General features: G+C 35.2%; 39 protein-coding genes. 4 read left to right on the top strand and 35 right to left on the bottom strand.

Going from position 1 to position 45,875, the window contains the following annotated elements; all coding sequences use genetic code 11:
* Window positions 1-55 precede the first annotated feature (55 nt).
* The 3 genes from NEH74_RS08800 to NEH74_RS08790 form a co-directional block, all read right to left on the bottom strand.
* Window positions 56-619, bottom strand: coding sequence for a hypothetical protein (locus NEH74_RS08800; protein WP_055241384.1), 564 nt, complete (start codon window positions 617-619; stop codon window positions 56-58).
* Between the two features lie 112 nt (window positions 620-731).
* Window positions 732-2,093 carry a C4-dicarboxylate transporter DcuC gene (gene dcuC / locus NEH74_RS08795; protein ID WP_070099767.1) on the bottom strand — a complete coding sequence of 454 codons (1,362 nt, stop codon included), beginning with the start codon at window positions 2,091-2,093 and terminating at the stop codon, window positions 732-734.
* A gap of 130 nt (window positions 2,094-2,223) precedes the next feature.
* Window positions 2,224-2,604, bottom strand: coding sequence for a zinc ribbon domain-containing protein (locus tag NEH74_RS08790; RefSeq protein ID WP_055241386.1), 381 nt, complete (start codon window positions 2,602-2,604; stop codon window positions 2,224-2,226).
* Window positions 2,605-2,758: 154 nt separating this feature from the next.
* Here NEH74_RS08790 and NEH74_RS08785 point away from each other — a divergent pair, with 154 nt between their 5' ends.
* Entirely contained in the window at window positions 2,759-4,948 is a 2,190-nt protein-coding gene (locus NEH74_RS08785) for an ATP-dependent helicase (protein ID WP_055304629.1), read from the top strand.
* A gap of 36 nt (window positions 4,949-4,984) precedes the next feature.
* Here NEH74_RS08785 and NEH74_RS08780 read toward each other — a convergent pair whose 3' ends face one another.
* The 6 genes from NEH74_RS08780 to NEH74_RS08755 form a co-directional block, all read right to left on the bottom strand.
* Window positions 4,985-5,137 (bottom strand): hypothetical protein, encoded by a 153-nt coding sequence (locus tag NEH74_RS08780; RefSeq protein WP_172676248.1) that lies wholly within the window; start codon window positions 5,135-5,137, stop codon window positions 4,985-4,987.
* Between the two features lie 664 nt (window positions 5,138-5,801).
* Complete coding sequence (hcp, locus tag NEH74_RS08775) at window positions 5,802-7,454, bottom strand: hydroxylamine reductase (protein WP_055304627.1); 1,653 nt, start codon at window positions 7,452-7,454, stop codon at window positions 5,802-5,804.
* A gap of 115 nt (window positions 7,455-7,569) precedes the next feature.
* Window positions 7,570-8,232, bottom strand: a complete 663-nt coding sequence (locus NEH74_RS08770) for a Crp/Fnr family transcriptional regulator (protein ID WP_147614341.1) — start codon at window positions 8,230-8,232, stop codon at window positions 7,570-7,572.
* Window positions 8,233-8,238: 6 nt separating this feature from the next.
* On the bottom strand, window positions 8,239-9,243 hold the full coding sequence (locus tag NEH74_RS08765; RefSeq protein WP_055304626.1) for a Gfo/Idh/MocA family protein: 1,005 nt from the start codon (window positions 9,241-9,243) through the stop codon (window positions 8,239-8,241).
* 203 nt (window positions 9,244-9,446) lie between these two features.
* Entirely contained in the window at window positions 9,447-10,727 is a 1,281-nt protein-coding gene (brnQ, locus tag NEH74_RS08760) for a branched-chain amino acid transport system II carrier protein (RefSeq protein WP_055304624.1), read from the bottom strand.
* Between the two features lie 46 nt (window positions 10,728-10,773).
* On the bottom strand, window positions 10,774-11,718 hold the full coding sequence (locus NEH74_RS08755; protein ID WP_070099766.1) for a TRM11 family SAM-dependent methyltransferase: 945 nt from the start codon (window positions 11,716-11,718) through the stop codon (window positions 10,774-10,776).
* A 198-nt stretch (window positions 11,719-11,916) separates the two neighbouring features.
* Between NEH74_RS08755 and NEH74_RS08750 the strand changes: the two genes are divergently transcribed.
* Complete coding sequence (locus NEH74_RS08750) at window positions 11,917-13,908, top strand: aryl-sulfate sulfotransferase (protein ID WP_068758818.1); 1,992 nt, start codon at window positions 11,917-11,919, stop codon at window positions 13,906-13,908.
* A 29-nt stretch (window positions 13,909-13,937) separates the two neighbouring features.
* Here the strand turns inward: NEH74_RS08750 and NEH74_RS08745 are convergent, their stop codons facing one another.
* The 5 genes from NEH74_RS08745 to NEH74_RS08725 all read right to left on the bottom strand — a co-directional run bounded on the left by NEH74_RS08745 (window position 13,938) and on the right by NEH74_RS08725 (window position 18,757).
* On the bottom strand, window positions 13,938-15,158 hold the full coding sequence (locus NEH74_RS08745) for a cation:proton antiporter (protein WP_055274972.1): 1,221 nt from the start codon (window positions 15,156-15,158) through the stop codon (window positions 13,938-13,940).
* Window positions 15,159-15,395: 237 nt separating this feature from the next.
* Window positions 15,396-16,367, bottom strand: coding sequence for a hypothetical protein (locus tag NEH74_RS08740; RefSeq protein ID WP_055304621.1), 972 nt, complete (start codon window positions 16,365-16,367; stop codon window positions 15,396-15,398).
* Between the two features lie 224 nt (window positions 16,368-16,591).
* Window positions 16,592-17,155 (bottom strand): chromate transporter, encoded by a 564-nt coding sequence (locus tag NEH74_RS08735; protein ID WP_055304619.1) that lies wholly within the window; start codon window positions 17,153-17,155, stop codon window positions 16,592-16,594.
* Complete coding sequence (locus NEH74_RS08730) at window positions 17,155-17,697, bottom strand: chromate transporter (RefSeq protein ID WP_055274967.1); 543 nt, start codon at window positions 17,695-17,697, stop codon at window positions 17,155-17,157. Before NEH74_RS08730 ends, NEH74_RS08735 begins: the two co-directional genes overlap by 1 nt.
* Before the next feature lie 142 nt (window positions 17,698-17,839).
* Window positions 17,840-18,757, bottom strand: a complete 918-nt coding sequence (locus NEH74_RS08725; RefSeq protein WP_055241402.1) for a manganese-dependent inorganic pyrophosphatase — start codon at window positions 18,755-18,757, stop codon at window positions 17,840-17,842.
* 153 nt (window positions 18,758-18,910) lie between these two features.
* On the opposite strand from NEH74_RS08725, the gene NEH74_RS08720 reads away from it, so the two are divergent.
* Window positions 18,911-20,692: a M3 family oligoendopeptidase gene (locus NEH74_RS08720; protein WP_055241404.1), complete on the top strand. Its 1,782-nt coding sequence runs from the start codon at window positions 18,911-18,913 to the stop codon at window positions 20,690-20,692.
* A 197-nt stretch (window positions 20,693-20,889) separates the two neighbouring features.
* The gene (locus tag NEH74_RS08715) at window positions 20,890-22,185 is read left to right on the top strand and encodes an MFS transporter (protein ID WP_262941281.1); all 1,296 of its coding nucleotides are present in this window, start codon (window positions 20,890-20,892) and stop codon (window positions 22,183-22,185) included.
* Window positions 22,186-22,223: 38 nt separating this feature from the next.
* Here NEH74_RS08715 and NEH74_RS08710 read toward each other — a convergent pair whose 3' ends face one another.
* From NEH74_RS08710 to NEH74_RS13705, 21 genes are all read right to left on the bottom strand, one after another.
* Complete coding sequence (locus NEH74_RS08710) at window positions 22,224-23,138, bottom strand: alpha/beta fold hydrolase (RefSeq protein ID WP_055241408.1); 915 nt, start codon at window positions 23,136-23,138, stop codon at window positions 22,224-22,226.
* Window positions 23,139-23,254: 116 nt separating this feature from the next.
* Window positions 23,255-24,007: a hypothetical protein gene (locus NEH74_RS08705; protein WP_055274962.1), complete on the bottom strand. Its 753-nt coding sequence runs from the start codon at window positions 24,005-24,007 to the stop codon at window positions 23,255-23,257.
* A 137-nt stretch (window positions 24,008-24,144) separates the two neighbouring features.
* Window positions 24,145-28,734 (bottom strand): PolC-type DNA polymerase III, encoded by a 4,590-nt coding sequence (locus NEH74_RS08700; RefSeq protein WP_055304614.1) that lies wholly within the window; start codon window positions 28,732-28,734, stop codon window positions 24,145-24,147.
* 171 nt (window positions 28,735-28,905) lie between these two features.
* Window positions 28,906-30,168: a proline--tRNA ligase gene (gene proS, locus NEH74_RS08695; protein ID WP_055304612.1), complete on the bottom strand. Its 1,263-nt coding sequence runs from the start codon at window positions 30,166-30,168 to the stop codon at window positions 28,906-28,908.
* Between the two features lie 105 nt (window positions 30,169-30,273).
* Window positions 30,274-31,527, bottom strand: a complete 1,254-nt coding sequence (rseP, locus tag NEH74_RS08690) for an RIP metalloprotease RseP (protein ID WP_055274958.1) — start codon at window positions 31,525-31,527, stop codon at window positions 30,274-30,276.
* Between the two features lie 14 nt (window positions 31,528-31,541).
* Window positions 31,542-32,699 (bottom strand): 1-deoxy-D-xylulose-5-phosphate reductoisomerase, encoded by a 1,158-nt coding sequence (dxr, locus tag NEH74_RS08685; RefSeq protein WP_055304610.1) that lies wholly within the window; start codon window positions 32,697-32,699, stop codon window positions 31,542-31,544.
* Window positions 32,700-33,512 (bottom strand): phosphatidate cytidylyltransferase, encoded by an 813-nt coding sequence (locus NEH74_RS08680; protein WP_055241419.1) that lies wholly within the window; start codon window positions 33,510-33,512, stop codon window positions 32,700-32,702.
* A gap of 15 nt (window positions 33,513-33,527) precedes the next feature.
* Window positions 33,528-34,292 (bottom strand): isoprenyl transferase, encoded by a 765-nt coding sequence (locus NEH74_RS08675; protein ID WP_055274954.1) that lies wholly within the window; start codon window positions 34,290-34,292, stop codon window positions 33,528-33,530.
* A gap of 218 nt (window positions 34,293-34,510) precedes the next feature.
* A complete protein-coding gene (locus NEH74_RS08670) occupies window positions 34,511-34,663 on the bottom strand; it encodes a hypothetical protein (RefSeq protein WP_156344102.1) in 153 nt (50 codons plus the stop codon).
* A 23-nt stretch (window positions 34,664-34,686) separates the two neighbouring features.
* A complete protein-coding gene (locus NEH74_RS08665; RefSeq protein ID WP_172676247.1) occupies window positions 34,687-34,863 on the bottom strand; it encodes a hypothetical protein in 177 nt (58 codons plus the stop codon).
* A 336-nt stretch (window positions 34,864-35,199) separates the two neighbouring features.
* The gene (locus tag NEH74_RS08660; protein WP_055304606.1) at window positions 35,200-36,309 is read right to left on the bottom strand and encodes a LuxR C-terminal-related transcriptional regulator; all 1,110 of its coding nucleotides are present in this window, start codon (window positions 36,307-36,309) and stop codon (window positions 35,200-35,202) included.
* A 329-nt stretch (window positions 36,310-36,638) separates the two neighbouring features.
* Entirely contained in the window at window positions 36,639-37,982 is a 1,344-nt protein-coding gene (locus NEH74_RS08655) for a hypothetical protein (RefSeq protein WP_055304604.1), read from the bottom strand.
* 374 nt (window positions 37,983-38,356) lie between these two features.
* Window positions 38,357-38,929: a GIY-YIG nuclease family protein gene (locus NEH74_RS08650; protein WP_055304603.1), complete on the bottom strand. Its 573-nt coding sequence runs from the start codon at window positions 38,927-38,929 to the stop codon at window positions 38,357-38,359.
* Between the two features lie 158 nt (window positions 38,930-39,087).
* Window positions 39,088-39,708, bottom strand: a complete 621-nt coding sequence (locus tag NEH74_RS08645; RefSeq protein WP_055304601.1) for a hypothetical protein — start codon at window positions 39,706-39,708, stop codon at window positions 39,088-39,090.
* 53 nt (window positions 39,709-39,761) lie between these two features.
* Window positions 39,762-39,962: a DUF5659 domain-containing protein gene (locus NEH74_RS08640; RefSeq protein ID WP_055304599.1), complete on the bottom strand. Its 201-nt coding sequence runs from the start codon at window positions 39,960-39,962 to the stop codon at window positions 39,762-39,764.
* A gap of 255 nt (window positions 39,963-40,217) precedes the next feature.
* The gene (locus NEH74_RS08635; RefSeq protein WP_055304597.1) at window positions 40,218-40,409 is read right to left on the bottom strand and encodes a hypothetical protein; all 192 of its coding nucleotides are present in this window, start codon (window positions 40,407-40,409) and stop codon (window positions 40,218-40,220) included.
* Between the two features lie 981 nt (window positions 40,410-41,390).
* The gene (locus tag NEH74_RS08630; RefSeq protein ID WP_055304595.1) at window positions 41,391-41,987 is read right to left on the bottom strand and encodes a hypothetical protein; all 597 of its coding nucleotides are present in this window, start codon (window positions 41,985-41,987) and stop codon (window positions 41,391-41,393) included.
* A gap of 90 nt (window positions 41,988-42,077) precedes the next feature.
* A complete protein-coding gene (locus NEH74_RS08625) occupies window positions 42,078-42,752 on the bottom strand; it encodes a recombinase family protein (protein ID WP_055304593.1) in 675 nt (224 codons plus the stop codon).
* Window positions 42,753-42,932: 180 nt separating this feature from the next.
* Entirely contained in the window at window positions 42,933-43,874 is a 942-nt protein-coding gene (locus NEH74_RS08620; protein ID WP_055304592.1) for an FxLYD domain-containing protein, read from the bottom strand.
* A 109-nt stretch (window positions 43,875-43,983) separates the two neighbouring features.
* Window positions 43,984-45,210: an RNA-guided endonuclease TnpB family protein gene (locus NEH74_RS08615; protein ID WP_055304590.1), complete on the bottom strand. Its 1,227-nt coding sequence runs from the start codon at window positions 45,208-45,210 to the stop codon at window positions 43,984-43,986.
* A 346-nt stretch (window positions 45,211-45,556) separates the two neighbouring features.
* Window positions 45,557-45,784 (bottom strand): DUF5348 domain-containing protein, encoded by a 228-nt coding sequence (locus NEH74_RS13705; RefSeq protein ID WP_055304588.1) that lies wholly within the window; start codon window positions 45,782-45,784, stop codon window positions 45,557-45,559.
* Window positions 45,785-45,875 lie beyond the last annotated feature (91 nt).

The following is a 45,875-nucleotide window of genomic DNA, read 5'->3' as shown; positions in this document are numbered from 1 at the left end:
CGGGCGCACATAAAAAAAGAGTTAGTAGAACCACTTTTCTACTAACTCTTTCACGTTATTGACCTTTGACCATTCGTTCAAATGTTGTTTGATCACTATAGTCAATGTCATCAATTTCCCACTCATATAAAAAGGCCAACAGCGAATAATCTGTTTCTTTAATCATATTAAAACGAATATATTGTTGATCCATCGTTTTAATAATAATGGATGCTTTATTAAAGGTTTGTTCACCAATAGCTAATTTAATTTTCATACGATGATATTGATTCGTTTTAGCACAACAGTCTTCATAATAGAAAAATTTATAATTAGAGCTTTCTATAAAACGTTCAGATAAATATAACTTATTACGCGCATCATACTCCTCATCTTCACCTTGATCAATAGGATGACGCATAATAAGATTGACATGATAAGCGACAATCTCAAGTGGTGTCGGATGACAAAATGTTACATAATTTAGCAACGATAATACTAACGCCATCGCAACTAGAACCATCCAATAACACCAAACTTGATTAAATAGGATAGGCCCAACCATCACATAACGCAATAAGAACGCTAAAGCAACTAATAAATTATAAACAAATAAAAAGGTTCGATTGACTCTAAGCATCGGATTCCCCCCTCTATCTTGTACAGCCTTCATTCGTTTCTTTACTGCATTATATGAAAACGGGTGAAATATGTAACTGATTGTCCTTAATTACTAAGCATTTCACGGTGTACTAAAATAAGAGATACGGTAGGATAATTGATAATAGCATTCCAATAAGTACAGGTACAATAGTACGTTTAATTAATCCAACAGGCGAGACATTCATCATGGATGAAATAATAATAACAGTTGGCGATACAGGTGAAATACTTTTTACTAAATGAGAGACAAACTGCATCGGAATAGCAAGTAACATCGCATTCATCCCAGCAGACGCTGCAAAGCTCGGCATTAATTCTACGCATGCATAAAAGAGGGCCAATCCACTTCCGCTTAATAATCCGACACAAAGAGCCAATCCACAGAAGAATAACGTTAAAATTAATCCTGCTCCACTCAGCTGATTAATACTATTAGTTAACAAATCAATAACACCAATAATTTTTAATCCTTCCACAAACGTTAATGCTGCTACGACTTGAATCACAACTGTCGTTAACCCTACTCCCATTCCATCAAAGAAAACTTGAATCGATTGAACTCCTTTTTGCACTGATTTCAACCGAACCATCTCACAGAAGATACTAAAGAGGAACGAACAGAGCGTAACTTCAACCATCCCGACATTATCTTTCTTTAAAAAGACATTAAAAATAACCATTAATAATAGAGGTAACATGGGTAAGATTGAATATAGACGTGGAGTATTGAACGTGCTTCTTTCCTCTTGATTCACTAACATCTCCTGATTAATTGCTAACGCTATCTCTTTTTTATCCATATAACGTTGCCAGACATAATGAACAATCGCTAAAACTAAAATAATTGGAATAGAGGCTTTCGCATGATAATTAAAAACATAATCTGTCACTGTCATGTCTAAAGCCTGAGAGGCTAATAAATTATCGGCTCCTAATGGGGTGGGAGCAATCGTTGCTGACATCGCAATCACAGCTGCTACCCCAAGTGGCGAAATCCCAGCTGAGACTAAAATTGGATAAGCCGTGGCCATTAATAAAACAGATAAACTTGAGGCACTTGGAATAATTAATCCGAGTACATTTCCGATCAGATAAAATAACGGTAATAATAACGCCTTATATTTTAAATGTAATAAGGGGCGACTCAACATCTGAACCGTCATTTGATTCGCTCCAATTTGTTTCATAAACGCTGTATATCCAAACAGAAGCATCAAAATAAAACTGGCTCCTGTTAACTGTTTCGTAAATAATGTCCCAATGACTTTAAAGATATCAAAAAAAGCAATGCCACTACTACTTTCCTCAGGTAAAAGAGGTACTTTAAGTAAAATAGCACTTCCCATCAAGGCAATCCCGCTTCCAAACATCACCCATTTAATATCGAAATTCTTTTTAATGAAGTACCCTGCGACGATTAATATAATCAACGTGATACTAATAATCACCATCTAATCTCCTCCTCTGATTATTTTTTCTCCATAAGCAACCCTCATTATACTTGATTTCGACAAATTGTTCCACCTCTATCCATCTAAAAAACCCTTCTTAAGATTTATTTCTCTTTAGAAGGGCTTTTATTTATAAATGCCAATCAATTTGATCTGATTGAGGCGCACGACACTGAGGGCAATATTTTGCATTTTCATCCAATTCCGCCCCACAATTTTCACACGCTCGAATTTGTTTGACTTGATTGATTTGCATTTGTATTTTTCTAATTTTTGACTTTTGAAGAGAGACTTGATGAAAGAGTTCTTGAACAGTATCTGAATGTGTGATATCACTCACCTTATTTACATATATATACTCTCCAAGTTGCTCAAACAACTCATTTAACTCTAACTTTGCCGCATTCAACGACATCGTTAGCTTCCCAATTTCCAACCACTTATTTGTATGCTTAATTCCTGTTTCTGCTGTTTTACTAACTGTTTTCTGAAAATCATTCCAAAAAGCCATATCCTCACCTTCTTTCCTACTTTATCATATTATAAGAACAATTCACTGGGACCTCTTTTTGAGTGATTAAATTTCTTTACGCCGTGATTAGTCAAATCTTGAAACTTCTTGTATAATGAAAGAAGTTTAACACTTTTAAAAGGAGGCGCGTCTTATGGCCGATGAACTTACATCTTATTTATACGATCATTTTAAAATGACCTTAACCCCCTCTCAAAAAGACGCCGTGGAAGCTTTACATGGTCCAATCTGTGTGATTAGTTGTCCAGGTAGCGGAAAAACGACTGTCACAGTGATTCGCTTAGCAAATCTAATGGTTAAAGGAGGCGTTTCCCCTCAACAAATTTTGGCTCTAACCTTTTCAAAAGCCTCTGCGAAAGACATGAATGACCGATTTAAATCTCTATTTCCATCATTAGCAAATCACGTCAAATTCGCAACCATTCATAGTTTTGCTTTTCATATCATCCGACATTTTGAACAGATTAGTGGGACACGATATGAATTTATTGATACCCCTAATCAAATGACACATAGTAAACGACAACTGCTTGCTTCTATTTATCTTGAGAAATCCGAGCGCTATTTAAGTGATGACGAGTATGAGACGATAACAGGGCAAATTAGTTTATTAAAAAACTTAATGATTGAGCCCCATCAGACAAAGGAGATTAAAAAGTACGTCGAAAATGAAGTGGAGTTATTTATTCAGGTTTATAAAGCTTATGAACAAAAAAAAGAAGCTAACTTTTTCCTTGATTATGACGATTTATTAACAACAGCCTACCAGATTTTAATTCATCAGGCTGAGCTTCGTACCTTTTATCAACAACGCTATACGCACATTCAAATTGATGAAGCACAAGATACATCTAAAATTCAATACGAACTCATTAAATTAGTGGCGACTCCTAGAAACAACCTCTTTTTAGTCGGCGATGATGATCAAAGTATTTATGCCTTCCGTGGGGCTTACCCTAAGCAATTACTTGACTTTAAACAAACCTTCAAAGACGCAAAAATTATTTATTTAACGGAAAATTTTCGTTCAAGCCAAAATATTGTTAAGATGTCATCAACCTTTATTAGTCACAATCACGATCGTTATCCAAAAGAAATTAAAACTCCCAATCCCCCTTCTTCTGTGCCGGTTCTTCATCATTTTCAAACTGAAAAAGAACAATTTACCTATTTAATGGAACAATTAAAAGCAACCGATGATTTAAATGAGGTCGCGATTTTATATCGTCAAAATGTTTCAGCGATTTCGTTGATTGAAACGCTTGAGCGTCACCAACTTCCATTTAGACTCCAAGAGGGGAAACTTATCTTCTTTACTCATCCGATTGTCAAAGATGTGGTCGCTTTCTTCCATCTCGCGCTAAATCCAACAGATGCTGAAGCCTTTAAGCGTATCGCCAAAATTCTGTATTTATCTGCCTCTGTCGTTCAACAAACTCTTGCTCAAAGTGAGAGTGCTTATTTAGATTATTTGACACGTCAAGTTGCTTTCAAAACCGCCTTTCAGCGTGATAAAATCAGACAATTTAAATTAAATCTTCCAAAGCTTAAAGAGCTTCCTCCTAAACGAGCCATTCACTTTATCTTAGATACGCTCGATTATGAAAACTATTTAACGAAACGCGGATTTATTAAAGACGAGAAAGAACGTGTTTACACCCAAGGTCTAGCCGTCATTGAAACATTGAAAAGTATTGCGTCAGAAACTGGTGACCTTCATGAGTTTTTAAATCGCTTGTCCCATCTGTATCAGCTGAGTCATCAAAGTGCTCAGCAAATGACGCCTGCTATTAACTTATTAACCTTCCATGCATCTAAAGGTTTAGAATTTAATACCGTCTTCTTAATCGATTGTATGGATGGAATTACTCCCTCATCAAGCGCTTTGAATCAGCATCTCTTACACGAAGAAGAAGAATTTGAAGAAGAACGCCGTCTCTTTTATGTCGCCATGACACGTGCCCGCCATCAGCTTCAAATTCTGAGCGTTGCCAATAAGCACAACATGCTTTTTAACCGTTCCGTTTTTGTAAAAGATGTTCATCAAATTCTTCATCCAAAGTCAGCGACTGAATCATCACCACAGCCTAAACGAACAGCTAGTGGACGCTCGATTTCAGAACTAAAATCCATGAACTTAACGACTGCTGTTGATTTAAAGGCTTATCAAGTTGGAGTACTCATTCATCATCAACGATTTGGTGATGGAACCATTATTGATTTAGAAGGAGAAATCGCAACCATTCAATTTGAGCATGAACAAAAGCGAATCAGTTTAAGAATTACGGTTGAAAACGGGAATGTCTCGTTAAAATCATCATAAAAAAATGTCTATCCGATTATCGGATAGACATTTTTTTTAAACACGTCCAGCTTTAACATGCCCATGTTTTGCTTTTCCTTGAATCTCAGGAACAGGAGGCATATCATTTTTAGGATGTTTATTTTTTTTGTTGCTCTCTGTTCCATGTGGTTCACTTGGATCAGGACGTCGCATTCCTTTTTTAGCCATAATTATCACCTTTCTTTCGACAATATTATGAGCATTTCGCTATCTATCATACGTTATTTTAAACAGTGAAGTTTTACCTTTTATTTTTGTTTGCAATCGTGTTATATGTTATATATTTATATAAGGCTAAAAGGTTTTAACATAATTTCAACGGGAATCTTAACATAGAAAATAGTTTAATATAAGTTATTTTTAGATTTTTTGTTATAGATTACATATAGAAAAAATATGAATTATATTTCGCCATATATATTTACACTTTTTTCTAGTTTTTAAATTCTATTTAAATTATGATAAATATAGCAACAAGAATGGGGAAATCTAAACGATTCATTCAATACTTTTGGAAGTTCAAATCATAAAAAGAGTCATTTTTTCACCAACGAAGTATATTCAAGGACCAAATAAATTAGTCTATTTAGTAACGATCTATCTGTCCACTACATCGAAGATGCTCAATTTCATTATTATTTATTTTTAAATAGTAATCTCCGCGGTAGTTACCGAGACAAGTTGCTACTAAAAATGATACTATTCATCACATGCATTTGATATGACACTATACGATGTTTATTATTATGTGATTCTTCTGCCGATTAATTAAGACAAGAAACTTAATATAAAAAAACTGAAGGGAGACTTATAACTCCCTTCAGTTTTTTTATTATTCATTGATTAATAAAAACTTTTTTAAATCTTCATCAACACTTGAGATACCACCAATTTCGAATGTTTCAACTAAGAAGTTGACGATATTTGGTGATAAGAATGCAGGTAATGTTGGCCCTAAGTGAATTTTTTTCACACCAAGTGATAATAACGCTAATAAGACAATAACTGCCTTTTGTTCATACCAAGCGATATTATAAACAATCGGTAAATCATTAATATCTTCAAGTCCAAACGCTTCTTTTAATTTTAAGGCGATGACAGCTAATGAGTATGAATCATTACATTGCCCTGCATCTAACACACGTGGAATTCCATTGATATCTCCTAATTCTAATTTATTATAACGATATTTGGCACATCCAGCCGTTAAAATCACAGAATCATTCGGTAATGCTTGGGCAAAATCTGTATAATATTGACGTTCTTTATGACGTCCATCACATCCGGCCATTACGACAAAGTGTTTAATCGCCCCACCTTTTACTGCTTCAATAATTGAATCTGCTAAACTTAAGACTTGATGATGAGCAAATCCACCCACTAATTGTCCGGCTTCAATCGCTGTTGGAGCCACACATTGTTTAGCTTGCTCAATCACAGCTGAGAAATCTTTTGTTCCATCTTCTAACACAGGAATTACTTTAAATCCTGGATATCCTGTATTTCCTGTTGTATACACACGATCCATATAAGTTGAATTAGAACGTGGTGGCACTAAACAGTTCGTTGTAAACACAATTGGTCCATTAAATGTTTCAAATTCTTTTGTTTGTAAATGCCAAGCATTCCCATAGTTTCCTTTTAAATGCTCATACTTTTTAAGTTCAGGATAATAATGAGCTGGTAACATTTCACTATGTGTATAAATATCGATCCCCTGATCTTTTGTTTGCTCAAGTAATTGTTTTAAATCGTGTAAATCATGTCCTGTGATTAAAATTCCTGGACGTGTCCCTACTCCAATCTCGACAGTTGAAATTTCTGGATTTCCAAATGTCGTTGTATTAGCTTCGTCTAATAACGCCATCGCCTGAACTCCAACTTCACCAAGTGCTAATGTCATTGGAACATATTGCTCAAGTGTTAATTCATCATTTACTAATGAAGCCATAAATTCATGCGCTGCACTAAATAAAGCTTCATTTTTATAGTTTAATTTTTCAGCATGTGATAAGTAAGCAGCTAATCCCTTTAATCCGAATAACATTAACTCACGAATCGAACGAATATCTTCATCTGCTGTTTGATGAATTGCTAAATGAAGTGCTTTGTGAATCATTTCTTCTTTTGTTTTGACGTCTAGTTCATAAATAGCTGCTGATGGTAAGACGATTCCTTTTTCTTGAAGTAATGCTTTATATTGTTCACGATAATTGATACTTGCTTGAATACGTGAGACAAATTCTTCTTCATCAAAGTTTGCATTTGTAATCGTTGCAAATAATCCTTCAATCACAAATAAATCAATTTCTTCAGTATTAATTTCTAATTTTTTGGCTTCCACCGCAAGTGATGATAATCCAATTAACGAGTAAATAAATGTATCCATTAAGGCACTTAATTCTGGTGATTTTCCACAAACACCAAAGACCGTACATCCGATCCCTTTTGCCGCTTCTTGACATTGATTACAATTCATTTCCATAACTCTCACCTCTTAATCTAAATGACTGCTTCATTATAACGTCAGCTTTTTTAAAAAGATGTGAGGTACATCACATTCAGGGAAAAAATAAAAAAAAGTAGCTCGACTTTTCGAACTACTCTTCACCACTTAACCATTGACGATTGATTTTAAAGGTTTTCCCCTTGACTTCACACAATCCCTCTTCTTTTAGTTCCCCTAACAGGCGACTAAATGTTTCTCTGCGAATACTGAGTAAATCAGCAATCTCTTGTTTAGTTACAGGAATTTTTACAAAGACATCGTCTGAAGAAGACATATGGGCAGTAGTAAAGCGTTGTAACCATTTTCTAAATCGCTCTTTCGCATCAATGAATACTTGGTCCGTTAATAATTGTTGAACACCTTCTAATCGACGATTGAGTTGTTTAAACCATTCTCGCGTTGCTACTTCAGTCGATAAAATTCCCGCTTCTAACGCCTCACGTGGAACTTTAACCACAATCGTTTCTTCAACAGCCATGGCTGTAGCAGGATAACGGTGAGGAGGATTAAATAACGTACTTAAGGCAACAAACTGCCCACCTTGATATAAAGAAAAGATTTTTTCTTGTCCCATCGATGACGTCTTTAATATTTTTAATGTTCCTTCACGAACAAAATAAATCGAATGCGCGATATCTTCTTGTCGAAATAAAGTTTCACCCTTTTTTAAAGTTATCTCTTGGGATACTCGCTCTAACTGTTCTAAATTCGTTGGATGAATATAGGCGAGTAAAGAATGTTGCTTCAGTTTCATCACCTCTTAATCAATTTCCTTTAAATCAGCTGGATAGACGAGCCCAATTTGAGAGCGAACTTCATCTAATACTCGCATGACTTCATACGAAAATTTAAATGAATTCACTGCTGATTCATGTTTTTGATTTAAAATGAGCTGAATAAATTCTTCGGCTTCATAAACCATATTCTGCTCCACTTGCGGTAATGTTATTTCCTCCACCTCACCATTTCGATAATGAATCGTGACCTGATCCATTTGATTAATTCGATCAATGATGATACTTCCCTCTTCACCTTGGATTTCGGCTGGAAGAGATGAGTTTGAAATTTTGGAGTACATAACGGTTCCTTGCATTTGTGGATATTCAAAAATCACTGACCCTTCTCCATCAACACCAGATTCTAACAGATGAGCACTTGCTTTAATCGCTAAAGGAGCGCCAAATAACGCAATCATAGGAGCAATGGTATACACACCGATATCGACTAATGCACCATTCGATAACTCAGGATTGAAGGCATTTAAAACTGTTCCAGCGCGATAGGCATCATAGCGTGATGAATACTGACAAAAGCTTGCAAAGTAACGGCGCACGGTTCCAATCTTAGACAACTGTTCTTGAATCACTTTAAAGTTTGGCAGTAACGTTGTCTTCATCGCTTCCATCAACAAAACATGATTTGCTTTTGCAGCTGCAATCATAGCTTCAACCTCTTTTAAGTTTGATGCTAATGGCTTTTCACACAATACATGCTTTTGATAATTTAAACACATAATCGCTTGCTTCGCATGTAAGGCATTAGGAGACGCAATATACATGGCATCGACTACATCACTCGTTAAAAGCTCTTCAAGATCTGTGAATATATGTTTCACCCCATATTTGGCAGCGAACGCTTGACCACGTGCTTCTGTACGTGAATAAACGGCACTTAATTCAAAGGCTTCACAATGAGATGCTGCTTGAATAAATTGATCGGTAATAATGTTAGTGCCAATAATTCCAAATCTAACTTTTTGTTTCATACTTATTTCCTCCACCTCTTCTTCATCTCTATCTATAACCTATATTAATTACATCAGACTTAAAATCATAAAACACCCTAATAACGACTGACTATAGAGGCAGTAAAATCTTTTTATGATGTACAAAAATCACGGCTTCTTACTTATTTAGCATAAAAAATAAAGGTCCCTCTGTCAAGTTGTTTGACAGGAGGGACTTTAAACTATTTCGTTGATTTCGTTAAAACAGTTGCCAGAATAAACGTGAAAATAGCTGGAATCATCCATCCAAGTCCTGCGGCATGAAGTGGTAAATATGTCATTAAGGCTGTTAGGCTTGAGATATTCATCATTGGTACTAGCGTTGTTAAAAGACTAACCACTAATGTGACATAAACCGTCCACGCGACCACTCGATCCGATTTCACCAAGCGTCCCATTAAAGTTAAGACGATTAAGACGATTACCAGTGGATAAATCACATCTAATGCCGGCCCAGCTAATGCTACAATAGAATCGACATCATTGGTTGCCATTAACACACTGATAACCGTTAAAATAATAGCATTGGCTACATAAGGAACACTCCCCTTAAAGAGCTTAGTAAAGAACTCTGCACTAGCACTTAATAAGGCAACTGCTGTCGTCAAACAAGCGAGTATGGCTGAAATACTTAAGAAGATAGTTCCGAATGATCCAAATACTTCCTTCACAATATACATGACTAATTGAGTGCGCGTAAATGATACATGCTCAAGACCTGAAGTTTGGGCACCTAAATACATTAAACCACCATAGATGATGGCTAATCCTAAAACGGCAATCATTCCCGCCATCATAATCACTTTCGAGATATCCTTATGATCCTTATATCCTTTTGATCGTACTGAGGCTAAGACAATCGATCCAAAAATCATAGCTGCAATCGCATCCATCGTTTGATAGCCTTCTTTAAACGATGAAACAAACGTCCCTTCTACCCCAAGCGGAGCAATGTCACCAATTGGCATAAAGATTCCTTTTACGACAATCGAAATTAACACGATTAATAAAACAGGGGTTAAAAATTTTCCAATTGCATCAACAATTGAGGTTGGTTTTAAAACAAAGAATAAGCAAACAGCAAAAAACACAACTGTTGTGATCAATGAATTAGCCGATGGGAATAACGTTACAATTCCTAATTCATACGTTGTTGAAGCCGTACGTGGAATAGCAATCACTGGACCAAGCGCTAAAATTAAGATGGCCGTTGACACCATCGCAAATCGTGGTCCAACACGAGAAGCTATTTTTTCAAACGATCCTTCCGCACGTGAACAGGCTAAAATCCCCAAAAGAGGAAGGCCCACTCCTGTTAATAAAAATCCAAATAAGGCTGGGACGAATTGATCCCCTACCGAATTTCCTAAAAACGGTGGGAAAATTAAATTTCCTGCACCAAAAAACATGGCGAATAATGCAAACCCAATGACTATTGAGTCTTTAAATAACTTACTTGTCATACTTTCCTCCTAGTTACTAATCTACGTTGTTCTGATCCATTTTTATTTAACAACACATCGTGATATAACGAACAAATTTCCCCTTCACAGCTTCGCATTGCTCCACAATTTCAAACCCTGCTTCTTTTAATTGTTCATCCATCTTTACTTGAGTCACAATAATTAATTGATCGGCAATGCGACGCGCCTCATTCATAATCATTTGTTGGATTTCCGGTGCAATGGGATTAAAATGTCCATATGGCAAATCAACGATTGCTAAATCATAATGTTCTTGAATCTCTTGAATATCTCCGATTTGAATCACATTTTCATAACCATAATGTTTTAAGTTCTCTTCCGCTTTCCATGCGACTTTAGGATTTAATTCATTCCCTACAATGTTTCCACCAACGGTTAACACTTCAAGTACGACAGTTCCTGCACCACAGCATGGATCAATAATTCGTTTCGTCAAATCACACCCTACTGCTAGATTGGCCACAGCACGTGAAACACGGACACTTAATGAAAATGAATAAGAATGCGGTTTATTTTCATGAGTAACCCATTCATTGGAATTAGGCTCTAACGTTCCAAAGAACCATTCCCCATTTAATTCCGTCAATCCAAGAAGTTGTTTAGGTTGATACATGTCCGCTTCTCCACCAATTAAAAAGCCAACACGTTTTAAACGTTCTAAACGTTCTTTATACTCTACCGTTTGCCCTTTAAATCGTAAGAATAGACACTTAAACGTTTCATAACTTAATGGATTCGCCTTTACTTGCTCATAAAGACCCTCATACGTTTCATGACGATATAAAATCGTTAAACGTTCTTTAATAAAGACACTACGAGAAGGATCAATATCAATTGGAGAAAAGAGATACTTATCCGTTAACTCTTGTCCAAATAAAACTTTCATTTCAAGCTTACATAACGATTCTTCACCTTCTGCATAATTAATTACATATAAATAACCTTGAATCGGTACTTCGTTTATCACCATTTAGTCGTCCTCTTCTTTTTAATCTCGTTGCATAAATGCTATTTTTCATTATAAAATACTCCCTTTGTAAATTGCAACAAAAAAAAACACGAAACGACATTCCCTTTTTCCGTTCCTAATCTCAAAAGGATTATCCCTTTTATATCATATCCTTTTATAGTAAAATAAAACGAAGTATTTGTTTAAGGAGGACTTTTTATGATCCCACGATTATTTCAAATAAGTTTTTTATTCTTATTCACCTTACTGACTGGTTGTGAAGCTACATCTATCACTATTGAGTCAACGTCACCCCCTCTAGAAGTCCAACATCAACTCGAACAAGATTGGTTAATTGAATTTGATGCGGGCAATTATACCATTGAAAATCCTTATCTGTTAAAGGATCCTTATCAAAATTCGCCCCTTTCTTATTTACTAATGTTTAAGACAGAAGAAGAGGCCATCGTCAGCTATGAAGTGGTCGGTCACACCCCACAACTATCATTTACTTACACCTCCCCCACTCCAACAAAAGAGCACTTTCTTATTTTAACGGGACTCTATGCAAATGAAATGAATACGATTCACTTACAGGCCACCTTAGAAACGGGAGAAGTACTAATGCATACGCTTCACCTTAAAACCGATCCTTTACCAAGTCAGGCCATCCATCCAAAGGTGACCCAGTTTAAAACGAATTCAGAGCAAACGAAACTTTATTTAGTATCGGATGATCACTATCACTATCTCATCGATGAAGCGGGAGACATTCGTTGGATTCAAAAGGCTTCATCCGGTTCCGTTACACCTCTAAAGGATGGTACGTTATTAACCTATGATGTCCCTGCTTTTTACTACTATCATCAGGCATTAATTGAGCGTAATTATTTAGGTCAGATTTTAAAACAAATGTATATTCCTGGCGCTGGTCATCATTCATTAGTTGAAACAGATGGTGGTGATTATTTAATCAATTCATCTGATAAATCAAATAACCGCTACATCGAAGATATCATCTATCTGCTCGACTCCAATACTGGAGATGTGTTAGAGACTATTAATTTGCGAGATTATCTCGATGTTTCCCGCTTTGAACAAACACTACCACAAGCCATTAAAGGGGATTACAATGATTGGTTCCATCTCAATTATGCCATGATAGATTCAAGTGACCAGTCGGTCATTGCTTCAGGGCGTTCACAAAGTATGGTCGTGAAAATCAATCCTGAGAAAAAAGAGATTAAATGGATTTTAGGAGCACCTGATGAGGTCAATGAAAGCTTACAACCTTATTTATTAACACCTGTGAATGAGCCATTTTCTTGGCCATTTGCCCAACATTCTGCTAAAGTCTTACCCGACCTTGATCGAAATCCAGAAACAACGGATTTGATCCTTTTTGACAACCATGTCGATATCGGTGTTTTTCCTAGAAAATTTTATCCAGATTTAAATCAATATAGTCGTGCCGTCCACTATCGAATTCATGAATCTGATTTGACCATTGAACAACTTTGGTCATTTGGAGAAGAGTTGAACCCGCCTCTCTGTTCAACCATTATTAGTGAAGTTGATTACTTGCCAATGAATGAGTCGATGCTTGTTTTATTCGGATTCATTCAACAAGGAAATCAAACGGGTGGGAAACTCTTTGAGGTCGATGTCCATGATGCGTCATCGATTATATTTGAAATGGAACTTTTAGCTGAAGGTATTAATCATATCTATACGAGTGAAGCCTTAGACATGAGTGATTTAAATTTAACAATCGAATTTACTCCAATCTCAAGTTTGAGTAAAGTTAATTTAAACGTTCAAAAAGAAACGCCGCTTTTACCTGAGTCATTCACTAAAAAAAGATTGGATTCATCACTTATTCAAACAATGACCTTAACTGATTCGGTATTATTTTTGGATACCTATCTCATGAAAGAGCAAATCACAGATGAATTAACACTGGTCCTAACCAATGTGAATGAAGAGCGCTATACTTATAGTATTTCTCCCACAGATTGCTTCTTGGTAACGATGGATGATTCCATTCCTCGCCTTCCTTCCGCTTATAAACGAGCACTGAAAAAAGAGAACCTTTATCGGGTGATCGATCGAACGGATTTAAGTCTATTACCTTCAGATGTTTATACCGTCTCTTTTTTCACGAATCAAACCCTTTACGAAACCTCTTATAAACTTCATCTTCAACATTAAAAAAGTGGTGCTACTGAGTAGCACCACTTTTATGATTGAATTAACTTTGATTTTTTATGAAGCTCAGAATCAGATTCTTTATTAGAACTAAAAACTAATTTTAATAAAATCGGAGTCAGAATAGTGGTCACAACGACCATGATAACCACCGGTCCAAAAAAGGTTGCACCCATCAATCCTAACGCTGCTCCCTTACTGGCAACAATCAATGCGACTTCACCGCGCGAGATCATTCCAACTCCGATTTGTACACATTCTCGATTCGAATATTGACAAAGTTTAGCCCCTATCCCACAACCAATAATTTTAGATATAATAGCAATAATCACTAATATAACTGTAAATATTAATAATTCACTACTCATCTCACTTAAATCTACTTGAATTCCAATACTGGCAAAGAAAATGGGCGAAAGTAACATATAAGAAATCGTTTCAAATCGAGAATTAATATACTGAGCACATGGTGTATTCGATAAAATCAAGCCTGCAATAAAGGCTCCCGTTATGTCTGCAACACCAAAAAATTCTTCTGCACAAAATGAAAGTAACAAACAAAAAACAAAAGCAATAATCACAAAGCGTCTCATATCTTTTTGATAAGCTCTGACCCAATGATTATAAAACTGATAAAATAAAACGCCCGCACCAATCGCAAAAACAAAAAATAAGGCAACCTTGCCTAATACAAGGGCAATATTAACCGAATCATCCGCACAGCTTGTGACAATCGTCAAAGCTACAATTCCTAAAATATCATCAATAATCGCTGCTCCTAAAATGGCATTACCAGCACGTGTATTTAATTTTCCTAACTCTTTTAACGTTTCAACCGTAATACTAACAGAGGTCGCCGTTAAAATAACCCCAATAAAAATATTTTGTAATAAATGACTAACCTCTTCTGGTGAACTTTCTTGATTAAAAATAGAAGCAATGCCCAGTCCCCCGACTAAAGGAACTAATACTCCAAGTAATGCAATAATAAATGATGCTTTTCCTGTCTTTTTTAACTCTGTTAGATCTGTTTCAAGTCCCGCTGTGAACATCAAGACAATGACACCTAGTTCCGCAACTTGCTTGATAAAATCTGTTTCGTGTAACACATTTAACATCGCAGGCCCTAATACTAGCCCTGCTAATAAGGCTCCAACCACTTGTGGCATCGAAAACTTTTTCGTTACTAAACCAAAAACTTTTGTACTCAACAGAATTAATGCCATATCAAATAAATACTTATATGATAGCATACCCACTCATCTCCATTACTTAGATTTTACTCATTTTCCCTATTGAATTTTGATTGACTTCGTCTTTTCTAATCAAACTTTCCCCCTTTATATCCGAATGGTTATTAACCCTAGTAATATAACATGTCGTTCACGTAAATTCGCTCACGATTTGTCGAAACATCGATTAAAATCGTGAATACGCCTTCATTTATATCCATCAAAAAAGCATGATCTGGTTATGATCATGCTTTTCGTTTATTTAACTAAGCGATTATATAATTCAACAATCTGTGCTTCTAACTGTGCTAAAACAGCAATTGATGTAAACTGAACACGACTCGTATAAGCCTCGCTCTTAGCCGGCGTATCAAAGACTAATCCTAAAGCTTCAACCTCAGCTTGAGATAAATAAGTTAGAACATAATGTTTACGTCCGGTTAATTTCAAACGTATCATCACACGACTCTTTAAATAAATCGTTAAATACTTTCCAACCGTCTTGAAAGATAGGTTCTCGACCTCACAATGATTCATTCTTAAAATCATTTTAATAGTCTCAAATACCTGTTCCTCTAAAGAAAGTGTCTGCTGGGCCGATTCTTCTTGAACATCGTCTAATTTTTCTGCTTCTGTCTCTTCTTGAGTTTCTTCTACTTCAGTCACTTCTGTTTCTTCTTGAGTTTCTTCTACTTCAGTCGCTTCTGTTTCTTCTTGAGTTTCTTCTAATTTAGTCGCTTCTGTTTCTTCTTGAGTTTCTTCTAATTCAGTCGCTTCTGTTTCTTCTTGAATTTCTTCTAATTCAGTCACTTCTACGTCCTCAATTTGACTAGACTCATTGATGACCACTATTTCTTCGATTTGTGTTAATTGCTGTCCTTCTTCTACTAAAGCTTCAAGTGCTGCTTCAACCTCAGCAACTGAGACATCTTTACTTAACATCAACTCTTCATTTTCTGCTAAAGACCTTCCTTCTTTAAAGTCTTTCTCAGGATTAATCATCGGAACAGTATTGACGTATAATGATTTAAACTCATCCATTTTACCTAAGCCAATTCGGATTCCTAAAACAGACAGGAAACTAATAATTAAACAAGCTGTACTAATAAATGCAGACGATAACGTCAAGAAAAAGCCGATGACACTACTAATTAAAATGACTAAAAAACAAACCGTCATTTTTCGGAACCATGTATATTTTTGGCTCCATTTATCAACTTCACTTAACAATGAATTCACCTCTTATCAAATTACAAATGGCACATATGCCTTTCTCTTCTAAATATATCGTATTTTTACATATTTTCATATACAATTTTCTCATAAATCGACAAAAAATATAACTTTTAGCTCAATTAGAAATGAATAACTAGATAATATAGGATAATACTGGTTTGTAATCCTTTTTATTAGAAATAAAAAAGATAGAAGGTTTTCTCCTTCTATCCAAATGGTTATAATCCAATAATAACTCCAACCAGAGCTCCAGCTGCAATAAAGAGAATTGGATGTTTATTAATTTTATTCGTAATAACGTATAAAACAATAAATAAAAGAGCTGCTTTGAAATCTAAAAAATCCGCCCAATGATGCGTCACATTAAATTTATCAAGTGTTAAAACTGAAATCTTAAACACACCAAATCCCGCAACAGCAATTAGTCCGGTAACAGCTGGTCGTAAGGCATAAAACACAGATTGTACAGCTTTACTCTCTTTAAATTTATTTAAAACATGGGCCACAATAATAATGATAATAACGGATGGCATAACTAATCCAATGGTTGCAATTAATCCACCTAAAATTCCACCCGCATTAAAGCCAGCATAAGTTGCCATATTAATCCCAATTGGACCAGGTGTTGATTGAGAAACGGCAATCATGTTTCCAAGCATCGCTTCATCAAACCAAGTATATTTTTCTGCTAGTTCATATAAGAAAGGTAAGGTCGCAAGTCCGCCACCGACGGCAAATAATCCAATCTTAAAAAATTCCAAAAATAAAATGAAATACGTCATTATGCTCTCTCTCCCTTTCTCCCTTTGACTAACAATCCCACGATAGCAGCTGAAATCACAATAAATACCGGTGAGATATTCGTTAAAATTCCAATGGCAATCGTAACTAGTACGATTCCAAGACACACTTTATCAATAACCGATCCTTTCCATAACTTAATCACCGCATTTAAAACAAGCACACAAACAGCCACACGAATTCCATTAAAAGCATGTTGAACTATCTCAAATTCTGCAAACGTCTGTAAAAAAGCAGCTAAAATCATAATAATCACTAAAGATGGAAACACAACACCTGCTGTTGCAACAATCGCCCCCAAAATTCCATGATGTTTATAACCAATAAAAGTGGCTGTATTAACAGCGATGACACCTGGCGTACATTGTCCAACAGCATAGTAATCCATCACTTCTTCTTCAGTCGCCCACTTTTTCGTTTCTACCACTTCTTTTTGTAACATTGGTAACATGGCATAACCACCACCAAATGTTAAACCACCAATGCGACAAAATGTCCAAAACAAATCGATATAATCGTTCATAAATGAACCTCCCAAAAATAATTTCATTCAATATTATATCTCAAATTTTATATTTTAAAAGAAATTTTAACCATTCCTTGTGGATAAAATAGTTTTCAATAAAAAAAGAGGACTTTTAAAAGTCCTCCCTAATACTTATTAATTAAGCAATACGATCCATCACTGGAACGATTTGTTTTTTACGAGAAACAACACCTTCAAGTAAAGCTGTGTTTTCTGTTAATTCAACATTAAATGCTTTTTCAACGATATCCGTACGTTCACCTAATGCGATTACTTGTGAATTACTATTTAAGATATCTGTGATGACAGCGACGAATAAGTTTAATCCTTTTTCTGCAATAATGGCTTGCATTTGCTCTTCTAACTCAGCTTTACGAGTCATCATATCTTCAATGCTAACCACGTTGATTTGTGCAATTTCAACCGTTGATGATCCCATTGGGAATACTTTAGCATCAATCCCTAATAATTGACCTGCTGTTAAATCAGAAAGATCAGTTCCTGCTTTTAACATTTCTAATCCGTAAGTCTCAACATCTAATCCTGCGATTTGCGCTAACTCACGGCACGCTTTTTCATCTTGTGGTGTACAAGTTGGTGATTTGAATAATAATGAGTCTGAAATGATCGCACTTGCCATTAATCCTGCGATTTTAGGCTCGATTTCGATTCCATTTTCTTTATACATTTTATATAAAATTGTTCCTGTACATCCAACTGGCTCTGCACGATAGAATAATGGTTCAGATGTTTGGAAGTTTGCAATACGGTGATGATCAACAACCATTTTGATTGTTGCTTTTTCAATTCCGTTTGCACTTTGGTTAAATTCGTTGTGGTCCACTAAAATAACTTCATCATTTTCAGTAACTTCTTCAATTAACGTTGGAGCTTCCACTTGAAAATGATTTAAAATGTATTGAGTTTCTTTATTAACATCACCTAAACGGCAAGCTTTCACGTCCATACCTAATTTTGTTTGTAAGTCAGTCATGACTAAAGTAGATGTAATTGAATCCGTATCTGGATTTTTATGTCCGAATACTAATGTAGCCATTGATTCATTCCTCCTTCTGAATTTTCACTTCTCTTATTTTACACTATATTGCTAAAAAACTCATCGCCTTTTACTCCAAATTTACAATTTTTCAATCATATTTTACCTCAAATCGGTTTAGACTACTAAGAGAATGAATAAAGGAGGCGTTTTATGGAAACGACTTGGAGCTTAAAAGAATTATATGAATCATTTGAAAGTGAAGACTTCTTAAATGACTTAAATACCGTTGATGACCTCATCAAGCGCTATGAAACGTATGCACAATCTCTATCTAATATAGATAAAAATGAAGTCAAAAAGCTAGAAGAGTATCTAGAATTTCAAATTGAAATGGCCAGCTTATTTCAACGACTCTTCTCATTTTGTTCCTTAACTTTAAGCACTAATACAAGTGATGAAAAAGCATTAAAATACTCAGATATTTTAAATGAAAAAAGTAGTGCTTTAGCTTCAAGTGAAGCAAAAGTTAATCATTGGATTGGGTCTTTAAAAAATATCGATTCCTTTTTATCTCAATCAGAGGCATTAAAAGACCATTCCTTTTTATTCCATGAGATTCAACAATTCAGCGCTCATTTATTAAGTGATAAAGAAGAAGCTATTGTGGCTAAATTACAAAATACAGGTTCCATTGCGTGGTCAAAGTTAAAAGATATGTTGACATCTAAGCTCATGGTTGATGTCCCGCTCCAGGATGAGGTTAAATCCATGCCACTCACCATGGCACGAAATCTCGCACACGATAAAAATCCTGATATCCGTAAAGCGGCGTATGAAGCTGAATTAAAAGCCTATGAAAAAGTGGATGATAGTTTAGCTGCTTGTTTGAGCAACATTAAAGGCGAAGTCATTACATTATGTAAATGGCGTGGCTATGAATCTGCCCTTGAAGAAACACTTTTAAAATCTCGCATCACAAAAAAAACATTAGATGCGATGCTCGCTGCCATCGTAGAAGCCCTACCTCATTTTCGTGACTTTCTAAAAACAAAAGCAAAATGTCTAGGTCATAAAAACGGTCTTCCATTTTATGATTTATTTGCTCCACTTGGAACTCACACTCAAACCTTTGACTATGAACAAGGAACACAATATGTTCTAAAATTATTTAAAACCTTTTCTGACGAACTGGCTGAGTATGCCAAAGAGGCGATGGAAGGGGCTTGGATTGATGTTTATCCCAAACAAGGAAAAGTAGGTGGTGCCTTCTGCTCAAACTTACACATCATTAAACAAAGTCGTTTCTTATTAAATTATGGCGATCAATTTAGTGATGTCATTACGATGGCTCATGAGCTCGGACACGGATTTCATGGCTATTGCTTAAATGAAGAAAGTATCTTAAACTCTGGTTATCCTATGCCTTTAGCTGAAACAGCGTCAACCTTCTGTGAAACCATCGTTAAAAAGGCTGCGATTAAAGGTGGTGACGAGGAACAAGCGTTTGCTGTTTTAGAACAAGAATTAACAGACGCCACTCAAATCATCGTCGACATTTATAGCCGTTATTTATTTGAAACTGAACTCTTCAAACGCCGAGAAGAAAGTTCAGTTGGGGTTAAAGAATTAAATGAAATGATGATTAAAGCTCAAAAAGAATCCTATGGTGATGGCCTTGATCCCAATTATTTACACCCTTATATGTGGGCATGTAAACCTCACTATTACGATGCTTCTTCTAACTTCTATAACTTTCCTTATGCCTTTGGGTTATTATTTGCAAAAGGTCTATATGCCAAATATGAAGAACAGGGCGAAGACTTCCCTAAAGCTTATAAAAACCTTTTGGCAGTAACGGGTAAACTATCGGCTAAAGAAGTCGCTCAAACAATGGATATTGATATTGAAGATCAAGCCTTTTGGAAAAAATCACTCGATTTAATCATCGAAGATATTGAATATTTTAAACAATTAGCTCAAAAACGATTTTAATTAAGTCTATTCAACAGCAACCACGATGAGTTGCTGTTTTTTATTCGCTAAATCAGTGAAACTCCCTCCCACTAAATTGAGATGAACCTATCAGCAACCTTAAAATAATTAATAGAAAAAATGGTTTTTATTGCCTTTTTTCTCTTTATCATCCATAATAAGTGGTAAATGAATTTTAATTTCAAAGGAGAATCATTATGAAAAGTTATAACTTTTATAAATGGAGAATTTGGATTATTTTAACCTTTTCATTTGTCCTTTCTCTCTTCCATCGCGGATCCATGGGTGTCATTTCATCCCCTATGAGTGCGGACTTAAATGCAACTGCTACACAAGTTAGTAATATTGCCTCGGTAACCTTTTATACATATGCTTTAATGCAAATTCCTGCTGGATTGTTACTAGATCTTTACGGATATCGTAAAATCAGTGGTTTTGGTGTCTTACTAACAGGAATCGGATCAATTTTACTCGGAATAACTCCATCCATATCTCTCGCGTATATGGGACGACTACTTGTTGGACTTGGAACGTCCGTTATTTTTATTTCTGTCTTAAAAGCCCAAAGTATTTGGTTTAACCAGCGTGAATTTACGCGTGCTTCAGGACTCCTTTCATTTATTGGGAATATGGGGGGGATGCTTGCTACATTTCCACTTGCCATTTTAGTGGCTTACATGGGGTGGCGTGGTTCAATGACTTGGATGGGATTCCTTTGTGTCATTATCTCACTGTTAATCTTTATCTATGTTAAAAATCATCCTAACGATTATGGATTCGAAGCAAAAGGAAAAACAGGTATTTCACAAAAGATTAATTTGAAACAAGCATTGAAAACGGTCCTCTTAAATCGTTCCATTTGGCGTAATTTCTTTGCCCTGTTCACATTAGTCGGTTGTACGACTGCTTTTTCTGGTGTTTGGGGGGTCAACTATTTATCAACTGTCTATCACCTAACTGAAACAAAAGCTTCATTTTATATTTCCTTTATTCTTATTGGGTTAATTGTTGGTTCATTATGTATTAATAAAATTCTAAACTGGTTTAAATATCAAATCTCACTTTGCCAGCGCATTGCTTCGACTCTAATGACACTTTGTTGGATCTACTTTTTAATCATAGCCAATGGACAACCACCTCTTTCCATCCTACCGATTTTACTATTTATGATAGGATTTTTCGCCACCGCACACATCCTATCCTTTACTGATATTACAAATTACTGTACACCTGATAACAATGGGCTGGCTAGCAGTTTTATTAATGCTGGGGAGTTTATCGCAAGCTCACTCATCACCTTATTAATTGGTACTTTTCTTGATTTAACTTATGTCGGAAGCAGCACAGACGCTGTCCGTTACTACAGTGCTAGTCAATATAAACTATGTTTCTTTATTTTCCTATTTATTTCAGCTTTAGGGATTTTAACTAGTTTTATTAGTTGTAAACAAGAACAGAAAAAATCCTCCTCAACGCTGACAACCACTCATTAATAAAATAAAAACCAGAGATCGAATCTCTGGTTTTTATTTTATATCGCTTCTTCTAGCCATTGATGAATTTCTTCATAAACGATGTTTTTTTCTTTTTCATTTAAAATTTCATGACGCATTTTCTGATATAATTTATAATTAATATCAACTAATCCAGCGTCTTTCATAACTTCATAAGCTTTGATAACCATTTGACCATATCCACCAACGGGATCATCTTCACCTGATAATAATAAAACAGGCAAATCATATGGCATTTTTTTTATATTCTTCTCATTTGTTATATACAATAAGCCAGTAAATAAATCTTCAAATCCTGCAGTAGTAAAAACAAACCCACAACTTGAATCAGCACAAAATTGTTCCACGATACTCTCATCATAACAAATCCAATCACTTGGCGTTTTAGCATTTTCAATGTGTTGATTAAAGGTTCCATATGATAATCGGTGAATCAAAGGACTACGATATCTTGAACCTTTGATACGTTTGATTATTTTAGCAGCTATTTTTCCTGCGACTAATTGATATTTTGGTTCATGTGCCGTTCCAGTTAAAATCAAGCCATTAATCGTCTCTCCATAATCAATCGCATAATGTCTTGCTAAAAATGATCCCATACTATGACCTAACATAACAATTGGTAAATCTGGATGTTTGGCATGAATTAAATCATTAATCGATTTTAAATCATCCACCATTTTACTCCATCCGTTAGTTTCGCCAAAATATCCATAATCATCTGCACTCTTCACAGATGCTCCATGTCCACGATGATCATTCGCATAAACAACATAGCCTTGGCTGATTAAATAAGCAATAAACTGCTCGTAACGCATCGTATGTTCACAAGAACCATGAACTAATTGAATCACTCCACGTGTTCGAATTTCTGCTTGTGGCTCATAGACATAAAGTTCTATGTCATAACCATCTACCATTTGAACTTTCAAGAATGTGGCCCCCTTCATATTACATATGTATACTGTACCATAATTTCAAAGGGAAGCCAACTCTTTCACTAGACTGGGCCATTGTTTTTTAATCTTTTATACTGTTTTCTCATCAATTATTCGAAATCCGTTTCATTTCCTACAACAATTTGATAAGGAACAAACTTCCCGTCTTGATACGTTAAATAAACTTCAACAATACCTAAATTATCTACCGTTGCAATTCCAACAATTCGTTGTGAGGCTACTAAGCTATAAGCATCTTGTCCCCTTGGAGTCATAATTGGATATAATCCACCTAACGGCAACACATCTCCTCTTAAATTTTCTTTAACTTTTCCTTCAGGAGTATAGTACTTATCTAATAGCTCTTTATCTTTTGTTGAAAGATCCAGTTTATAGGTTTGATTAATGGTGTTATTTTTAACGATGACTCCATAGTTATTCGTAAAACTAATACTCCAATCATATAAATCATTCAAATCATTATAATCGAGTAACTGGACTGGCTTTTTATCTTTAAAACTATAAATGTAATAATAATGAATATTTCCACTTCCACCAGAACTAATTGAGACATAAATATCATTAATATCGTCTTGATTAAAATCACCTAAAAAAAGTGTACTACCATAACCACCATTTAAATCAAGAGTTTTTTCCGTGACTTCGCTCGTCACACCATCAACGACAAAAATTGTAATATCCTCTTGGTAAATCGCATCTGAACTTTTTTTATTTCCTGCAAGATAAATAAAGTCATCCACTTGATCTCCTGTCACATCCGCTATTTTACGATCAAAAATATAAGGAGCATCAACCTCGACGGCTAATTCAATCTGAGGAGGAATATAAGCTTCTAAAAACATCTCAACAATCTCCTTTCCAATCTAAACTAACCTTAGTATGAGTGATTAACGGGAATCTATGAATTTTTTTGTATATATTAACAATTTAATTTTATGATTATTAAAAAAGAGGTCCCCCAAAAGTGGACCTCTTAAGATTAGAATAATGTCATTTGGTTACTTGGTGGTTGAACCGATGCTTTAGCTGGCTTATCATTCCCTAATTCCATGTCTCCAAAGACATTCATTAATTGTAATTTTTCGATTAATGTTTTTGAAACTTTTCCACGTGTTTGAACGTCTTTAATCGTTTTAAAGGGTTCTTCTTCACGAGCAGCTACGATTTGACGCGCTACGTTCTCCCCTAATCCGTCTAAAGCGGTAAATGGTGGAATTAATGATTTTTTATCTTCTGAAATTTTGAAATCAACCGCTTGTGATTCCTCAATATTAAAGTTTTGGAAATAGAAGCCACGCTCTGTCATTTCAAGCGCAATTTCTAAAATCGTGACTAAGTTTTTCTCTTTTGGTGTCGCTTCAAATCCTTTTTCTTCAATTTCATCTAGACGTTTACGAATCGCATCTGGCCCCTTAATCATGGTTTCCATTTCAAACACATCTGCACGTTTTGAGAAGTATGCACAGTAATAATAAATTGGATGATGAACTTTAAACCAAGCAATACGTATTGCCATTAAAACGTAAGCTGTCGCATGGGCTTTTGGGAACATGTACTTAATCTGACCACATGACCAAATATACCATTCTGGAATATTATGCTTACGCATTTCTTCTTCAAATTCTTTCCATCCATCTGGCACTTTACTTGCCATTCCTTTACGAACAAACTCCATAATTTTGAAGGCTAAGGCTGGTTCTAACCCACCATACATTAAGTAAACCATGATATCATCACGACATCCGATAACATTCTTAAATTCAATCTTACCAAATTTATCGTACTTACCTGCTACTAAATCAGCCGCATTATTTAGCCAAACATCTGTTCCATGTGATAGACCCGAAATTTTAACTAACTCAGCAAATGTTTTTGGTTTTGTATCTTCAAGCATGTTACGAACGAATGGGGTTCCAAACTCAGGTACTCCATATGATCCCGTCGTTGAACGAATTTGCTCTGGCGTCACACCTAATGATTCCGTTGAATAAAACAGTTTGTAAACCTCGGGATCATCTGTTGGAATATCTTTTGGATCAATACCAGAAATATCTTGTAAATAACGAATGACCGTCGGATCATCGTGCCCAAGAATATCAAGTTTTAATAAGTTATCATGAATTGAGTGGAAGTCGAAATGTGTGGTACGCCATTCTGCTGTTGGATCATCTGCTGGATATTGAATGGGTGTGACATCATAAATATCCATGTAGTTTGGTACAACGATAATTCCACCCGGGTGCTGTCCTGATGTACGACGAACCCCTTCACATCCTTTGGCTAAACGTTCAATTTCAGCGGTACGCATCTCTTTATGTGTATCCTCAATAAATCCTTTAACATACCCAAAAGCTGTCTTTTCAGCAACCGTACCAATCGTTCCGGCACGGAAAGCAAAATCATCACCGAAGACTTCACGGCAATATAAATGAGCGACGGGTTGGTATTCACCTGAGAAGTTTAAATCGATATCGGGAACTTTATCTCCTTTAAATCCAAGGAAGGTCTCGAACGGAATATCATGTCCATCTTTACGCATTTTCGTTCCGCAATGTGGACAATTCGCATCTGGTAAGTCAAATCCAGATTCCGCATTGGCTAAAATATCCTGGAATGGTTCTTCTTCTTTACGAATCCCATAACGCCCTTTTTCATCTTCATTCATCTTAAAGGCAGAGAATAAACAGTTCGGACATCGATAATGCGGTGATAAAGGGTTAACTTCAGTAATATCCATTAATGTGGCTACGAAAGACGATCCAACTGAACCACGAGAACCTACTAAGTACCCATCGTCGAGTGATTTCTTAACTAACATGTGTGAAATATAGTAAATAACAGCGAATCCATTACCAATGATACTATTTAATTCTTTAATGAGGCGGTCTAATACATACTGTGGTAATTCTGATCCATACCATTCATACGCACGCTCATAACACATCTCACTTAAACGATCTTTGATACTTGGAATCCCTTTATCTTTTAAGAAATCATCTGCAGGCGTAAATAACTCATCTTTAATCGCTTTAATCATCTCACATTGATCGGCAATCATATTTGGATTTGTTACAATGATTTCTTTTTGTTTTTCTTCACTCAAGAAGTGGAAATCATTAAACATCTCATCCGTTGTTCTAAAATGCATACTTGGAATCGATTTAATATCTGGATGATTTAACGGATGACGTCCACCTCCGATTGATGGTGTGCGTGTATAAATCTGACGATATATTTTATCTTCACGATTTAAGTGATGAACATCTCCTGTGGCGCAGACTGGGATATTTAACTCTTCACCAACTTTGATAATACGTTCAATCGTTTGAATAATATACCCTGCCATCTCTTTTGAATTTAAATCAATTAAATGTGAATAAACTTCTGGAGGTTGAACTTCTAAGTAGTCGTAAAACTTAGCTTTTTCTTTTAATTCCTCGTATGATTTATTGATTGCTGTTTCAAAAACCTCACCATTGACACAACTACTTCCAATTAATAACCCTTCACGATGAGCTTCTAAGTAGCTACGACGAATACGCGGCTGACCATATAAGTCGTTTGTCATCGATTGAGAAACGACTTTAAATAAGTTTTTAAATCCAACTTCATTTTTTGCTAAAATGGTTACATGCGTAGAATAATCGAGCTTAAACGATGTATCTTTATCCACTAGGTTATTAATTTCATCATGCGTCTTAATACCTAGCTTCATCATATCTTTAAGTAATAAGATAAAGGCTTGACCTGTGGCACGTGCATCGTAAATGGCACGGTGATGTTGAGTTAATTCTACCTTAAAGAATTTCGATAGCGCCTTTAAGTTAAATCGTTTCATCTTACGCTTAAATTTTTCATCAATGGTTGCATCTGTCGCATAATTCCAATACACCCCAAATTGGTGGTGATACATCACACGAGCTGCAGCCAGTGTATCAATGACAGGATTTGTACATGGACCTAAATTAAAGCGTTTATAGGTAGCATGTAAATGCCCCATATCAAAGGCTGCATTATGAGCAACTAAAATACAGTCTTCTGACCAAGCTTTAAAGCGGCGCATGACATCCTCAAGTTCAGGTGCATGATCAACATCACTTTGTAAAATATGAGTTAATTCAATTGTTTTTAACGAAAGTTTACGATGAGGGTTTGCAAAGTCTGAAAACTCATCAATAATCGCACCATTTTTAATTTTTACCGCTGCAATCTCAATAATCACATCATAATTTGTCGAAAAACCAGTGGTTTCGACGTCATAAACGACATAGGTAGCATCATTTAAATTTAACGGTTGTTCATCCCAAGCAATTTTCGGTTCATCTTCAACTAGATAACCTTCAACGCCATAAATGACTTTAATATCATTTTTCTTTGCGGCATGATAAGCGTCAGGAATTGCCTGAACAACACCATGATCCGTTAAAGCAATCGCTTTATGTCCCCACTGTGCCGCTTGCTTAATGTAATCTGCAATATCGGTTACGCCATCCATCGCACTCATTTTTGTATGGACATGAAGCTCCACACGCTTTTCACCTTCTGGTGCTAGATCTTTACGAGGTTCTGTTTTAGCATCAATCACGTTTGCTGCATTTACCATCATACTTAACTCTTTTGAGAATGAGTCAAATTGAATACGTCCACTCACACGAACCCAATTACCTTTTTTCAAAATTTTAGGAACCATTTTTTTCATTTCTGCTGATTTAGCAAACATTTTAATATAAATCGAATCCGTATAATCTGTAAATTTAGCCGTAATTAACATCATCTCACCATTTCGGATATCGCGTGTTTCTGCATCAAAGATATATCCTTCTAAAATACAGCGACTCATTTCATCATCAATATCTTTACAGTTCATCGGAGTTCCATTAATCGGTCCTCCAATTGATGTCTCTGTCACTTCTGGCTCTTTTCGCGAATATCCTCCGCGACTTCCACCATAACCTCCACCTTCACCACGATAAACCGGTTTTTGTGGCTCCGCCTCTGGTTCAATAGGCTTTGGAATTTCTACAATTGGTGGTAATGACGTTTCTCGCTCTGTTAAAATATCTGCATCTGAAAGAGCATCTTCTGAATAAATTGGTCGAACCTGTTTAATTGGGAACCCAAAGCGTTCATAACTTTGCTGAATCTTAGTCGCATACTTTTGTTGAATTTCATTATAATATTGCTCATCCTTAACAGCGATTTGTAACTCATCACCTACAACAGAAGCTTTAAAGCTCTCAAGACAGCGAATTAATAAATCTTGACGGCTTAAATATTCAATCATCAGCGGCCAATATTCTAAAATTTGCTCGTCACTTGGTCGACTTAAATAACGAATCGTAAATGTTGCTTGATTCACTGTTTGAATACGACCAAATGTGTGATCAAATCGTGAATAAAACTCATAAAAAGCTGCTGAAATAAGCGGTGTATCAAACGTTAAATGAAAAAGTAATGCTTGACGCTTACGAAAAACATCTACTTTCTCAATCGTTTTTTCTTCAAATAAAAAAAGTTGATGCTCCGGATATTGAATTTGTTCCAATAAAATTTGCATCTGTTTTTGCATACGGGGCTCCCCCTTTTCTATATAAAAGACTAGTTAGTCATAACTAATACATTTTATCATTATTTGACGATTATTTCATCATTAAAATTTAACCAACCATGACTCTAAGTTATTATGGATTTTTTTAATTGATATAAAAAAAGTTCCCTCAAAAAGAGAGAACTTTTCACATTATGCTAATGTTTCATATTTTTCTTGAACAAATGTCATTAAGTCAGCAACTGCCACTTCAGCAACTTCACCTGTTTGACGAACTTTTACTTCAACTAAACCGTCAGCAATACCACGTCCAACTGTTACTCGGATTGGTAATCCGATTAAGTCAGCATCAGAGAATTTAACTCCTGCGCGCTCTTTACGGTCGTCTAATAGAACATCAAATCCTGCTGTTTTTAAATCAGCATAGATTTTTTCTGCTGCTTCTAATTGATCTGCTTTTTTCACATCAACTGGAACGACATGAACATCAAATGGAGCGATTGATTTTGGCCAAATCATTCCATTTTCATCGTTATTTTGTTCAATTACTGCCATCATTACACGGCTAACACCAATTCCATAGCATCCCATAATGATTGGTTGTTTCTTTTGGTTTTCATCTAAGAAAACAGCATTCATTGGTTCAGAATATTTTGTTCCTAATTTGAACACGTGTCCAACTTCGATTCCTTTCGCGTGGTCAACGACACCAACACCGTCTGGAGATGGTGCTCCAACTGGTAAATCAGCTACCTCAATATTAGCAGCAAATGATCCAGTTGTTGAGTAGACGATTGTATCTTCTCCAATTTCAGCTAATGCCATAAATTCCGCAGATTGAGATCCACCAATTTGTCCACTATCAGCTTCTACCATACGGTAGTTTAATCCACAACGAGTAAAGATGTTTGTATAAGCTTGAACAAAGTTATTATACGCTTCATCTAAAGACTCTTGTGTCGCATGGAATGAATAAGCATCTTTCATGATGAACTCGCGTCCACGCATTAATCCGAAACGAGGGCGTGCTTCATCACGGAATTTTGTTTGAATTTGGTAAACTGTTAATGGTAATTTTTTATATGAATTTAAGAAGTCACGAACAACGTGTGTAATGACTTCTTCATGTGTTGGCCCTAAAGCAAATTCACGGTTATTACGATCTGTTAAACGCATTAACTCTGATCCATAAACATCCCAACGTCCTGATTCATCCCATAATTCTTTTGGTTGTAACGCAGGCATTAATAATTCATTTCCACCGATCGCATCTAACTCTTCGCGAACGATTCCTTCAACGTTATTTAAAACGCGTTTTGCAAGAGGTAAGTATGTATAAACTCCTGCTGCAACTTGTTTAATAAATCCAGCACGTAATAAGAACTGATGAGAACGAATTTCTGCATCACTTGGTACTTCACGTAGCGTTGGAATAAACATCATAGATTGTTTCATGTTTGGTCCTCCTAAAGCTTACTACGACTATTATTCAATTAGTCTCGACATTTTACCGTCTCTAATTGTTCATTATCGCATCTTTTTAATCCCTTTTCAATCTTTTTATGCACTAATTAAACGAATGATATCGTTAAATGTGACATAAATAAATAATCCAAAGAATAAAAGTAATCCCGTCATATGAATATAACCTTCAATTCGACGATCAACTGGACGTCCAATAATCGCTTCAATTAATACGAATAAAATACGTCCGCCATCTAAAGCTGGGAATGGAAGTAAATTCATAATTCCAATATTCACACTTAAGAACCCAACCCAGATTAGTAATGATGTTAATCCATAAGTCGCAATTGTTGACGTCATTTTATAAATGCCAACTGGTCCTGATAAATCATTAATTCCCGCCTCTTTTGTCACAAATAACATTCTAAAGGTCTCAAAAATTGAAACAAAAGCTTCTTTTGTTTTAAAAATGGAATACTTAAAACCAGTTAATAATGATTTTTCATATTCAGGACCCACACCTATTGAAGAAACTAACGTCCCCTCACGATCATTGACTTGTGGTGTAATTTCTACCGTGTTTGTTTGGCCATTACGAATATAAGTTAGTGTCGTCGGTTCTGTCGTACTTTGAATAGCCGCTGTTAAGTCTTCCCAATTACTCACCACTTGATTATTATAAGAAACAATCGTATCCCCTTCTTCTAATCCAGCAACTTGAGCTGGAGAATCTTGAATAATTTGACCAAGCGTATTCGAATAGGTTGGCATACCTACTGATAAACCCACAATAAAGAATAAGACAAGGGCTAAAACAAAGTTCATCGTTGCTCCAGCTACCATAGTCGCAAAACGTGCCCATTTTGATTTTGATTCTAAACAACGATCATAAGGAGCAATTTGTTGAGTTCCTTTTTCAAGGATATAATACGCCTCATGTTCAACATTAAACTCACGAAGTATTCCATCTTCTGTTTCAAGGGATATCGTTAATTGTTTATATAAGTCAACCGATTTAATCGTTCCAATGACTTCTGGCTTTTGATCTTCTGGCTTTAAGTAAATTCGATCAACAAGTCCTTGTCGTGAAAAACTGACACCGACTACTTGATCAACCTTAACCATTTCTTTTTCAGCTTCTTCGCCTGCCATCGCAACAAATCCACCGAATGGAATAGCACGAATAGAGTAAGTTGTTTCCCCCTTCTTTTTACTCCAGACCGTTGGCCCCATTCCAATTGAAAACTCATGACATAAAATTCCATAATGTTTTGCTACAAGAAAATGCCCTAATTCATGAACTAAGATAATGATACCTAGTGCTAAAATAAAACTTATAATTCCTATCATCTGTCCTTCCTCCATTATTCATACTTTGTCATGATATTTTTTCGAACGTCACAATCAATTTCTAAAATTTCATCTAAGGTTGGGTTAGTAATCGTTTGATGGGCCGATAATGCTTCATAAACAACCTCTTCGATTCCTAGGAAACTGATCTTATTTCGTAAAAACAAATCTACCGCTGCTTCATTAGCTGCATTTAATACTGTCGGGCAACTTCCGCCCATACGTCCAGCATCATAAGCCATCTTTAAACATGGGAAGCGCTCAAAATCCATTGGTTTAAATTCTAATGTTCCTACTTCAGCTAAATTCAATGATTTCGCCTGCTTTAAATCAATACGCTCTGGATAACTCATTGCAAATTGAATCGGAATACGCATATCCGGTGTTCCTAAATGGGCAATAATACTCGTATCTTCAAACTCAACCATCGAATGAATAATACTTTGGCGATGTAAAATCGTTTCAATACGATCGTAGGGCATATCAAATAACCAATGTGCTTCAATGACTTCTAGTCCTTTATTCATCATTGAAGCTGAGTCAATAGTAATCTTAGCCCCCATCGACCAATTGGGGTGATTTAACGCTTGCTCACGTGTAACATTTTGTAGCATCTCTCGTGTATAATCACGGAATGATCCACCACTTGCTGTGATAATCAATTTCTTTACCGCTTTTGAATCTTCACCTTGTAAGCATTGATAAATTGCCGAATGCTCACTATCAACAGGTAATAACTTAACCCCATATTGCTTTGCTTTTTCCATGACTAAATGTCCAGCTGTCACGAGTGTTTCCTTATTTGCAATTCCAATGGTACGACGCATTTCAATCGCCTTTAGTGTTGGTAATAATCCAACTGATCCCATCACGGCTGATAATACAAAGTGTTCATCTCCTGGTACTTCGTCATAAGTTGCAACCGTGATTAATCCTTCACTTCCAAATCCAAAATGAATGGCTGGATATAAGTGAGATAACGTTTTCGCATCTTCTTCACTGATAACTGATACATATGACGGCTGAAACTCTTCAATAATTGCTTGTGTTAGTTGGATATTACGTCCCGCTGAAAAAGCGACTAATCGAAACTTATCTGGATGCTGTCGAATCACATCTAGTGTTTGCGTTCCGATTGAACCTGTTGCCCCTAATAAATAAATATTTTTCATCTAAATCACCACATTCAATACATTAATTAAAATATAAAGTGCCAATGAAGCATATAAGTGACTGTCAAAACGATCGAGAACGCCACCGTGACCTGGGAATAACTTTCCAAAATCTTTAATTCCATATTCTCGCTTCATTGAAGAAGCCACTAAATCACCAAATTGTGCTACAGCTGCTACGACTAAACTCATGATAATCAGCATTAAAATCTGAGTTGATAATCCCGTGAACACGCCGAAAACAGTTCCAATAATAATTCCTAATAATGTTCCACCGATTGATCCTTCTACCGTCTTATTTGGACTAATACGTGGAGCTAATTTACGTTTCCCTAACTTACGTCCAACAAAATAAGCACCGGAATCTGTCACTGCTACGACAATAATCATAAATAAGAATAATTTTAACCCTAAAAATCGAATAAATATCATGGAGTGAAAGGTTGATCCGACATAAAAAATGGTTAGTAGATAGTAACCCGCATCCTTAATTGAAAAGTCCTTACGAACCACAACCGCTAATAATAAAATAAATAAAAATAATGCCATTGTACCTAACCCAAAGGTTAACGTCCCAGTAAATGATAAAGTTTTAAAGTTAAACGAACTAAACATAATCATCAAAGTAGCTAACATTGTAAATAGCTTCACTTCAATTGGTGTTTTAGCAACTGTCTCTTTCATATCAATCATTTCCTGTGTGGCTACAAGGGCTAATAACACGCCTAAAATGATAAACGGTAACTTTCCATAAATTAAAATCGGTAACCCTACCGCAATCATAATAATAGCTGTGATAACACGCTGCTTCATGATTTAAACACTCCTTTAGTTTGCTTCATTTAAAGCACCAAATCGTCGATTACGCTTTTGATAATCTAATAATGCTTCATATAACTGCTCTTCTTTAAAGTCTGGCCAAGCAATCGAAGTAAAGTACAACTCTGCATAAGCTAATTGCCATAATAAATAGTTACTGATACGCAATTCTCCACTTGTTCGAATCATTAAATCAAGTGGGGGTAAATCTGAAGTCATTAAGTGTTGATCAATCACGTCTTCATTAATGTCTTCCACATTTAACTGACCATTTTTAACCTCTGTTGCAATGGCTTGGACCGCTTGTTTAATTTCATCTTGTGAACCGTAATTTAATGCAATCGTTAACGTCATCTTCGTATTATTCTTGGTTAATTCACTAATTTCTAATACTTTTTGTTGCAAGTCTATTGGTAATTCTTCTACATTTCCAATTACTTTTAACCTAATATTATTTTCAACTAACTCTGGAGCAAATTCATTAAAAAATTTAATCGGTAACTTCATTAAAAACTTCACTTCCTCATCTGGGCGTTTCCAGTTTTCTGTTGAAAAAGCATACACCGTTAAAGCTTTAATTCCAATATTCGCACATAGCTTTGTTATTTCTCGAACATTCATTGCTCCTTCTTGATGTCCAGCTGTTCTTGGAAGCCCACGTTTTTTAGCCCATCTTCCATTTCCATCTAAAATAATCGCAATATGTTGAGGCAATGGAGCGTTTAAAACTTGCTCTTTATTTACCTGTATCTTTCTCCTCTTTCTAAAGAACATTCAAGAAACCGCCTTTCATAAATTTAACCTATCTTGTATATTTTAATACACTTAACATCTTTTTTCCACTGACATTCAAGATTTATACAAATAAAATATACTTCCTCTCCTCTACAATAGAAAAAAGCTACTAAGAAAATTTCCTAGTAGCTTTATCTATATCAAGTCATCGTTTTACATCGTATAAAATCATGACATTCATTCATACTAAATACAGGTTAGTGTCTATTTAATCTTTTTTGAGCTTTTATCTTAATTCGATGAACCTCTTCTTTTGTTAATGGAGGAATCTCGCTACTCAACTCGACTTCTTGTTTCTTCATGTGTTTATGAAAAGATAATTTTACAAACTTATCATCTTTCTCACTCATCACATTTTACCTGCCAGATTAAATTAATCTTCTCGTTTAAAATATCCGTAGCGCTGTGCATTCGTTTTGACGCGCGTTTCTACTTTATGCGTCACACGTTTGGCATCACCAACAAATTCCGTACCAAACTCCGTTTCCATTTTCGATGCATCTGGAATTAATGCGTTACGAGCTAATCGTTTTGTTTGTTTTGTTGCCATGTAACTGCCTCCTTATGATGTAAAACGATGACATTTTTATTTTGCATTTTTTGTCGAAATATATGCATGAATCCTCATTAAGTCTAATAATTATTTAATCTAAAGTGAGATTCCATTCATAAACATTAATCTCTCGAACGCCCATCATATACATTTCAAGATGAAAAGGTTTTGAATTATTCAGCATTAACAATCGCCATAAGCATTGATTTCACCACATTCTTAAGTATCCATGTACATTTCCTTTTTAAAAGTATGTTCCATTTCATCGGTAATTATAATAAGGATAATAACCTTTGTCAAGTCCCTTTTAATTCATACCATTAATTCGACAACTTAAGCACACATCTTATTATATTTAGTCATAAAGTTGTTAACCGTTGACTCACTACATCCTAACATTTGAGCTACCTCTTTGCTCTTATAACCTTGAGCCTTTAACTCAACAATCTTTTGTTCACGTTCTTCTTTAGTCAATACTCTCTCATCATCAGTAGCGGGCTTATGTAGCTCTATCATTCCCTTTAAGTCCGTATAAATGGAATCTTCTACATCTAACACCTTACATGAGTAGCCTTTGAATACTTTATCAATTTCACTATGTACCAACTGACTACCACCGCCACACCATACAATAACTAAATTTTGAGGATTGGCTACCTTGAACACCGTTGAATCTAAATCGCTTTTAATCATACTTAAGAATCTACTTGTCACATCACTTACATGAGATTGCTCATCCTTGGTAAACTTATAACCATCTACTAGCCATGAGTTTAAAATTGAGCTTGTAGGTGCTTGAGTATAACCTGCTACTTCTGACATGATTGCATTAGTTCCCATTGACAACGACACCATTTTCTCTCTGTAACCTCGACTACTAAATAATGCAATATCAGTAGTTGAATATCCAATGTTCACTACACACACATTCTTCCCCTTCAACTTGAGCTTTTGACTGATGTAATGCTTACTTGATTCACCTTCTACATAAACTTTTACCACTTGTAACTTTACCCTAGTGTCATGTAGTTGATAAACTCCACCTAACTTACGCTTAAGCTCCTGTGTAGTTCCCAACTCATTATAAGGTAATAGTACATGTAGTCTAGCTTCATCTTGCACAAATCCAAGTAGTTGCAATCCATACAGAACCAAAACATGTAGATTTTCTTTCATATATTTATATTGATACGTTCCCGTTGGTTGACTTGATTCACCAATGATGAACCACTTACCATCAACTAGAATCTTGTTATCTTGGAACGTCACCTCTTCATCTGTTGCTTGACGTACGCTAGAACGGAACGTGATGAACTTACCCTTGTAGCTCATTTTAATACTTGATGCTCCTAAATCTATATATAAAATATCACTATTACTATTATTAATAGTGGTTTTTTGTTTGTTAAATAATTGCTTTATCTTATCAATCCATTTGAACATTGATACTAATCCTCCATATATTTCATTAAGTTGAGCATTAGCCCATTTCTCAATTATCAAAAACCCCGAATTTATCGGAACTTTTCATACCCTATAATGACAGTAAAATGCGAATTTTACCGTAAGTAATCATATAGCGGGATTTACTGACGATAGTTTTAACACCTATCCTTGATTTATGCCGAATTTATCGGTGTTTTTTTATGACTTGTTTTTATCGTATGAGTGACGATAGAGTCAAAATGGCTGTGTTATTCAGCACTTTCTATCCTGTGCTCCAATTAAAAACCACTACACAAGCTCATGCTCATGTAGTAGCTTCAATGATATTATGCGACGTAACGCTCTACTTCCTCAATGGTTACTGTTACAACATTATCACTATCATGCACATTAAAATCTGGCTTTTCGATTAAGCCATGCTCTTCAAGTTTCTCACGTACTTCTTTACAAGAACGACTAACATAATTATCTATTAAAATATTTCCATTGCTCACATAATCTTCGCTTGTTCTGCATGTGTCACCTTTAGCATTATCATGTCGTCTCTGTACATTCCTCTTGAGTGAGTCAACATTCTTATCATTCACATATTGTCGAACATCATTACCGACAGGCAAATGACTTATACCTTCAAATGTATGAACATTCAATAGCTCAATTAAACTAGATTGCTCATTACTTAATTGTTTATTTACTCGCTGCATTTCTTTTTGTATCCAATTAGGAACAAAGGTCATTTCATAACATTTAGCGTACTTATGTAAATCCTTCAATTGTGCAATGCTTTCATCATTACTTACACGAGCATAACGTTCAGCATTATCTCTAATTTGCTTAACACATAGGCTAAAGAACCTCTTACGCTCCTTCTTTGAACGGCTATAAATTTGATTGAATGTTGTTAAACCAAATTTATCCATAATTTCACGTTCGCACTTCATAATGAATGCAAGTTGACCTTTAGTAGCAAATGAAGAACTATATACTCGCTTAGTCACAGCTTTCTTAGTTTGTTTCAATCTATTCATAACACTATCATCTAACACTATATGTGAAAACGTTAATTTCTTAGTTTCACTATATGTCAATAATCGCTTACTCTTTAAATCCTCAAGTGATTCAGTTATGTACCGAGTTATCTTCTTGTGAGTACAATTAAAGAAGTCGTAAACATGTTCAACAGGCATCTCCTCAATCTCAGCTATTTGCTCTTGATGATGGCGACTAACATAGTAATAATCACCTACTAATCCTGTTGCCTTTTGCAACGTTGGCATAACAAAGTGATTTGTATGCAATAGCTCCCCTTGTCCTGTATTCAGTATCTCAATATCTTCCTTATTTAAATCAGATAACATGATTCTCAAGATGTTGTATTGAACTCCTAACTTGATTAATTTACTCTCTGTCATACGTGATGAATTAGGTGTTTGACCAACACTCTCATGTATCTTCCCAATAATTATCTTTTGACGTTGCTTATGCAATTCGCAATATTGCGATAATACTTTTAATTGGGCTTTCTTACTATTTGTCGAGTTAATATATTCCCATCCAAATTCTTCACATAAAGCTCTATGATTCTTAAATACTTTTCCCTCAAATAGTTTTTCTTGTTGAATCGTTTGTTTTTTTACCTGTGGTTTTCTTTCACGTGTTAAACCTATCATTTAGTTACCATCTCCTATCGTTAGCGTTTTAAAAACCGACCAAATAAGATGGTATATATAAGTATATATACTATTTAATATTTATATATACCAGATAACTTGGTCGGTTTTTGTAAGGGGTTTTAAAACATATAACAAAAAAAGAACCGCATGACTCAAAAAGGATACATACATATATCCTTTGAGTATTTAGTTCTTAGTTTCCTTAGTTTATTTATCTCTTTTGATTTTATTAGTTTACGTAGATTATTGATGATGAAGTTTTTTAACCACTTCATTCTTCACCTATATTATACCCATTTTATCGAATTTTGTAAAAGTGACATAGAAACTTTTTTAAATTATTTTCATGAGTACTCGCATAGTGTCTAGTGTTAATCTTCATTACTCACTTTTGCGTGTTGCTCATTGCGTACCGTATATAACCCACAAGCTATATACTCCTTGATATAATCAATTTCTCTTGCTCGTAAATCTTCCTCTGTTGTCGTGATATGCTCTAACATTTCAAATGTTCCCCCACGTCGTAGCATTGATTGCGTATGAGGATTAACATGACCGTTGAAGTGATTACTAATGCGTTTCATAATATCATAAGATGAACCAATGTATACTTCATTTCCATATTGAATCTTGTAAACAATCTTTACCCCGTAATGTAGTAAGTGCTTAGGAATCAACACCTGCTCATGATTACGATAAATAGCGTTATTAGGTCTGTAGAATACTTCATCGGTAGTTGGCTTATCATAAACCTTTAGAATATGGTAGCGTGTAGTATTTCGTTCTCCTGCTACCTGTATTAAGCAATGACGCTGTAGTTCTAACAACTGATTTTGTCTTGCTCCCATGTTCCCATTGTAACACCATCCTGTCATTTGCATCAGCTCACGATATGTGTAAGTTCCTTCAATTAAATTTAACTTTACATTTGAATTTGCGTTCATAGAATATCAATCTCCTCATGAACGAAAGCCTTAACATCTTCACCTTAAAATCCCCTTTCGCTGTTCTTATATTTTTTAGTTCATTTAATATAAAAAGCGGGAATATTCATCTACTCCCGCTCAGTTCTTGTCATTGGTTACTCAAATTTAATTAAGTATTAATACTCAAGTTCTCTTCCCACTAAATCCTCAAGCTCACGAATCTTAGCTCTACTGTCAATTTCACCCGAGTCTACTTTGAAACAGATGTGATTGTACACTTGATTCTGTGATGCTTTAGGTAACTTATTGTAAATCTGCTTTTGCTCACCTAGCGACATATTGATAAATGAGTCAATATCCTCAACTTTAGCCACTAAGTCATACAGTTCTGCTAAGTTAAATGCTTCAATAATATCTTCGTCATCCACCATCAACCATGGACTGTGTAAGAACTTATGACTCTGTGATTCCATGTTTAACAATTCCTCTACTGTTAAGACCTCATAAGCCCCTTTCTCTAGCCATTTCCATGTCATACCCGAACGTTTTGACTTGTAGATTACACGACCATCTACACATGAACGCACAATTACTTGACGGTTACGGTCTTGGAATAATGTAGCTTTGGTTACCTTTGGTTTAGGCTGTGCTACTTCCTGCTTTGGTTGTTCTTGTGGTACTTCTGTTGGAACTGCTTGAGCCTGTTGCCCTTGTAATAAAGCTAATAAGCTGTCTAATGTAGCTCCATCTAATTTTGATAATACTTCTAATGCTTGGGATTGTTGTTTCTTTGCCATGTGTTATATCCTCCTAGTTTTCAATTCATAATAAAAAGCGGTGTACTGCTGAATTAGTAACCCGCTTCTTCTTTCATCTTACGATATTCAGTTAATGCTTGTTGTAGCTCTGCTGTATTCTCAAATAAGAATACGTTATGCTTGGGATTGAACTTGTTGATTTTTACTCTCTTAAGCTCAAATCCTCGTTGCTGTAAGAATCGACATAAGTATAATGACTTTACGACGTAATGCGGTTTGTCTTGATATTGCATGATGTTGTCCTCCTCTATTTATATAGTTCTTTACGAACTTCATAGTATGCTTGTTCCATTGCTCTGTCATGTTTAGCAAAGGTCTCTTGTGCACTGATAATAAATAATAATGTCATGATTATAATTACTGATAGGTTCAATCTTATCAATCCTTTCTATTGTTACGATTCCATTTTTGATATCGTTGAGTGCTCCTCAATTTTGAGGTGTAAACTGTATGTAATACACTTTTAGTTAAAAATAAAACTACTGACGTTAATCAATAGCTTTAATCACTAACTTTTGTGAGCTGTCAACACGTACTGCTTGTAAGCCTAGTTCTGCCAACTGCTTTTGTGCTTTATTCAATCGTAGTTGCTTTTGATAGCCACCCTTGTACTCACAATCAATGTTGAGAACGTACAGTAGGTGCTTTAAGTTTCTGAACTCTTGATTTGCTTGAATCATCTGTATCACATCCTTTCAAGTGGTAATACACTTTTGCTAAAAATATATATGAGGTAGTGTGTTATATTCCCCTCCATGTAAAGAAAATGGAGTAAAATCGCTACAGCCCAAGTACTTCTTGGGGTTTTGCGAGGTCAAGGATTTCTTCCAAATTGTTTTTTACTATACTCCCCTCCATATTTAGTATATTTTTACGTCGTCCAAAATGAATGATTTTTTTGCTTATTAAGATGCCCATAAATGTTGTAACATCAACGTTTATGGGCATTTGACTTTCTTCAAATTTTTACATTTCTATTTTATCACAACTCATTTTTTACTCCCCCTCTCATATTTACTACATTTTCATCAACCGCTAAAACCATTGGTATCAGTGGGCTTGAGGGCATTTTCTATTACTCTACTTTTTCACTTTCCATCAATAATTTGATTATTAAATCTAAAGTTAGCTCATAATACCATTACCATCAAAGGAAAGGAGCGAATAACTATGGCATATTTAGGATTAGGTGTTCTTTGGGTTATGGAAGCTATTGAGTGGGTTAAATTCTTCAATCGCTACTAAGATTCTTAAGAATTAGCATAATTTACACACGCACGTGCATATGCTTTAGCAAAGCGTAACGCATGTAAGCGTCAGCTAAAAGCGTGTTGCCAATGTCCTACCTATTTAGAGGTAGGATTTTTATTTTATAGTATTGAAGCATGAGTTTTATAATATTTAAATATTAAGCTAGTGTGATGGTTGGATGCACTGGCTTTTCTTTTGCTCACCTCACAAATAAGGTGCTACCGTGTGGGAATGGAACAGATACCGTACCTCTTATAAGCGACGAATATCTTTTCAACGTAAACCTACCCCCACCCCCTATTATGACTCATGATGATACATAAGACCTCTCACACAGCCTTATATCAGCTCTTATGGGTATTCTAAGCATAATAAAAAGAGCACAACTATTTGAGTTATGCTCCTTCATATTATTTAATGATTTCAATGATAAGCGGTAAGATAGTTCCTGCTACTTTAGCGCCCTTTTCAAAAAGCCATGTCATTACTTCCTTGCACTTATTCCATTTGCTACGTTTGTTTTCATCTGAACTCGCCAGTTCTTCTAACTGATTGATTCTCTCGATGATTTCACTTACTTCATTGTCATTTAGACTTTCATCATCATCTATAGTTTTACGAGCTTCTTCAAACATAACCTTCAAATCAACAGTAGTTGTATTAGTATTATTGTTTGTATTTGTACTGTGATTATCACTGCTACTTGTATTCGTGTTATTTACGTTAACATTAACTGGTGATTGAATATTACCATTATCTCTCAAAAGCTTTTCTTGTTCATAATCGCATGCCATCATCTTCATTTCTAAACGTTTCGCTAATACCTCTAAACAATGTTTGTAATCAGGTGTATCACTAAAAGAAATCCCTCTTCCTATATTCGGAAACTCAATTCTATATCCTTTTACAATTAAAATATATAAATTCTTCTGACTTTCATACGTACCATTTAAAATCTCATCTTTAATCTTATCAATATCATTTTTAATAAGAGTTTTCAACTCCATATGCTCATCCTTTCTAAATCCCAATTTATTTAGATAAGTTTGATTATAATATCACATACAGTTATTGTCAATAAATGACTGATATAGAGACTAATGCTCTTTTTCACCCTTAACAAACTCAACATATTTCTTCAATGTATTTCGACTGATATTATGCTTATTCATAAGGTCTACTTGCTTGATTGTTCTGTCACCAATGAATGCAATTATATCTGCTCTTAACTCATCTGACATCTTATCAAGTTGTCCAACTTTACGACCCTGCTTCTTCTCACTAGCTTCAATCCCCTGCTTGATTCGCTTGACGATTATCTCACGTTCTTGTTGTACTCTGTCTAATTCTACGATTAACAGTAGCTTGATTGTGCTTTCTAGTGCTGTCTTAGTCACTAACTGTTGTGAGTTAGCAATTGACGTTAATTGACTAATGTAGTCGGTTGAAACGGTGGGATTGTCTAAGAACACTAAGTTAATCCCTTTGTTCATCAGTTGCATATACTTCTCATACCCTGCTTCGGCTTGTCTAGTGAAGCGGGATATCTCTTTGAATACAACTGTATCACCTTCATTAAGATTAGATTCCAACTCTAGCCATTCTGCTCTGTCGAACGTTGACCCACTGATATCATCCTTGAACACATTGCGAACTGTATATTTAATATCATTAGATTCAGCATATGCTTTCAACGACTTCTCTTGTCGTGCAAATGATTGTCTATCACTAGATTCTTTAGTACTGATACGTAAATAGAAATATGTAGCCATGTTAAACCTCCTAAGTGTCATTTAAACTAAACTTTATTTGATAATTCTATTATTATATCAAAATAACTATTAGTCAATATATTTTAACACTTTATCAACAAACTTTTCACAATATAGTTATTTTGACACTTTAGAACAAAATAAAAACCACTACCAACTTTATTGATAGTGGCTCATGAATTATTTAATCTTGTAATTAATAATTTCAACTTCAACATTATCTGCTCTATCATCTGCCTTGAGCATAGCATCCCACTTCTTCGTATCTCCTGGTGATAATGTCTCAGAACCGACGGCATATGTATTTTCTGTATCAATAACTTTTCCATTTGTATCTAATATCTTCACTTTTAGTTCAACATAAGAGTAAGCATTATTTGTAGGGTTGCTTATACTACCTTCAACCGTTATATATCCATAGCTTGTTGATGCGTCATCTATCGTTAATTCTAATGTTTTATATGTTGATACACTAGCACTTGACGAATTACTTGCATCTTCAGTAGCAGGGGGATTTACAAGCTCACCATCAATGTACGTCCATTCGATATTATACTCACCTGTTTCCACCCATTTCTTAGCATCTGCATAACTAATTAGATTAGAACTACAAACTTCACCACAATCAACCAATGTATCAGCTATTCCCTTGAGCCAAACATACCTACCAATACTTGTATCCTCTTCATAAAAACCTTCTTCTTTCGAATCAATTAGTGGCTGTCTCCAATTTGCTTCTTGTATACCATTTTCAGCATTCTCTCTAGATTGTTCTATAGAATCTAAAACATCTTGGTTATCAGCCATTTCTTTCTTCGTAATGTTAACTAGCTCTGTTCCATTCAAATTATTATAGTAATCCAATGCTTCATCTAATGTTAATCCCTCATATGGACTTGTTAATTCAGATTCATATTTATCACGTGAAGAGATTAAAAACTCATCCAGTTCCTCTCTAGCACTAGTATACTTAGCATCTTGATATCCATTAGTCATCAACAATGCTTCTTCAATCTTTGCTTCATATTCCTCAATACTTAGGTTAATACTAGCTCGTTCATTGCTATTAGAGCATCCACTTAATGTAAGAATTGCACTGATTAGCAACATTAATCTTTTCATTTACTTAACACTCCCTTTTATAATCATCCAACATTCATTATACATAAATCCCAATATTTAACACAATAACTATCAACCGCCAATTATCGACATAACAAAAAGACACCAACTAACTGCCAGCGCCTTGAACAAATTCCTCTGAACGTGCAATATTTATACTTGCATTGTGGTCTGCATGTAGCTCAAAGTCACATTCAACACATTTGAATTGTGCTTGAGTCTGTCTATTTGCCTTATCAACATGACCACACTTGCTACACTTTTGTGAAGTATAAGCAGGGTTTACATATCTTACCTTGATACCTTCACGTTCTGCTTTATATTCAATCATTGATTGCAACTCATAATAAGACCAATTCCTTAAAATCCTATTATTGAATCCTTCTTTAGTTAACTTCTCAAGGTTTATAGATTCACACTTATGATTCTTAGCAAATTTCACAATCTCATGAGATAATTGATGGTTATAAGTCTTAGCAAAGTTTCGTTCCTTTTCCTTAAACGATTCTAATGCTTTCAACTTCTTCTTGCGACCTTTACCACCTTTAGCCATCACAAGGGATTGATTAAGAACACGTCTACGTTTTTGGAATTGAGTTCTTACTTTTAAGAAATCCTCTATACTTCCAATCCCTTTACGAACATAAGTATCATCAGATAAACAAACATAAGCAGGTGTTGCAATTCCTAAGTCCACACCGAGTGTACGCCCTTCAATAGGTTGATATGACAACTCATTAGGAATATCTAATGTTAAGTTTAATATTAAATTGTTATTCTTATCAAACATCAAAGAAGATTCTTTAACGTTGTACTCTTTATTAATAACTTTATGCAATGTATGTTTCAACTCTACTGTATTCTCTTTTATCTTATTAGAGCCAGTAATAACATTAAATTCTATTTTATTCACCCATCTAATGACAATATCATCACCTTCATAACGAAACTTCAAATCTCGTCCTCTTGTCATCAATGGGTACGTTCGTTTATATGATGTAAGATTTCGTTCCCCTCTAGCTAATCCATTTTTTATTGAGTTCTTAAAGTCCTTCTTTGCCCTTTGCGTAACTAGACTTAGGGTATCTACACCTCTACCAAATTCAATTTCACTAAAGATTGGATTTGAATTTGTTAAAGATTTAATTGCGTTCTTATAGCTTTCTTGTTTAGTGTCCTTATTTGATTTAAGGTACGCACTAGATAAAATACCCACAGCTAGATTTAATGCTCTGTATTGAGCATATTGGGAATCCCTAATAAATTGGTATTTTACTTTTCGTGATTCTTCATCGGATTCTCTGATTGATAATTTAAGTTTTCGTACTGTTATCATATAGAAATCTCCATTATCATTAAAATTAAGATGCCTCTAAAGGTGACTCGCTTACCTCTTTAATACCCGCCCAGTTTTAGTACCGTGTAATTTTAGATACCTCTAAAACCGCAAACTACATGGTTTAGTGAGTGATTACAGAACATTATTGGTTAATAAAACCTAATGTATTCAACCTATACCCTCACCATTAGGACGTAAAATCGCCCCTACGTCATATTAGACGTAATTTAAAGATGAGGATATTATATACCAACATTCTGAATTTTAAACATATTAGACATTTAAATGTAAAACTAGACAGAATACCATCCTATCCAATGCATCAAGAATAACAAAAAGACACTCAACTAAGAGTGCCTAACATTCCATTGTAAAGATAAGTCACAAATCCCTCATGACATATGAAGTAATAACCATTAACATTATGGTGTTCAATGCTTCCTTCTACGAATACATCTTCATCATCACAACAGAGATTAAACCTAGTACCACAAGTGAGGGTTGTAATATAATCACTGCCCTTGTAACAATCATATCTCATTGAAGCGGGGTTATATTTAAGCGTAAGCATTATTTACTACCTCCTAGCTTAATACGATGCTTTTGATATTGAGCAAGTGTGTCTAGTCCTTGTGTAGCTTCTTGGATAGGTTACAATTAAT

Origin of the sequence: Turicibacter sp. GALT-G1 (assembly GCF_025594995.1) — a bacterium.
Classification (GTDB): Bacteria; Bacillota_I; Bacilli_A; order MOL361; family Turicibacteraceae; genus Turicibacter; species Turicibacter bilis.
Note: the sequence above shows the minus strand (reverse complement) of the source record. Positions and strands in the feature narration are given on the sequence as shown.

Bases quoted from the DNA above. Each gene is read 5' to 3' on its own strand.
- NEH74_RS08800 (WP_055241384.1), bottom strand. From the start codon at position 619: ATGCTTAGAGTCAATCGAACCTTTTTATTTGTTTATAATTTATTAGTT.
- dcuC (WP_070099767.1), bottom strand. From the start codon at position 2,093: ATGGTGATTATTAGTATCACGTTGATTATATTAATCGTCGCAGGGTAC.
- NEH74_RS08790 (WP_055241386.1), bottom strand. From the start codon at position 2,604: ATGGCTTTTTGGAATGATTTTCAGAAAACAGTTAGTAAAACAGCAGAA.
- NEH74_RS08785 (WP_055304629.1), top strand. From the start codon at position 2,759: ATGGCCGATGAACTTACATCTTATTTATACGATCATTTTAAAATGACC.
- NEH74_RS08780 (WP_172676248.1), bottom strand. From the start codon at position 5,137: ATGGCTAAAAAAGGAATGCGACGTCCTGATCCAAGTGAACCACATGGA.
- hcp (WP_055304627.1), bottom strand. From the start codon at position 7,454: ATGGAAATGAATTGTAATCAATGTCAAGAAGCGGCAAAAGGGATCGGA.
- NEH74_RS08770 (WP_147614341.1), bottom strand. From the start codon at position 8,232: ATGAAACTGAAGCAACATTCTTTACTCGCCTATATTCATCCAACGAAT.
- NEH74_RS08765 (WP_055304626.1), bottom strand. From the start codon at position 9,243: ATGAAACAAAAAGTTAGATTTGGAATTATTGGCACTAACATTATTACC.
- brnQ (WP_055304624.1), bottom strand. From the start codon at position 10,727: ATGACAAGTAAGTTATTTAAAGACTCAATAGTCATTGGGTTTGCATTA.
- NEH74_RS08755 (WP_070099766.1), bottom strand. From the start codon at position 11,718: ATGGTGATAAACGAAGTACCGATTCAAGGTTATTTATATGTAATTAAT.
- NEH74_RS08750 (WP_068758818.1), top strand. From the start codon at position 11,917: ATGATCCCACGATTATTTCAAATAAGTTTTTTATTCTTATTCACCTTA.
- NEH74_RS08745 (WP_055274972.1), bottom strand. From the start codon at position 15,158: ATGCTATCATATAAGTATTTATTTGATATGGCATTAATTCTGTTGAGT.
- NEH74_RS08735 (WP_055304619.1), bottom strand. From the start codon at position 17,155: ATGACGTATTTCATTTTATTTTTGGAATTTTTTAAGATTGGATTATTT.
- NEH74_RS08730 (WP_055274967.1), bottom strand. From the start codon at position 17,697: ATGAACGATTATATCGATTTGTTTTGGACATTTTGTCGCATTGGTGGT.
- NEH74_RS08725 (WP_055241402.1), bottom strand. From the start codon at position 18,757: ATGGCTACATTAGTATTCGGACATAAAAATCCAGATACGGATTCAATT.
- NEH74_RS08720 (WP_055241404.1), top strand. From the start codon at position 18,911: ATGGAAACGACTTGGAGCTTAAAAGAATTATATGAATCATTTGAAAGT.
- NEH74_RS08715 (WP_262941281.1), top strand. From the start codon at position 20,890: ATGAAAAGTTATAACTTTTATAAATGGAGAATTTGGATTATTTTAACC.
- NEH74_RS08705 (WP_055274962.1), bottom strand. From the start codon at position 24,007: ATGTTTTTAGAAGCTTATATTCCTCCTCAGATTGAATTAGCCGTCGAG.
- NEH74_RS08700 (WP_055304614.1), bottom strand. From the start codon at position 28,734: ATGCAAAAACAGATGCAAATTTTATTGGAACAAATTCAATATCCGGAG.
- proS (WP_055304612.1), bottom strand. From the start codon at position 30,168: ATGAAACAATCTATGATGTTTATTCCAACGCTACGTGAAGTACCAAGT.
- rseP (WP_055274958.1), bottom strand. From the start codon at position 31,527: ATGATAGGAATTATAAGTTTTATTTTAGCACTAGGTATCATTATCTTA.
- dxr (WP_055304610.1), bottom strand. From the start codon at position 32,699: ATGAAAAATATTTATTTATTAGGGGCAACAGGTTCAATCGGAACGCAA.
- NEH74_RS08680 (WP_055241419.1), bottom strand. From the start codon at position 33,512: ATGAAGCAGCGTGTTATCACAGCTATTATTATGATTGCGGTAGGGTTA.
- NEH74_RS08675 (WP_055274954.1), bottom strand. From the start codon at position 34,292: ATGTTCTTTAGAAAGAGGAGAAAGATACAGGTAAATAAAGAGCAAGTT.
- NEH74_RS08670 (WP_156344102.1), bottom strand. From the start codon at position 34,663: ATGAGTGAGAAAGATGATAAGTTTGTAAAATTATCTTTTCATAAACAC.
- NEH74_RS08665 (WP_172676247.1), bottom strand. From the start codon at position 34,863: ATGGCAACAAAACAAACAAAACGATTAGCTCGTAACGCATTAATTCCA.
- NEH74_RS08660 (WP_055304606.1), bottom strand. From the start codon at position 36,309: ATGTTCAAATGGATTGATAAGATAAAGCAATTATTTAACAAACAAAAA.
- NEH74_RS08655 (WP_055304604.1), bottom strand. From the start codon at position 37,982: ATGATAGGTTTAACACGTGAAAGAAAACCACAGGTAAAAAAACAAACG.
- NEH74_RS08650 (WP_055304603.1), bottom strand. From the start codon at position 38,929: ATGAACGCAAATTCAAATGTAAAGTTAAATTTAATTGAAGGAACTTAC.
- NEH74_RS08645 (WP_055304601.1), bottom strand. From the start codon at position 39,708: ATGGCAAAGAAACAACAATCCCAAGCATTAGAAGTATTATCAAAATTA.
- NEH74_RS08640 (WP_055304599.1), bottom strand. From the start codon at position 39,962: ATGCAATATCAAGACAAACCGCATTACGTCGTAAAGTCATTATACTTA.
- NEH74_RS08635 (WP_055304597.1), bottom strand. From the start codon at position 40,409: ATGATTCAAGCAAATCAAGAGTTCAGAAACTTAAAGCACCTACTGTAC.
- NEH74_RS08630 (WP_055304595.1), bottom strand. From the start codon at position 41,987: ATGGAGTTGAAAACTCTTATTAAAAATGATATTGATAAGATTAAAGAT.
- NEH74_RS08625 (WP_055304593.1), bottom strand. From the start codon at position 42,752: ATGGCTACATATTTCTATTTACGTATCAGTACTAAAGAATCTAGTGAT.
- NEH74_RS08620 (WP_055304592.1), bottom strand. From the start codon at position 43,874: ATGAAAAGATTAATGTTGCTAATCAGTGCAATTCTTACATTAAGTGGA.
- NEH74_RS08615 (WP_055304590.1), bottom strand. From the start codon at position 45,210: ATGATAACAGTACGAAAACTTAAATTATCAATCAGAGAATCCGATGAA.
- NEH74_RS13705 (WP_055304588.1), bottom strand. From the start codon at position 45,784: ATGCTTACGCTTAAATATAACCCCGCTTCAATGAGATATGATTGTTAC.